The sequence below is a fragment of the Methylovulum psychrotolerans genome (assembly GCF_002209385.1).
GTDB lineage: Bacteria > Pseudomonadota > Gammaproteobacteria > Methylococcales > Methylomonadaceae > Methylovulum > Methylovulum psychrotolerans.
The window spans coordinates 2422382-2480052 of sequence record NZ_CP022129.1; the positions used below are offsets into that span (position 1 = coordinate 2422382).

At 50.7% G+C, this 57671-nt stretch carries 41 protein-coding genes, 1 rRNA gene and 1 pseudogene (2 of these 43 running past the window's edge); 28 read left to right on the plus strand and 15 right to left on the minus strand.

All coding sequences use genetic code 11. The annotated features are described in order from the left end of the window. Positions 1 to 71: the final stretch of a bifunctional diguanylate cyclase/phosphodiesterase gene (locus CEK71_RS11025; RefSeq protein WP_088619432.1), read on the plus strand. 2521 nt of this gene lie to the left of the window's left edge; only the last 71 of its 2592 coding nucleotides appear in the window; its start codon lies off the left edge, out of view; it ends in the stop codon at positions 69 to 71. Positions 72 to 1436: 1365 nt separating this feature from the next. Here CEK71_RS11025 and CEK71_RS23185 read toward each other — a convergent pair. After that, positions 1437 to 3146 (minus strand): annotated as a pseudogene (locus tag CEK71_RS23185) (Rne/Rng family ribonuclease); the annotation flags it as partial. Positions 3147 to 3675: 529 nt separating this feature from the next. Between CEK71_RS23185 and rluC the strand changes: the two are divergent. The 7 genes from rluC (at position 3676) to CEK71_RS11065 (ending at position 10237) form a co-directional block, all read left to right on the plus strand. Then, positions 3676 to 4638 (plus strand): 23S rRNA pseudouridine(955/2504/2580) synthase RluC, encoded by a 963-nt coding sequence (rluC, locus tag CEK71_RS11035; RefSeq protein ID WP_088619434.1) that lies wholly within the window; start codon positions 3676 to 3678, stop codon positions 4636 to 4638. After that, positions 4622 to 5275, plus strand: coding sequence for an HAD family hydrolase (locus CEK71_RS11040; RefSeq protein WP_088619435.1), 654 nt, complete (start codon positions 4622 to 4624; stop codon positions 5273 to 5275). The genes rluC and CEK71_RS11040 overlap by 17 nt, the downstream gene beginning before the upstream one ends. Before the next feature lie 4 nt (positions 5276 to 5279). Continuing rightward, entirely contained in the window at positions 5280 to 6251 is a 972-nt protein-coding gene (locus tag CEK71_RS11045; protein WP_088619436.1) for a S49 family peptidase, read from the plus strand. Between the two features lie 410 nt (positions 6252 to 6661). After that, positions 6662 to 6946, plus strand: a complete 285-nt coding sequence (locus CEK71_RS11050) for a PepSY domain-containing protein (protein ID WP_103973258.1) — start codon at positions 6662 to 6664, stop codon at positions 6944 to 6946. A 17-nt stretch (positions 6947 to 6963) separates the two neighbouring features. Next, positions 6964 to 7638 carry a response regulator transcription factor gene (locus CEK71_RS11055; RefSeq protein WP_088619438.1) on the plus strand — a complete coding sequence of 225 codons (675 nt, stop codon included), beginning with the start codon at positions 6964 to 6966 and terminating at the stop codon, positions 7636 to 7638. Positions 7639 to 7647: 9 nt separating this feature from the next. Beyond that, a complete protein-coding gene (locus CEK71_RS11060; RefSeq protein WP_088619439.1) occupies positions 7648 to 8991 on the plus strand; it encodes an ATP-binding protein in 1344 nt (447 codons plus the stop codon). Positions 8992 to 9160: 169 nt separating this feature from the next. Beyond that, the gene (locus CEK71_RS11065; RefSeq protein WP_088619440.1) at positions 9161 to 10237 is read left to right on the plus strand and encodes an alkene reductase; all 1077 of its coding nucleotides are present in this window, start codon (positions 9161 to 9163) and stop codon (positions 10235 to 10237) included. Between the two features lie 257 nt (positions 10238 to 10494). Here the strand turns inward: CEK71_RS11065 and CEK71_RS11070 are convergent, their stop codons facing one another. The 3 genes from CEK71_RS11070 to CEK71_RS11080 all read right to left on the minus strand — a co-directional run bounded on the left by CEK71_RS11070 (position 10495) and on the right by CEK71_RS11080 (position 15564). Then, positions 10495 to 11232 (minus strand): hypothetical protein, encoded by a 738-nt coding sequence (locus CEK71_RS11070; RefSeq protein ID WP_088619441.1) that lies wholly within the window; start codon positions 11230 to 11232, stop codon positions 10495 to 10497. Positions 11233 to 11341: 109 nt separating this feature from the next. Continuing rightward, positions 11342 to 12325 carry a glucokinase gene (glk, locus tag CEK71_RS11075; protein WP_088619442.1) on the minus strand — a complete coding sequence of 328 codons (984 nt, stop codon included), beginning with the start codon at positions 12323 to 12325 and terminating at the stop codon, positions 11342 to 11344. Further along, on the minus strand, positions 12322 to 15564 hold the full coding sequence (locus CEK71_RS11080; RefSeq protein WP_088619443.1) for a glycoside hydrolase family 15 protein: 3243 nt from the start codon (positions 15562 to 15564) through the stop codon (positions 12322 to 12324). Before CEK71_RS11080 ends, glk begins: the two co-directional genes overlap by 4 nt. A 399-nt stretch (positions 15565 to 15963) precedes the next feature. Between CEK71_RS11080 and CEK71_RS11090 the strand changes: the two genes are divergently transcribed. From CEK71_RS11090 to CEK71_RS11105, 4 genes are all read left to right on the plus strand, one after another. After that, complete coding sequence (locus CEK71_RS11090; RefSeq protein WP_088619445.1) at positions 15964 to 18138, plus strand: glutamine synthetase III family protein; 2175 nt, start codon at positions 15964 to 15966, stop codon at positions 18136 to 18138. 267 nt (positions 18139 to 18405) lie between these two features. Further along, positions 18406 to 19185, plus strand: coding sequence for an SHOCT domain-containing protein (locus CEK71_RS11095; protein ID WP_088619446.1), 780 nt, complete (start codon positions 18406 to 18408; stop codon positions 19183 to 19185). Between the two features lie 123 nt (positions 19186 to 19308). Next, a complete protein-coding gene (locus CEK71_RS11100) occupies positions 19309 to 20898 on the plus strand; it encodes a M23 family metallopeptidase (RefSeq protein WP_232463810.1) in 1590 nt (529 codons plus the stop codon). Next, the gene (locus CEK71_RS11105; RefSeq protein ID WP_088619447.1) at positions 20898 to 22007 is read left to right on the plus strand and encodes an anhydro-N-acetylmuramic acid kinase; all 1110 of its coding nucleotides are present in this window, start codon (positions 20898 to 20900) and stop codon (positions 22005 to 22007) included. The genes CEK71_RS11100 and CEK71_RS11105 overlap by 1 nt, the downstream gene beginning before the upstream one ends. Before the next feature lie 42 nt (positions 22008 to 22049). Here CEK71_RS11105 and erpA read toward each other — a convergent pair whose 3' ends face one another. Continuing rightward, positions 22050 to 22445 (minus strand): iron-sulfur cluster insertion protein ErpA, encoded by a 396-nt coding sequence (erpA, locus tag CEK71_RS11110; RefSeq protein ID WP_428839015.1) that lies wholly within the window; start codon positions 22443 to 22445, stop codon positions 22050 to 22052. Positions 22446 to 22623: 178 nt separating this feature from the next. Between erpA and CEK71_RS11115 the strand changes: the two genes are divergently transcribed. The 4 genes from CEK71_RS11115 (at position 22624) to CEK71_RS11130 (ending at position 25656) form a co-directional block, all read left to right on the plus strand. Further along, on the plus strand, positions 22624 to 24297 hold the full coding sequence (locus tag CEK71_RS11115) for a formate--tetrahydrofolate ligase (RefSeq protein WP_088619449.1): 1674 nt from the start codon (positions 22624 to 22626) through the stop codon (positions 24295 to 24297). Positions 24298 to 24383: 86 nt separating this feature from the next. Next, on the plus strand, positions 24384 to 24602 hold the full coding sequence (locus tag CEK71_RS11120; protein WP_088619450.1) for a hypothetical protein: 219 nt from the start codon (positions 24384 to 24386) through the stop codon (positions 24600 to 24602). Positions 24603 to 24717: 115 nt separating this feature from the next. After that, positions 24718 to 24981 carry a PIN domain-containing protein gene (locus CEK71_RS11125; RefSeq protein WP_198328558.1) on the plus strand — a complete coding sequence of 88 codons (264 nt, stop codon included), beginning with the start codon at positions 24718 to 24720 and terminating at the stop codon, positions 24979 to 24981. 210 nt (positions 24982 to 25191) lie between these two features. Next, complete coding sequence (locus CEK71_RS11130) at positions 25192 to 25656, plus strand: cyclic nucleotide-binding domain-containing protein (RefSeq protein WP_088619451.1); 465 nt, start codon at positions 25192 to 25194, stop codon at positions 25654 to 25656. Positions 25657 to 25872: 216 nt separating this feature from the next. On the opposite strand, the gene CEK71_RS11135 is transcribed toward CEK71_RS11130, so the two are convergent. The 4 genes from CEK71_RS11135 to rrf all read right to left on the minus strand — a co-directional run bounded on the left by CEK71_RS11135 (position 25873) and on the right by rrf (position 33308). Continuing rightward, positions 25873 to 27432 carry a ShlB/FhaC/HecB family hemolysin secretion/activation protein gene (locus CEK71_RS11135; RefSeq protein WP_088619452.1) on the minus strand — a complete coding sequence of 520 codons (1560 nt, stop codon included), beginning with the start codon at positions 27430 to 27432 and terminating at the stop codon, positions 25873 to 25875. A gap of 36 nt (positions 27433 to 27468) precedes the next feature. Continuing rightward, entirely contained in the window at positions 27469 to 28878 is a 1410-nt protein-coding gene (locus CEK71_RS11140; RefSeq protein WP_088619453.1) for a FecR family protein, read from the minus strand. A 21-nt stretch (positions 28879 to 28899) separates the two neighbouring features. Beyond that, positions 28900 to 32850 (minus strand): two-partner secretion domain-containing protein, encoded by a 3951-nt coding sequence (locus CEK71_RS11145; RefSeq protein ID WP_157679145.1) that lies wholly within the window; start codon positions 32848 to 32850, stop codon positions 28900 to 28902. Between the two features lie 342 nt (positions 32851 to 33192). Beyond that, positions 33193 to 33308, minus strand: a 5S ribosomal RNA gene (rrf, locus tag CEK71_RS11150). 611 nt (positions 33309 to 33919) lie between these two features. On the opposite strand from rrf, the gene CEK71_RS11155 reads away from it, so the two are divergent. Beyond that, entirely contained in the window at positions 33920 to 35041 is a 1122-nt protein-coding gene (locus tag CEK71_RS11155; protein WP_088619455.1) for a replication initiation protein, read from the plus strand. A gap of 200 nt (positions 35042 to 35241) precedes the next feature. On the opposite strand, the gene CEK71_RS11160 is transcribed toward CEK71_RS11155, so the two are convergent. Continuing rightward, entirely contained in the window at positions 35242 to 36300 is a 1059-nt protein-coding gene (locus CEK71_RS11160; RefSeq protein WP_088619456.1) for an OmpA family protein, read from the minus strand. 970 nt (positions 36301 to 37270) lie between these two features. Here CEK71_RS11160 and CEK71_RS11165 point away from each other — a divergent pair. The 5 genes from CEK71_RS11165 (at position 37271) to shc (ending at position 42076) form a co-directional block, all read left to right on the plus strand. Then, positions 37271 to 37501, plus strand: coding sequence for a DUF883 family protein (locus CEK71_RS11165; protein WP_088619457.1), 231 nt, complete (start codon positions 37271 to 37273; stop codon positions 37499 to 37501). 244 nt (positions 37502 to 37745) lie between these two features. Next, entirely contained in the window at positions 37746 to 38603 is an 858-nt protein-coding gene (locus tag CEK71_RS11170) for an ice-binding family protein (protein ID WP_088619458.1), read from the plus strand. Positions 38604 to 38624: 21 nt separating this feature from the next. Next, on the plus strand, positions 38625 to 39059 hold the full coding sequence (locus CEK71_RS11175; protein ID WP_088619459.1) for a phage holin family protein: 435 nt from the start codon (positions 38625 to 38627) through the stop codon (positions 39057 to 39059). Next, positions 39056 to 39463, plus strand: a complete 408-nt coding sequence (locus CEK71_RS11180; protein WP_088619460.1) for a hypothetical protein — start codon at positions 39056 to 39058, stop codon at positions 39461 to 39463. Before CEK71_RS11175 ends, CEK71_RS11180 begins: the two co-directional genes overlap by 4 nt. A gap of 639 nt (positions 39464 to 40102) precedes the next feature. Continuing rightward, on the plus strand, positions 40103 to 42076 hold the full coding sequence (gene shc / locus CEK71_RS11190; protein ID WP_088619461.1) for a squalene--hopene cyclase: 1974 nt from the start codon (positions 40103 to 40105) through the stop codon (positions 42074 to 42076). Positions 42077 to 42252: 176 nt separating this feature from the next. On the opposite strand, the gene CEK71_RS11195 is transcribed toward shc, so the two are convergent. Then, complete coding sequence (locus tag CEK71_RS11195; RefSeq protein ID WP_088619462.1) at positions 42253 to 42483, minus strand: hypothetical protein; 231 nt, start codon at positions 42481 to 42483, stop codon at positions 42253 to 42255. Positions 42484 to 42669: 186 nt separating this feature from the next. After that, positions 42670 to 42855 carry a hypothetical protein gene (locus tag CEK71_RS22605; protein ID WP_157679148.1) on the minus strand — a complete coding sequence of 62 codons (186 nt, stop codon included), beginning with the start codon at positions 42853 to 42855 and terminating at the stop codon, positions 42670 to 42672. 309 nt (positions 42856 to 43164) lie between these two features. On the opposite strand from CEK71_RS22605, the gene CEK71_RS11200 reads away from it, so the two are divergent. The 3 genes from CEK71_RS11200 to CEK71_RS11210 all read left to right on the plus strand — a co-directional run bounded on the left by CEK71_RS11200 (position 43165) and on the right by CEK71_RS11210 (position 48362). Continuing rightward, a complete protein-coding gene (locus CEK71_RS11200; RefSeq protein ID WP_157679151.1) occupies positions 43165 to 43965 on the plus strand; it encodes a 4'-phosphopantetheinyl transferase family protein in 801 nt (266 codons plus the stop codon). Between the two features lie 597 nt (positions 43966 to 44562). Next, the gene (locus CEK71_RS11205) at positions 44563 to 46620 is read left to right on the plus strand and encodes a putative bifunctional diguanylate cyclase/phosphodiesterase (RefSeq protein ID WP_088619464.1); all 2058 of its coding nucleotides are present in this window, start codon (positions 44563 to 44565) and stop codon (positions 46618 to 46620) included. Positions 46621 to 46919: 299 nt separating this feature from the next. Further along, positions 46920 to 48362, plus strand: coding sequence for a hypothetical protein (locus CEK71_RS11210; RefSeq protein ID WP_088619465.1), 1443 nt, complete (start codon positions 46920 to 46922; stop codon positions 48360 to 48362). Positions 48363 to 48750: 388 nt separating this feature from the next. On the opposite strand, the gene CEK71_RS11220 is transcribed toward CEK71_RS11210, so the two are convergent. Both CEK71_RS11220 and CEK71_RS11225 read right to left on the minus strand, forming a co-directional pair. Beyond that, positions 48751 to 49923: a sigma-54 interaction domain-containing protein gene (locus CEK71_RS11220; RefSeq protein WP_269766545.1), complete on the minus strand. Its 1173-nt coding sequence runs from the start codon at positions 49921 to 49923 to the stop codon at positions 48751 to 48753. Continuing rightward, positions 49878 to 51083 (minus strand): acyl-CoA dehydrogenase family protein, encoded by a 1206-nt coding sequence (locus CEK71_RS11225; protein ID WP_088621586.1) that lies wholly within the window; start codon positions 51081 to 51083, stop codon positions 49878 to 49880. Before CEK71_RS11225 ends, CEK71_RS11220 begins: the two co-directional genes overlap by 46 nt. A 465-nt stretch (positions 51084 to 51548) precedes the next feature. On the opposite strand from CEK71_RS11225, the gene ssuD reads away from it, so the two are divergent. From ssuD to CEK71_RS11245, 3 genes are read left to right on the plus strand one after another with little or no spacing between them, the layout of a single operon-like run. Then, positions 51549 to 52694: an FMNH2-dependent alkanesulfonate monooxygenase gene (ssuD, locus tag CEK71_RS11235; protein WP_088619468.1), complete on the plus strand. Its 1146-nt coding sequence runs from the start codon at positions 51549 to 51551 to the stop codon at positions 52692 to 52694. A 16-nt stretch (positions 52695 to 52710) separates the two neighbouring features. Further along, positions 52711 to 53925 (plus strand): acyl-CoA dehydrogenase family protein, encoded by a 1215-nt coding sequence (locus tag CEK71_RS11240; RefSeq protein WP_088619469.1) that lies wholly within the window; start codon positions 52711 to 52713, stop codon positions 53923 to 53925. 19 nt (positions 53926 to 53944) lie between these two features. Next, positions 53945 to 54796 (plus strand): amidohydrolase family protein, encoded by an 852-nt coding sequence (locus CEK71_RS11245; protein WP_088619470.1) that lies wholly within the window; start codon positions 53945 to 53947, stop codon positions 54794 to 54796. A gap of 25 nt (positions 54797 to 54821) precedes the next feature. Here the strand turns inward: CEK71_RS11245 and CEK71_RS11250 are convergent, their stop codons facing one another. After that, on the minus strand, positions 54822 to 57671 hold the 3' portion of the coding sequence (locus CEK71_RS11250) for a response regulator (protein ID WP_088619471.1). Its footprint extends 699 nt past the window's final position; 2850 of the gene's 3549 nt are visible here — the last part of the coding sequence; its start codon lies beyond the right edge, outside the window — the gene reads right to left on this strand; the stop codon is at positions 54822 to 54824.

The window sequence follows — 57671 nt, forward strand, 5'->3', positions numbered from 1 at the left end:
ATTTTAGCCGTCCGGTGCCTGCCCAAGAGTTGGCGGCGAAATGGTTACGCAAACCGAACGGGCTTGTTTAAATGCAGGAGCAGGTTAGGAAGGAACGGCCAATTAAGGTGCCTTACCCTAGTCAGAAGTAGGCTACCGTTTTCAGGCTGCTTTTTTGGCACATAGCCGGATAAGAAAAAAGCCCGCCAAGTTTACTTGGCGGGCTTTTTTTATACGCGCTGGAGCCGGGTGTAGCCTTAGCTTGGTATATCGGCTGGCTTTTCTGTCACGGCTTCCGGTTCGGTAGGCGCTATGACTGCCACTAATGCTGGCGCGGCTATTTCGCTCAGCGGCGGTTCGGCACTGACTGCCACTGGCACATCTTGGACTGGCACTTCCTGCACAACGTCGGAAACCGCCGCTACAGGCACATCAACCCCGGCAGGTTCAGATGCGGTGCTTTCAGGCTCTGGTGCAGGCGCAACAGCTAACGCCGCTTCGGCCGCGACAGGTTCAGATATGACACTTTCGGGCGTTGCAACAATCTCAGCCATTGGTGTAGCTTCAACAGGCTCAGGTGTTGGCGTAGGCGCGGTAGCGGCCACTTCAATCGGCTCAGGTGTGGCCGCTTCAACAGGCGCTGCCAATTCGCTAATCGTTTCGATGACAACAGCCGCCGGTTCCGGTTCCGCCGCTTGGCCAGTATCGGCTACTGATGCGACGGGCGTTACGTCGGTAACCGTTACAACCGCCGTCTCCGCTTCCGCGACGATAACAGGTGCAGGCTCTACCGGCTTAACCTCTGTTTCTGCTTGTGCAACGGCAACAGGCATGGATACTTCTGGCTTAGCGTCAAAGTGGCTGAAATGTTCGCCGTGTACCTGTGCCGCCACTTCAAAGTCGTCTTGCGCCGCCAATTGCGGCTCTTCATCACTGTGCCCCTCATGGTTGTCTTCGGGGCGCTTGTAATTAGGGTTACGCGGTCTTCTGCGGTTAGGGCCACGGCGGCTCGAACGTCTGGAAGACGACCGTAGGCTGGCCTGCTCTTCGGCGGATAATTCTGAGATATGGTCGTCGGATTCAATAGCGGATGCGACTAATGTATCCGAACCTTTAGCCTCTGCCAGCTCTTTATGGGCTGGTGCGGCGGATGCCGGTTTATCCGGTGCATCCACTTGGGCGGTTGCCGCCGCTGGTGCGGGAAGGATAATGTTCGGTCTGACATTACGGCCAGGCCCCCTAAATTGGCGTTGCGGCTGAGTTGCTGATTCCGGTTTGTCCTGTTTATCAGCTTTTTCTGGCTTGTCCGCATCCATAGCCGGAGCCGCTACAGTTGCCGTTTCACGGTCACGGTCACGGTTTCTGTTACGGTTGCGTTTACGGTTGGAGTTGCGGCTACGGCTAGGCACGGCTTCGCCGGTAGTCGGCAAGGCCTCTTCAAGGTCGGCAATGGCAGGTGCGGCATCTTTGTTATCCGGCTCATTCGCCACGGCACCGACCAGCTTATGCCAGAAGCGTTTAATCAGGCTGGCCGCTTCGTTTTTCTGGACAATGGGTTCAGGCACGTCATGAACAAATTCTTGGATGACCGGACGCTCCACTTTGCTCTTCATTTGCTGGGCAAATTCAGGGATAGTGATCTCTTCGGCCTTAATTTGGATATAGCTAGGCTTATCGTCAGGTGCCGCTTCTTTTTCCTTAATACGCTCAATCTCGTAGGCAGGCGTTTCCATGTGGCGGCTAGGCAAGATAACGATGCCGACTTTCAGGCGGTGTTCAATTTGCTCAATGGCACTGCGTTTTTCATTGAGCAGGAAAGTGGCGGATTCAATCGGCAAGTGGACAATGACTTTTTCGGTGCTTTTTTTCATCGCCTCCTCTTCAATCAACCGCAACACCGACAACGCCACGGATTCGACGTTACGGATAGTGCCTTGGCCTTTGCAACGGGGGCAGATGATTTGCGTGGAATCGCCTAACGAAGGCCGCATCCGTTGCCTGGACATTTCCAGCAAACCGAAACGGGAAATTTTGCCGGTTTGGATACGGGCCCGGTCGATTTTGAGCGCGTCACGCAGATGGTTTTCAACGCTGCGCTGGTTTTTGTTGGACATCATATCGATGAAATCGATGACGAACAGACCACCTAAGTCACGCAGACGCAATTGCCGGGCAATCTCTTCCGCCGCTTCCAAATTAGTGTTCAGCGCGGTTTCTTCAATATCATTGCCTTTGGTGGCGCGGGCCGAGTTAATATCGATGGAAGTCAGCGCTTCGGTATGGTCGATAACGATGGAGCCGCCGGACGGCAACGACACTTCGCGGTTATAGGCGACTTCGATTTGGGCTTCGATTTGGTAACGGTTAAACAGCGGTACGGCATCTTGGTACAATTTCGCTTTAGGCAAGAAATGCGGCATGACTTGCTTGAGGAATTTTTGCACCAAAGCAAAGGATTCTTGATTGTCGATCAGAATTTCATCGACATCACCGCGTAAATGGTCACGCAGGGCGCGGATGATGACGTTGCTTTCTTGGAACACCAAAAACGGGGCTTTTTGTTCGCTGGACGAGCGCTCAATGGACTCCCACAACTGCATCAGGTAATTTAAGTCCCATTGCAGTTCTTCGGCATTTTTGCCGCACCCGGCGGTGCGGACAATCAACCCCATATTATCGGGGATGGTCAAGGAGGCCATGACTTCGCGCAATTCGCTGCGGGTGTCGCCCTCAATGCGGCGGGAAATGCCGCCCGCTTTCGGGTTGTTGGGCATCAGCACCAGATAAGTGCCTGCGAGGCTGATATAGGTGGTCAGCGCCGCGCCTTTGTTGCCCCGCTCTTCCTTTTCAATCTGAACGACAATTTCTTGGCCTTCTTTAATCAGGTCTTTAACCGCCGCACGACGGCCTTCTTCGGCGCCTTCAGGCGTGTGCCGATAAGCGGGGGAGATTTCCTTAAAAGGCAAGAAGCCGTGCTTGTCGGCGCCGTAATTGACGAAGGCGGCTTCTAAGCTAGGTTCTACGCGGGTGATGATGCCTTTATAAATATTGGATTTTTTTTGTTCTTTTGATGGTACTTCTATGTCAAAATCATACAGTTTTTGACCGTCTACCAAAGCGACCCGCAGTTCTTCCGCCTGCGTGGCGTTGATAAGCATTCTTTTCATTGTGTATCCTTGTAGTGTCCTGCTCCGTGGCCAGACTTTATTAATCAGACGGGCTTAATTCCTAGTGCAAAGTGAGTAATCAAGACAATAGGCCTAGTGGGCGATAGTGGTTAAAAAACACCATCAATCGGCGGTTTACCGTGCTATTGTTGGTTTATCGGCGTTTGGTTTATCGGCGCATTATTGTCGGTAGCTTGGCTGCAAATCATGAAGGCAACGGTACCTGCGCTCACAATACTAAAAACTTAAGTCAAATCAGTCTTAAGGGTAAATTCTGTTGTCAGCAGGAGTTTAAAAATCGCGCATCAAGGGTCGAGCGATGAACCCAAAAAATCTTGTCTTATGCGGCCTAAACAAACGGGCGTGATGAGTCTGCCCTGTTAGCCGCATGGCTTTGCCCCAGCCCGTGCCATCATGGCAAAGTGGGGCGGGTTATGTTTTTTTTGAAAACATGCTTAATATAGCAACCTTATCGCCCTACAGCAATTTAAAGAATCAATCCAGACCATAATACTGATATTATTTACTTATGACCACAGCAGAACAGGGCGGAACCCCAAAAGTCCAACTGATCGACATTACCGAAGAACAATGCGACCAGCGTTTGGACAATTTTTTAATCACGTTTCTGAAAGGTGTGCCGAAAAGCCATATTTACCGTATTGTCCGCAAAGGCGAGGTACGCGTCAATAAAGGCCGTGTCGATGTCAAATACCGTCTGGAAACAGGCGACCAAGTGCGGATACCCCCGGTGCGGGTAGCCGAAAAAGCCCCTGAAACCTTTGTCGGCCAGCATTTGCAAGACGCGCTGGCGGCCAGCGTGTTGTTTGAGGACGAGGCGTTTATGATCATCAATAAACCTGCCGGGTATGCGGTACATGGCGGTACCGGCATTAACTCCGGTATTATTGAGGGTCTGCGTTCGGTCAGGCCGAATGCGCCGTTTTTGGAGTTGGTACACCGATTAGATAAGGACACCTCCGGCTGCTTGCTGATCGCCAAAAAACGCAGCGCCCTAAAAAAACTCCATACCCTATTCCGTGAAGACCAAGTGCAAAAGACCTATCTCGCGCTCTTGGCGGGGCAGTGGTTGCGTAAAAAACTGCTGGTCAGTGCGCCGCTGCAAAAAAACCAAACCCAAGGCGGCGAACGCATGGTATTTATCAGTAAAACGGGCAAAGAGGCGGAAACGCTGTTCCGACGGCTTAAACTGTTTCCTGACTGCACCTTGGTCGAAGCCGCCCCTAAAACCGGACGTACCCATCAGATCCGTGTCCATGCCGCCAGCAGTTTGGGGCATCCAATAGTCGGTGATGAGCGTTACGGCCAAGATGACGTCAATAAAGCGTTCCGTAGCCGGGGCTATAAGCGCATGTTCCTTCATGCCGCCACCCTGCAATTTACGCATCCGGTCACCGGCGCGTTATTGACCGTCTCAGCCCCTTTACCTCAACAACTGGACGATTTATTAACTTATGAAGAACGCTTATGATTTAATCATCTTCGATTGGGACGGCACCTTAATCAATTCGATAGACTGGATTGCCGACTGCCTGCAACAGGCGGGGGAATTGTGCGGTATCGGCGCTCCCGAACGGCAAGCCGCCAAAGATGTTATTGGCCTGAGCATAGACAAGGCGATGCAGGCTTTGTTCCCGGCCGCCGATGACCAAAAAGTGGCTGTGCTGGTACGCCATTACAGCGCGGCCTATTTTTCCAAACCCATCAGCCCTGACGATTTGTTTGCCGGCGTTTACGACATGCTGGTGCAGCTTAAGGACGACGGCTACCAACTGGCGGTGGCGACCGGAAAAACTCGTGCAGGCTTAGATGAAGCATTAGCGGCGACGGGAACGGCGCAATTGTTTTGCGCGACCCGGTGCGCCGATGAGACCGCCTCCAAGCCTAACCCGCTGATGCTGCATGAGCTGATCGCCCATGCGCAGGTGGATAAAGACCGGGTGTTAATGGTCGGCGATTCCATACATGATCTACAAATGGCGCAAAATGCCCAGATAGCCTCAGTGGGCGTGGCCTGCGGTGCCCATAGCGAAGATTTTTTGCAACAATACAACCCTTTGCGTTGTCTACAAAAACCGACGCAATTACTGGACTATATCCAAGGTTAACCTAATGGACAATCAAGAAAAAGACAATTCGCAACACCCGACCGATAGCGCCCATTGGGAGCGCAGTGTTTTAGAAAAACTGGCGTTTGCCGCGCTGGACGAACAAAAAGCCACCCGCCGCTGGGGGATTTTCTTTAAATCCTTAATGTTCGCCTACATCCTGGTATTATTGGGCGTGGCGGTTTATCCCAAACTGAAATTGGACAAAAACTCTTCCGGCGAACACACCGCCGTGATCAACTTGGTCGGCATGATTGCCGAAGGCAAAGATGCCAATGCCGCCGATTTGATTGAAAGCCTGCGTAATGCGGTAAAGGACGAGCATACCAAGGGCATCATCATCCATGCCAACTCACCTGGCGGTAGCCCGGTGCAATCCGCTTATGTCTATGACGAAATCCGCAAAATTAAGAAAGAGCATCCGCAATTGCCGATTTATGCCGTAGTCAGCGACGTTTGCGCATCCGGCTGCTATTACATTGCGTCCGCCACCGATAAGATATTTGTCAATCCCGCCAGCCTGATCGGCTCTATCGGGGTATTGATGGACGGTTTCGGTTTTGTCGATGCCATGAAAAACCTGGGCGTAGAACGGCGTTTACTGACCGCCGGGGCGCATAAGGCCATGCTCGACCCGTTTTCGCCGCCTAAGGAAGACGAAACCGCCTATATGAAGGAGTTGCTGGGGCAAGTCCACCAACAATTTATCAGCGCCGTTAAACTGGGGCGCGGCAATCGCCTGAAAGAAACGCCGGATATGTTCTCCGGTTTGGTCTGGACGGGCGAAGCCGGCGTGAAAAATGGCATCGCCGATGATTTTTCCGATGACGATAAGGTGGCCCGCGATATTATCGGCGCCGAAAAGCGGGTTGATTTCACCCAACAAGAAGCCCTGATCGATAAATTGGCGGGCAAGTTGGGCGCGTCTTTTGAACACGCGCTGAGCAATGTCTTGCAAACGCCGTCCTTACGTTAAGGAACGTGCATAAAATTAAGTAGGCGTTCATTTTGCACCTCAGCGTGTTTAACCCCACCCCAGCCCTCTCGGCAACCGCTCCTGCGTTGCTCTACCTCCTGCATCCATGCAGTCGCTCTTCGCAGGGGAGGGAGCGAACGGCTTCCCCGTCGTACAGACGAAAGTTAGAGGAAAAAGCCCCTCCCCCTGCCAAGGGGGAGGCTGGGAGGGGGTTGCCGTACTTTCGCCTGTACAACAGGTTTTATTTCATGCACGTTCCTAAGTAACGGCTAGCTTTTTTCACACTATTGGCAATGTAAGGCAGATTAAGCGCAGGTTCAGGGTCAGGCGAATACACTATGAGCCATAGACAAAGAAAGGTCGCTTTCTTGGCAGTCCGCCTAATTTTATTCGCATTTGCAGGAAATTTTATGAAAAACGTCATCCGTATCAGTATACTGGCCTTGCTGTTAGCGGGTAAGGCCAGTTTTGCCGAAGAGGGCAGCAATAGCTTTGCCAATCCCGTCAGACTGACGCAAACCGCTGCCGTGGACTTGGCCGCCAGACAATTGAACCAAGATAGCCATAACCGGGTCTTAGGGGCTGAAACCGAGCAGATTGATGATAAACAAGTCCATGTCATTCGGGTCTTGACTACCCAGGGCCATATCCGCCATTATAAATTTGATGCCGAAACCGGCCAATTACTTAACTAAGTTTAGGTTAACAGACTATGCGCATTCTGGTTGTTGAAGATGAAGTGATCCTATGTGAACAGATCCAGCACTTTTTTGCCGAACGGGGCTTTGCGGTCGATACCGCCCATACCGGCGCCGACGGTTTTTATATGGGCAAAGAATTCCCTATTGACGCGGCGGTGATCGATATTGGCCTGCCGGATTTTTCGGGTATTGAGCTGATTAAACGCCTGCGCAAAAACAAAGTCACCATCCCGATCCTGATTCTGACGGCGCGGAGCCGCTGGCAGGAGAAAGTCGAAGGTCTGGAAGCGGGGGCGGATGATTATCTGGTCAAACCGTTCCATTATGAAGAAATGCTGGCGCGTATTAACGCCCTGATCCGCCGTTCGGCAGGGCAGGCACATCCAGTATTGACCCATGACAATATCGAACTGGATACGGTCGCACAGGAGGTCAGTGTCGCCGGCGTTAAATTGGAACTGACCGCTTATGAATATAAAGTTTTGGAATACCTTATGTTCCGTAAAGGCGAGCTGATTTCCAAATCGGTATTGACGGCGCATATTTATGATGAGGACTTCGACCGCGACAGCAATGTCATTGAAGTGTTCATAGGCCGATTACGCAAAAAGCTTGACCCGGACGGTAGCCGTAAACCCATAGAAACCTTGCGTGGCCGCGGCTACCGTATCCCCCTGACTTCCTGAGCCTGAACTTTGCGCCTAAAATCTTTAAGTTTCCGTCTCTTAGTCGCCGAAGGCTTGGCGCTGACCGTGTTCTTTGGCTTGGTCGCCATTATCCTTGAGCAAGGTTTCCGTGACAGCGCCGAGCAGGCGCTGCAAGAGCGCTTGCAGGTGCAAATTTATTCCTTATTGTCTTTGGCGGAAATTAATAATGCCGGACAATTGAAGATGCCCGACTATTTGCCCGAACCGCGCTTCAGTAACCCAGGTTCCGGCTTATATGGGTTTGTCCAGCAAAAGCAAGGCGAGGTGCTGTGGCGCTCTACCTCCGGCTTAGGCTTGGATGTGATCAGCCCGCCGCCGCTTAAGGTCGGCGAATCCTTGTTTGCCTTTGATAATCATGGCAGGTATGTACTGCATTATGACGTGGTGTGGCAAAACGTCTCCGGTGTCGAGCGGGAATATATTTTTACCGTCGCCGAAGATGCCCAATTCGTCAGCCATCAAATCGAACACCTGCAAAAAACCTTGCGCATCTGGCTGCTGTTTATCGGCATTGTTTTGGTGACTATCCAGTTTGCCCTGTTGCGCTGGAGCCTTAAGCCGTTGCGCAGTATCGCCACCGATTTGGCGGCGATAGAACATGGCACCAAAACCCATTTGGATGGCTCCTACCCTAGCGAACTAAAAGGTTTAGTAGGGAATCTGAACGCCTTTATCAGTATTGAGCGGGCGCATCTGGAACGCTACCGCAACAACCTTGCCGACCTTGCCCACAGCTTAAAAACCCCGCTCGCCATTTTGCGTGGCTGTGCCGAAACATTCAGCTCCAATACCGACACGGTCAAAGAGCAGATTTCGCGGATGGATGAGATTGTCGAGTACCAATTGCACCGCGCGGCCGCCAAAGGCCAGCATAAAGCCATTAAAACCGTAGATTTGCCGGTGATTGTCAATAAGATTACCGCATCGCTTAATAAAGTCTATCTCGACAAAGGCATTACCATTGCCGTAGCGATACCCGACTCCTGTTTAATCTATTGTGAAGAAGGCGATTTATACGAAATTGTCGGCAATCTGCTCGACAATGCCTGTAAGTGGTGCCGGCAGAACGTCAAACTGAGCGTGTCTTTAAATGTCCGCAATAACCGCCGCAACTTTTCCGTCCAAATACAAATCGAAGACGACGGCCCAGGCATTCCGTTAGGCAAATATAACGAAATTCTCAAGCGCGGAGTGAGGGCGGATGAAAATATCCACGGGCATGGCATCGGCATGAGCGTGGTATATGAATTAGTCACACTGTTAGGCGGCAAACTGGAAGGCGGCAAAAGTAACGCCTTAGGCGGAATGCGCTGGAACGTGTATTTCCCTTAAATCCGGTTACCCCCTCCCCTATTTATCCGTTTTTGTGGCTCCACGAGATTGAAAGACGAAAACACCACGATGACCGTAGCCTTTTTGCGCCGCCGCCAAAATTAACAGGTACGGCAGAGCAAAGGCTTACGTTTTACAAGTTAAAACCAATCATTACAAGAGGATAAAAATGACTACCCTATTTGAACCTATCACGGTTGGGGCACTGACGCTGCCTAACCGGATTATCATGGCACCACTGACCCGCTGCCGCGCCAGTGCCGGAAGAGTGCCTAATGCGCTGATGGCGGAATATTACACCCAAAGGGCGGGAGCAGGACTGATTTTAAGCGAAGCGACCTGCGTTTCCGCACAGGGCGTAGGGTATCCGAATACCCCCGGCATTTGGTCGGAAGAACAAGTCGAGGGCTGGAGCAAAGTAACGAAAGCTGTACACGCGGCAGGCGGGCGGATTTTTTTACAGCTATGGCATGTCGGCCGGGTTTCCCATCCCGATTATCTCAACGGCGACTTGCCCGTCGCACCCAGTGCCCTTGCGCCACAAGGCCATGTCAGCCTCTTGCGGCCTTTGCGGGATTTCGTGATACCAAGGGCGTTAGACACGGCTGAAATTCCCCAGATTATCGAAGATTATCGTCAAGGGGCGGAAAACGCCAAACAAGCCGGTTTCGACGGTGTCGAGCTGCATGGCGCCAATGGCTATCTGCTCGACCAGTTTTTGCAGGACAGCACCAATAAACGTAATGACAGTTATGGCGGCCCAATAGAAAACCGTGCCCGTTTGCTGCTGGAAGTCACCGATGCCGCGATTGCAATCTGGGGTGCAGGTCGCGTTGGGGTGCATCTTGCGCCTAGGGGTGATGCCCATTCCATGGGCGATTCAGATCCCTTGAGTACCTTCGGTTATGTGGCCGAGCAATTAGGCCAGCGCGGCATCGCCTTTATTTGTACCCGCGAATCCCTAGGCGAAAACCGCATCAGTCCGGCCTTAAAAAAACGCTTTGGCGGCGTTTTGATCGCCAATGAGGGCTTTAACCGCGAAACCGCCCAACAGGTGGTTGCCGCCGGAGAAGCAGACGCGGTGGCTTTTGGCAAAGACTTCATTGCCAATCCTGATCTGCCCCGCCGCCTGCAACTGAACGTGCCGCTCAACCCCTATCACACCGAAACGTTCTACAGTTCCGGGTTGCAGGCACCTGAGATAGGCTACACCGATTATCCTGATTTGGTGGCGGAAGCGGGTTAAGATTAGTCCAAGAGCAAGCGCAACATCAGAGCTAACAACATGTCGGTACAACGCGAAACAATTACCGCGCAAATGGAAAGTAGGGTTAAAGTCCAAAGTTGAGTCCGGCAAGTTTTATGACCATACCAAGAGAAGATCGATTACGGCAATTAAAAAAGGCTTTTATCTAAAAAAATATAAAAGCCTTACTATTTTTTCTCATAATTAAGGAACGATAATTTGTAGCCTAACAGAACTCTCCCCAGTTAGTATTTAGCTCATAAAACGGGTATATTTCTAAAAATCGGCCTAAATCCTGTCCAATTACAAAGATTCATTCCAAGCTGAAGCTCTTTAATCTTATTTATTTTCACCCCTGAAACCGCGAAATCTAATTTTATATCTGATGTATCATTCGGCGAAAATGCCATATCAAATTCACCATTACTCACATGGTTGCCGCGGGTTGTTTGCGCTAGCAAATACTCATTATCGCCATCATCTCGAATATTGCCTGGGAATGCAGAATTTCTGCAAATCCCAGCACATTGAGCCGCCCTAATAGACAAGCATCGCTGTGTACTTAGGGTATTTGTGACTTTTAAAACACATCGTAAATTTTGACCTTTTAAAGAACAAGAGCTTAATTCAAAATCAAAACCATGATCCGTTACGGTATTCGCTGAAGAAGTTCCAAGTGCTTCGGGTTTCTTTCCTTTTTCCAATAAATAGTCTTTTATACAACTTCTTATCTCATTAAATTCTTGTTTCTTATCCCCATCGGGCAAATCAACAGTATCTAGATTTTTTTTAGTTATATTAAGCTTCCCTTTCCCATCAATATTTTTTATAGATATAGTTCCATTTGCCTCAGTCATGAATTCAAAACTACTTCCAACGAGACAAGCCCCCTTAACTAATTCTAAATCTTCTTTAGTAAAATCAATATCTGCGTGGCATGTAAATGCCAATATAGCCAAAAAAAACCCTACTAATCCTCTTTTTTGTATTTGCATGTAATTGCCTCTTTAAAATGTTTTTTGTTAGCAAATTAGCATAATGTTAAAGAAATTATTCCAATTTTGTAAAAAATACCCCCCCTTCCTCCTCGCCTGCGCCTAAAGCCTAATCCACAAAATAATAAATAGCCCCCAACAACGGTGTCCGGGGGTTCAGCGACACCTTAACCGACACCTTATCCAACAGCCCGGCAAACCGCCCTTTAGCTTTAAACGCCGCCAAGAACCCGCCCTTTTCAATTACGGGCAGTATCTTCGGGGCGATGCCGCCGCCGATAAACACCCCGCCTATCGCCAAGGCTTTTAAGGCCAAATTACCCGCTTCCGCGCCGTACAACTCGACAAACAGGCGCACCGCTTCGGCGCACAGGGTATCTTCGCCGCTGACTCCCAAACGGGAGATCACCGCATTACGGTCTATGCCCGCCTCGTGGTCATCAATTTCCGGCACCGCCAAACAAGCAGTGGCGAAATCGTGTTCGCACAAAAAATCATACAAATGGCTAAAGCCGATGCCGGAAATCAGCCGCTCACAACTGACGTGCAACGGATAGATTCGGCGCAAATAGCGCAACAAATCATCCTGCTGTTCGTTTTGCGGGGCAAAATCGCAATGCCCGCCTTCGGTCGCCATCGGCAGGTAACGGCTGCCGTCCCAATATAAAATCGCCTCACCGAGGCCGGTACCGGCGGCAATGACCGCGATATTGCCGATTTGGGCTTGGGCGTTAGGGTTCAGTTCCAGCAACTCGCTATCCGGCAAATGCAGCATACCCAAGGCCATCGCTTCCAAATCGTTAAGCAGTTTGACGTGTTCGGTACCTAACAACGTTTTTAAGGCCGCCCCGTCCAGTAACCACGGCAAGTTGGTGGTTTGGCAACGTTGCTCGACCACGGGGCCGGCGACCCCAAAACAGGCGGAACTGATGGCCGTTCCGGGGGGGATAAATTCTTTCAGAATATCGGTAAACTCCAGATAGGCCAAACTGGAAAAGGTCTGCTCCTGCCTGCAAACCAAGGCTCCTGCCGCGTCTTTGCTTAATAAGGATAAAACGGTTTTGGTTCCACCTATATCGCCTGCCAGTATCATACGTTTGCCTCTTCTTTAGGTAAGCTATTATTATTGAGTAAATGTACCAGCGCGTCTAAAATGCCGTTGGCGACCCGATGCGGCGGCAGTTGGTAAAATGCTTGCCAAGCAATCGACACATGTTCTTCGTAATGGTCCTGGTGCAGCGGGTGCGCTTGCAGCCAGCAAATCCGCACGGCATGGCCGATAATGACATCGGTCACTAGCGTATCGTTAATATAAACCGAATTGGTATGGAAAATCGACGCAATGGCCTTAATCGCCTCCACCGTCAGTTGCCGATACACGGGCGACTGGATTTTGTTCAGCAAATGGCTGACATGTATCTTAAAACTTTGTTCACCCGATGTCATTTGCGAGAGGATAATCTCGCTGTCCAAGCGGCGTTTGCTGTTGAGCTTTTCACCTATCATCAAGCCGCTGCAATGGTGCAGGATAGTCCAGACACTGGCAAAAAAGGCATCATTCTCGCGCCCGACGCTGCCTTGCCGCTCACGCCAGTCATACCAATCGGCATTGCCGACATGGTCTTGCGCGTCCATCGCCTTAGAAAACCGCGCCTGCCCCAAATCCGCACAATCGCCTTCATGGTTAAGGGCTTCGACTTGGCTTAGCTGGCTTTCGGTATTGCTGTAATCGGCCAAGGTTTCGCGGACTTTTTGCGAAAGCTGGTAAGGCGACAAAAACAGAATATCGTTAAACGCTTGGTCTAAAGTGCCGCCTGTTTCGCGTTTTTGCCTGACCAAGATCAATTGCAGGATATGCCCTACCCTGACCGTGTGCATGTCGGCAAACAGCTCCGGTTTGGATTTGATTAACATGCCCAAATAGATAATCAGCTCTTGGATAATAATCAGCTCGCTGGCATTGTTATTATTGTAGGTGCGGATAATCTGCAAAATCTCCCACGAATCGGTGGGGCGGCTCAAGGTGGCGCGGCCACTGTAAGCGCGGCCTACGGTCAGCAAATGCTGGCGCACCAAAATATCGGTCGCCGCCTGCTCCAGATTGATGTCGTATTTGCCCAGCAAGCCGGCACAGCGCCTGACCACATACCACGCATGTTGGTCGCCGGCCCGTTGGTAAATTTCTTCCAACAAATCCCGCACTGTGCCGTTGGGCTGATCGGCGGCAGTCAATTTAGGCGCGTAGTCCAAACCGTGGCGCAGCCCCAATTGGCTTAGCACCTCCAATTGCACATACAAATTGCTGTTAACCCGAAGCTGTTCCAGCAAAGCCTTATCGTCACTGATTTCCCAAACCGTTAAAAACAGTGTGTCTAAAGGTTGGGATTCTTTCGCGTCAAACGGCAGGACATCAAAAAAAGGCCGCTCGCTTTCCTGCCAAGTGGCTTTGGAAAACTCGAAGTCATGCAGATAATTGATTTTTTCTTGGTTGGAAGTCGCCGTAAAATCGCCAAGCAAACCTAAGGTGATCGGCACTTGGTTGACCGTACCTTGTTGCAGTTCTTCGATAAAATCAATCAGCACTTGGCGGTTATAGCTTTCCAGCATATTGTGCTTAATGGTAATCACCACCAATGGATTTTTGGGCTTATCCCAATGCTTGTAAATGTACGACAATTCCAAGCGCAGGCGATCTATCAGCAAACGGTTATCCATCGCCAAATAAAAGCCTTTTTGGTTAAGGAATTGCGGCAAGAACACCAACTTCTCGCCGGACAGGCTATACAGCTTAGAAGTTGACAAGGTGCGTAACTGCCGCAACGGGCGGCCTGTCAGCCCGTAACAGTCATTCCGGCCGACATGGGTATAGGCCGCCGCCAGTTCGCTGGCATCGCGGATTTGGATCGGCGACACTTCGGCGAGGGTTTGGGTTTGGATGCCACAAGCCAGCAAATCATTTTGGACACTGCCGTCCTGCGCCACCAAAGCAATCTGCAAACGGTAGTCTTGGCGTTGGCTGAGCATCTTATAACGGCCCAAGGGGTCGATGTCGTCAATACCGAGCAAGCCGTCTTGGATCAGGCTACCTAAAATAAACAAGCTTTGCGCCCATACCAAAGGGATATTTTCGTTAGGCACACGGGTTTGGCTATTAGGTTGGGCTTTTTCGGCGGCAATGGCTTCTTTAGGGACGATATACAGTTCCGGCAACAACTTCTGGCCGTTATGTTCGACCAGCAAGCCTTCCAGCTTGGCGCGGTATTCCGCCGCCGCGTCAGTATCGCCAGAAAACAGCTTATTTAACAGCAAATAGCTGAAAAACAGCGGCCACTCACACTCAATGTGCATAAACTGCTTCAGCTCCTGCGGATTATAATGCAGGCGCTTACTGTCTTCGATAACGGTTTGGTGGCCGTCCAATAAAAAACGCTTGCAACCGTAACGGCCTTGTAACTTATCGCAAATCAATTTTTCGGTCTTGTCACGGATTGCCTTATTTTCGACCGCAAAAGCCGGAAAACCGGTAATGCTCAGCACCGCCGAATCGGCTTCTTTCGAAATGGACTCGCGGGGCAGCAAGGATTCTAAAGTAATGCGGGTACGCGCAATGTCATCACTGATGACATGCACCACCGAGGCCTGCCCACCGCCCTTACCGAACAGGTTAAAGCCTGACATCACTTCTAAAGCCGCTTTCGCCATGCCGATGGAACTGGCGTTCAGTTCGGCAATGCCGTGATTAATCTTATTGCCGCGCTCCCAAATACCATAGTCGGGGGTGCGGTAAGTCCGGCTAACATAATGCACCAAATTTTGCACAAAATTGACTTCGTCAATCGTAAAGACAATACGCAGGCCAGATGCCGTCATTTGCGCCAGCATCAGCAAAAATAAAGAAGTGGCATCCAATTGCAAATGCCCCCACTCATGGTCACCGACCACCACCGCTCCGGTTTTGGTGTCATACTTGGCATGTAAGGCATCTAAAGGGTTTTGTGTGTGCTTGAATTTTTCCACTTTCGGGGCTTGGCGCATCATCGCCGCCAACAACCCCCGCATCAGCTTAACCACGCTCTGCTCCAGCAAATAAGCGCGGCCCTTATTGGGATTATCCGGCAAATCTTCAACCCGCCTATAGGCCAACCCCAACCCCCAGACCGCCAAAATGCTGTACACATTGTCCCTGACCCAAGCATCGGTATAATTGCCATGGGCGGTGACCGCCGTACTGGCAGGCAATAAACCGCTGATCCAATGTTGACGGCTCAGGATAATATCCTGTACTTGCTGGAAATAAGGCTCTAACTGCTCAAGCTCAACAGATTGCTTCATCTTTTATAGTTATAGTGGTGTATGGAAGATTAACGGGATAAATGCAGATATTATGCCAAACTTAAAAGCCCAACCCAATCAGGCCAGACGCAAGGACGGCAGCCGACATCCCTGTTTTTTGCGCGTAATCCCTTACCTTTACTCTGCCTATAGGCCATTAGCGTAGCCTGCACCGCCCCTAGCACACCACGCCAGACAGCGTGTCGACGCACCAAGATAAACAGGCTATTGCACTGAAAAAGACCATAAAATCGACGGTTTGACCAGCATTGCGTACCCTATTACTAGCAAAGCCAGCCACCGCCGTGTGTTTTTCTAAAAATTCCAACCCTTCTATAAAGTTGGTTCGCTTATTGCTTTTGCTTTTTATCAATTCCAACGCCAATCAGGAGCAAATTAATGACTGGAAATGCCGCACGCGTCCAAGCGATCCAAACCATCACCAACCGCCAACCGATGCCCCCTAAAGCACCGTCTTCTTTGGACAGCTTATGGGCCAGTGATGTTTTTACCTTAAATAAAATGAAAGAAAGCTTACCTAAGGAAGTTTTCAAATCATTGAAAAAAACGGTTGAAACCAGTTCGGAATTGGATGTCTCCATTGCCGATGTTGTCGCGCTCGCCATGAAAGACTGGGCCTTGTCAAAAGGCGCTTTATATTATGCGCACGTTTTTTATCCGCTGACCAATGCCACTGCCGAAAAGCACGACGGTTTCATATCCGTACAAAGCGATGGCTCGGTCATTTCCGAATTCAGCGGCAAAGTCCTGGTACAAGGCGAGCCGGACGGCTCCTCTTTCCCTAACGGCGGTATCCGTTCGACGTTTGAAGCGCGTGGCTACACCGCGTGGGATGTCACCAGCCCTGCTTTCATCATGACCACCGATAACGGCGCGACGCTGTGCATACCCACGGTGTTCGTGTCTTGGACTGGCGAAGCGCTGGATAAGAAAACCCCGCTGTTACGCGCCAACGCCGCCATGAACAAAGCCGCCAAACGGGTGTTGTCACTGCTGGGCCATACCGACATTGCTCCGGTTAATTCCAGTTGCGGTGCGGAACAAGAATACTTTTTGGTCGATGCCAACTTCGTCAGTGGCCGCCCTGATCTGTTACTGGCCGGACGGACATTATTTGGCGCTTCCCCCGCCAAAGGCCAACAGTTTGATGACCATTATTTTGGTGCTATCCCTGAACGCGTCCAAGTCTTTATGCAGGATGTCGAAGAACAACTCTATAAACTGGGCATCCCCGCAAAAACCCGCCATAACGAAGTGGCTCCCGGTCAGTTTGAAATCGCGCCGTTTTTTGAATCTGCCAACGTCGCCACCGACCACCAGCAACTGCTGATGACGGTACTGAAAAATACCGCGAAAAAACACGGCTTAGTGTGCTTGCTGCATGAAAAACCTTTTAAAGGCATAAACGGCTCAGGCAAACACGTCAACTGGTCAGTCGGTAACGCCACCCAAGGCAACTTATTAGACCCAGGCTCCACCCCACATTCCAACACCCAATTTTTGCTGTTCTGCGGAGCGGTTATCCGGGGTGTGCACAAATTTGGCCCTTTATTACGCGCCGCCATCGCCACCGCCAGCAATGACCACCGCTTAGGCGCCAACGAAGCACCGCCAGCGATTATGTCGGTCTATTTAGGCTCACAACTGGATAACGTGTTCGAGCAAATCAGCAAAGGCGAAATTACCGGCTCCTTAAATGCCGGAATTATGGATTTGGGCATCAAAACCCTACCGACCTTTAACAAAGACGCTGGCGACCGTAACCGCACCTCACCGTTCGCTTTTACCGGCAACCGCTTCGAATTCCGCGCGGTCGGTTCCGGCCAATCAGTAGCCGGCCCTTTAGTCGCCATGAACACCATGCTGGCCGATTCGCTGAACTGGGTTGCCGATGCGCTAGAAACAGAACTGGCTAAAGGTGCGACCTTAGATGCCGCTATTTTGGCGGTATTGAAAGAAATCATCGACAACCATGGCGCGGTCGTGTTTGGCGGTAACGGCTACTCCGCCGAATGGCATAAAATGGCGGTTGAAGAACGCGGCTTAAGAAACCTGCGTACCGCCGCCGATGCCCTGCCCGTTTTGAAAGAAAAACCGATTGAAGCATTGTTTGAAGGCTTAGGTGTGCTGTCGCCCGTCGAGTTGGCCAGCCGTTTCGACATTTATGCCGAGCAGTATATTCTCGCGATTGAAGTGGAAGCCAAACTGGTCGTCAGCATGACCAAAACCGGCATTTACCCGGCAGTCGTCAAATACTTGGCCGAGTTGTCCAGTACAATCAGCAGTTTAAAATCTAACGGCGTTGAACTTGGCAGCGAAACCCTGATCAAAATCTCCACGCTACTGAATACTCTAATGGCAACCGTTGACAAACTCAGCACCGCTATCGGCCAACACGACTTTGCCGACACCGAAGCGCACATGCAGTTCTGCGCCCAAACCATCCGCCCCCTGATGGATGAAGCCCGCAGCTACGCCGATGCTTTAGAAAGCGAAGTCACCGACGAATTATGGCCGTTCCCGACTTACCAAGAAATGTTGTTTATTAAGTAGTAACCGCTCTGGCGCAATGCTAGGAAATCCCGCCTCTGTATAGCACAGGACTTTGGCTGTTTGACCAACTGCCAAAACCCTGGCGCACTCTAAATGCCTCAGTGAACGGCTTGCCCAACTGCCCAGGTTGGTCAAGCCGCCTCCTAATTTAAGAAAAAAGCGCCGCTAATTCGTGCTTTTCCTTAGCTATTGCATTAAACTGGCTAGCAATCGGATCAGTTGCCCAACTGATTTTACCTGCATTACCCCTCTTTACGCGGAATTCCCATGTCCCAACTTACCCCTGAAGGCCAACAAATCATTAATGCCATCGCCCAACGTTACCATTTTAGCGTCGATGCGGTGCTTAGCATGTTGCAATCGGTGCAAAACGGCAACGGCTCTATGGCCCAGTTCAGCCACCCCGAATTCGGCGGTTCCGGGCAATGGATGCGCGGCGGCATGACCATGATCGGCGATATGTTCAATAATGGCCTCAAAAACAGCGTCAGCAATTTGTGCCAAGAATTGTCCACGCTCTTGGCTAACCAAACGGCGATCTGGCAACCCCCTACCATCCAAAGCCAAGGCCATGGCCATGGCCAAAACGTCAGCCTGTTTGCCGCTTCGGCGGGCGGCAATTGGTGGCCGCAGGGCTTGATGAACCCGAACAGCACCGGCTCGCAAAATCACATCCGCTACGCGTATTTTGCCTCTATCCGCCGTTTAGCCATTGAAGCTAATGGCCACGTTACCCTTTACGACACCTTAGACCACCAGATCGGCGGCTTTTCCCAGCAACAATCGGGCGGCAGCTCGGTCACGTTCAACAGCCAATACGGCATGGTCGATGTCCAAAACTTACCCGTCATCTCCATAGATAATGTTGCCGTTACGCCGTCCGGCAATACCGCCAACCTACCGCCCCTGCCCACCGCCCCGGCACAAACCGCACAAGAGGGCGATATTTTTGCAGCCATTGAAAAACTGGCCGGATTGCGCGATAAAGGTATTGTCAGCGATGCGGAATTCAGCAGTAAAAAAGCCGAATTATTAAGTCGCCTATAGGCAAAACGGTTGGCAAAGGCGATGAATAAAACTTGGTAAAATGCCATAAAACCCTTAAAATGCCCACGAAGAACAATGTTTCTTAGCGTTCTTAATTATTTCAACTACTTAACGTAACGTTTCGTGAAAAATAAATTTTATACCTCATTGTTGATAGGTGTCGGTTTAGTCATAGCAAGCACGTCTAGCTATGCCAAACCCGCTCATGCCAGTGCTAAAAAAAGCCCGGCAGCGGTGGCCAAACCAGGCCGTAAGCATAGCGTCATCGCGGTTAAGCAAAGCGAGCCACGAGTACGCCCTACAGCCAGTGCAGCGGCGACTAAACATGCCCAAGCCCGTGTGCCCCAGCATAGCGCCACGCTAAAACACGCCGCTTTCCGCCCCAGCAGCCACGCGCTGATACCGGCCAAACACGCGTTCTTGCGCCCGCAAGCCGCCCATACCTTACGGCCACTGCTGTCGCAACTAAAGCGTGGCCATGCCATGCGTGATGTACCCTATACGCAAAAACGCCTGTTCAACCACAGAAGAACTCCGAACGCAGGCCGCCGGCATCTGGAAGCCATAGTGCCGCCTTTAGTCACTATCCCGCACATCCCCTCAAACAACCAATTTCTCCAAACCGAGGCAGATGATGATGCACAACGCCAATTGGCACAACCCGCCGAATGGGTTGACCAAAATCCATTAGCCACGCCAGAAACCGCCGAAATGGCCGCGCTTGAACCGCTAGCGCCCGCGAATGGCGCAATGCAGGCCTCGTTTAACAACAACAGCTTCGCGGAACCTAGCGAAACCAACACCCGTATCCATTCGTTCCTACCGAACAAACAGCCGTCAGAAAACATTGACAACGCTCCTCCGGTAGACAACGGCCCGCACGACTACACCACCACCCACGGCGTGATCACCTCGTCATTGGCCGATGCTGGGATGGAAGCCGGTTTATCGGAAGCGCTGACCGACCAACTGACGCATATTTTCGCGTGGGATATCGACTTCGCCACCAACCTACATGTCGGCGACGAATTCACCGTCCTCTATGAAAGCGATGGCGCAGACGGCGAACAAATAATCGCCGCTGAATTTGTCACCGAAGGCCGTGTCATGACCGCCGTGCGCTACCAAGACCGTGACGGCAACGTCAACTATTACACGCCCGAAGGCAAAGCCATGCGCAAGGCCTTCTTAAGTACGCCCGTGGATTATGCGCGGATCACCTCGCATTTTAACGCCAACCGCCGCCACCCCATCCTTAACCGCATCCGCGCCCATAAAGGGGTCGATTACGCCGCTCGTATCGGTACGCCCGTCAAAGCCGCAGGTGACGGCACGGTCACCTTCATGGGCCGGAAAGGCGGTTACGGACAAGTCGTCATCCTCCAACATGGCGAACACTTTGAAACCGTCTATGCGCATTTGTCCGACTTTGGCCGCTCCCTGTTAGAAGGCGATAGCGTCAGCCAGGGCGATGTGATCGGTTATGTCGGCCAAACCGGCTTGGCGACCGGGCCGCATCTACATTATGAATTCCGTGTCGACGGTGTCCACCGCAACCCCGAAACCGTCAGCTCCGGCGCCTCCCGCAATGAGATGGCCTTAAATGGCTATGCTTTGCGTGACTTTAAAGACCAGACCAAAGTCGCCGTCGCGCAACTGTATTCTGCCAAAGCCAAGTCCTTATTTGCCAAAAACCAACCCAACTACCGCTAATGCCTGACTATTACATCGGCTTGATCTCCGGCACCAGCATTGACGGCATTGATGCCGCCCTGGTCGATTTCAGCGGCAACCACAGCCGATTAGTCGAGTTTGAATACCAGCCCTTCCCTGCGGCGCTAAAAGCCGCCATAGCCGCTATCAGCGCCGCCGATGCCGCCGTCCCGCTCAAAACTTACGGCGCACTTGACCGGCAACTCGGTGGCCTGTTTGCCGAAACCGTCAACGCCTTACTGGCCAAAGCCCGTTTGCCCGCCGCCGCCATCACAGCTATCGGTAGTCACGGCCAAACCGTCTACCATGCCCCCAACGGCGACTATCCCTTTACCCTGCAAATCGGCGACCCTAATGTCATTGCCGAACGCACCGGCATAACCACCATCGCCGATTTTCGCCGCCGAGACCTAGCCGTTAACGGCCAGGGTGCGCCGCTAGTACCCGCATTCCATCAAGCCGTGTTCAGTGTCCCTGGCGAGCCGCGCTGTATTATCAATATCGGCGGCATCGGCAACATCACCCTCTTACCCGGCAACAACCACGATCCGGTCATCGGTTTTGATACAGGTCCTGGCAACGGCTTAATGGACGAATGGATAGAGCACCACCAAGGCCAACGCTATGACCAAAATGGCGCTTGGGCAAGAACAGGGCATATCCAACCCGATTGGCTGGCGGCTTTAAGCACCGACCCCTATTTCCGACTTCCGCCACCGAAAAGCACCGGGCGCGAGTATTTCTCCTTGGCATGGCTGGAACAGTCGGTAGACCCTACAGGCTACCGCCCCGAAGACATCCAAGCCAGCTTGTGCCAACTCACCGCCCAAACCCTAGCCGACGCCATCCAACACTACGCCCCCGCCACCCGCCAAGCCATCGTCTGCGGCGGCGGGGCGCATAATAGTTATTTGTTGGAACTGTTGGCGCAACAACTGCCCTGCCCGGTACAGTCCAGCGCCGCTTTCGGCATCCACCCCGACCATGTCGAAGCAATGGCCTTTGCATGGTTGGCACGGCAAACCCAACTGCGTTTGCCAGGCAACCTGAAAGAAGTGACCGGCGCCGATAAAGCGGTGGTCTTAGGCGGGATTTATCCGGCTTGCTAGCAGATAACGTCCCTTAATGACGTTATCTGCTGCGCTTGGAAACTACATAGAAAACGACGACCCGCATCCGCAAGTGGTGGTGGCGTTGGGGTTGCGGATCACAAACTGCGCACCCGACAAATCTTCTTTATAATCGACTTGCGCCCCCGCCAAATACTGGATGCTCATCGAATCGATCAGCACCGTCACCCCGCCGTTAACGACGCTGGTATCGTCTTCATTCACTTCTTCATCAAACGTAAAACCGTATTGGAAACCGGAACAGCCGCCGCCTGAAACATACACGCGTAACTTCAGGTTATCGTTACCTTCTTCGGCGATTAATTCACTGACTTTGCTGGCGGCACTGTCGGTAAAAATGATTGCATCAGCCATAAATAAACATCCTCTATCAATAAAACCAACCCTGATTATGACTATACCCAGTAGTTTAGTCAACAATTACCCGCCCGCTTGGAAAAATTCCCCCAGATTAGCTCAGAAGCAGTAAAATAGGCGTTTAAAATGTCCGGTAAAATGCCTCAGGCCACCCAGCAAAGCCGTGTAAACCGCTTGGCTTTATCAGCCCCCCGCTGTGTGCCCTTTGTGCAATACACCCCACCACTCAGGATAAAGAATGTCTGATATAGAAATCGCCCAACAAGCTAAGATGCAGCCGATTATCGGCCTTGCCCACCAACACTATGGCATAGCCGCCGAACATCTTGACCCCATCGGCCATTACAAGGCGAAGATCTCGCTGGAATACATCAACAGCCTCACAGACCGCACCGACGGCAAATTGATTTTAGTCACCGCTATTAGCCCTACTCCAGCCGGCGAAGGCAAAACCACCACCACCGTCGGCTTGGGCGATGCCATGAACCGCATCGGCAAAAAAACCATTATGTGTCTGCGTGAGCCGTCTTTAGGGCCGTGTTTTGGGGTTAAAGGCGGGGCGGCGGGCGGCGGCTACGCGCAAGTCGTGCCGATGGAAGACATTAACCTGCACTTTACCGGCGATTTCCACGCCATTGGTGTGGCGCACAACTTATTGTCGGCGCTGATTGATAACCACATCAACCACGGCAATGCCCTGGACATAGACCCACGCCGCATCCAATGGAAACGGGTAGTAGACATGAACGACCGCGCCCTACGGCATATCGTGGTCGGCATGGGCGGAGCCGCCAACGGCTATTTGCGTGAAGATGGCTATGATATTGTCGTCGCTTCCGAAGTGATGGCGATTTTATGCCTGGCGACCAGCCGCGCCGATTTAAAAGCCCGCTTAGGGCGTATCGTCATCGGCTATAAATCCGACCGCACCACCCCCGTTTATGCGCGTGACCTGAAGGCCCACGGCGCTATGGCGGCCTTATTAAAAGATGCGATCAAGCCGAATCTGGTGCAAACCTTAGAGAACAATATCGCCATCATCCACGGCGGCCCGTTCGCCAATATCGCGCACGGTTGCAACACCGTCACCGCCACCAAAACCGCCTTAAAACTGGCCGATTACGTCGTTACCGAAGCGGGCTTCGGTGCGGATTTGGGGGCGGAAAAATTTATCGACATCAAATGCCGCATGTCCGGCTTGAAACCTGCCGCCGTGGTCTTGGTCGCAACGGTCAGGGCGTTGAAATTCCATGGCGGCGTAGCTAAAGAGACCTTGAACCAAGAAAATCTGGCCGCCCTGCAACAAGGCTTTGCCAATCTGGCACGCCATTACCACAACATCACCCAACATTACGGCCTGCCCTGTGTGGTCTGCATCAACCATTTCACCTTCGACACCGAAGCCGAAATCGCCCTGCTGCAAAACCAATGTGCGGCCTTAGGTGCGGCCTGCGTGGTTTCCAAGCATTGGGCGGAAGGCGGGGCCGGGGCGAAAAGCTTGGCGGTGGCTATCACTGAGATAGTCGATAACCGCGAGCCGGCTTTTACCTTCGTCTACGATGCAGAATTAGGCTTATGGGAAAAAATCGAAGCCATCGCCACCAAGCTGTATGGGGCGGCAAATGTCACCGCCAACGCCAAAGTCAAAGCCCAATTGGCGGCTTGGCAAGCCGATTACGGCACTTTCCCGATTTGTATGGCCAAAACCCAAATGTCGTTTTCCACCAATCCGAACAGCAAAGGCGCACCGTCCGGGCATACCGTCGAAATCAGCGATGTCCGGCTCGCCAACGGCGCGGGCTTTATCGTCGCCATTGCGGGCGATATGATGACCATGCCGGGTTTGCCGAAAGTACCTGCCGCCGAACGTATCGACATTGATGATGACGGTAGGATTACCGGGCTGTTTTAAATAAGGCTATTTTTCAGTAAGATAGCCCAAGCGGCGTAGGTATACGCCGCTTGGGCATAATCGGAATAACTTTTGAGGTGATAGCAATGAGTAACCAGACTTCTTTTACAACAAGTTTCATAAAAACTAAACTTCATCATAAAGATACGTCAACAACGGATATTACCCCTCCCCTTTTAACCGAAAGCAAAAAACAACTCTTACAAACGATTAAAAACCGCTTTGCAGGCATACCCAAAGGGGTTAGTTTGGCGGAAGAATTGATTGCAGAACGCCGTATAGAAGTGACTAAGGTAGAGGAATGAACAGTATTTTAGATGCGTCGGCTTTGCTGGCTTGGCTACAAGAAGAACCAGGAGCTGACTAACCCAATCAGCCATTTTAAACAAAGCCGCCATATCGACCGTAAATTGGGCAGAAGTGATTGAAAAAGCAATTGCTCATGGCATCAATATTGATAATCTGGATGATGAATTAGCCGAATTAGGGCTATCTTTTATCGATTTTGATAGGCGGCAAGCTTATATAGCGGGTGATTTACGCCAAAAAACTAAGACTCAAGGACTGTCTTTAGGCGATAGGGCCTGTTTAGCATTGGCAATTCATCTTAATTTACCTGTTTTAACGGCAGATAAGATCTGGCAGCAGTTGAATATTGGTGTTTCCGTCCAGCTTATCCGCTAAAAAGACTTAGCCTAAACGGAACCCGCCAGAATCCTCTTAACAACACATCTATTTTTCCGAACACTGAAAGCCATTGTGACGCATTAACGTTACCGATTGTTTTTTTCCGACACCCATTATGGCTAACATGGTCTATAATCTCCCATAATAGCCAATCACCCTGATTGCTAATAATAGCCTTTTTTTCACTTTCTACGAGTTAACACCGCCATGATAAATTTAGTGATTTTACTTGATGACCCCGATTTTATTGAGTCAGTGCAATTTAGCAAAGTCAAATATCAACCCGATGACATTATTTTAAAAGAAAATGAAGTCAGCCAAGATGTCTACTTTATTCTGGACGGACAAGTACAAATCAGCACTTGCATCGGCGGCGAAGTTGACCGGGTGTTGCCGGGCTTGGCGCGTTTGGCGAAAGGCGATTTTTTTGGCGAACTGGCAATGTTCGACGGCGAACCGCGCAGCGCCGAAGTCACGGCACTGACAGCTTGTGAAATAGCCAAGGTTGACGGCTCACAAATGTTAAGCTTTATGGAAAAATATCCAGAGAAAGGTTATTTTGTGTTGCGTGAGCTATTTATGAATTTAGTCATCCGCATCCGCCAAAACAACCTGCGCACCAAAACAGTACTGGAATTGTATCTGAGCGAACACAACACACCTAAATCATAAATACGGCTATTGGCGTTATGATTAAACAATGGGCATGAAATAACCTAGGCAAATACGGTCTCGGAGCGCGGGCATCTTGCCCGCCGCCTTTGGGATGACAATATCCCCAACTCAAAACGGCCTCAGATAAGCGCCGATGTTATTTTATGCCTGCTAAAGGATAGGACGGGCTAAAACAGCTTTCTTATCCCTCCGCGTTACCCGCTAATGCGTACCTCAATACCGCAAGATAATACTGGCATGGATACGGCCATCACCGGCGCGGGTGGACACCGCATCATCTAGGGCATCGGCATAAGCCACTTTGGCCTGGAGGTTTTGCTGCCATTGCCAAGCCGCCCCGACCCCCGCACTGCTTAACGACCAATCCCGCCGCTGGCCAGGCGTGTAGCTTTGCAGCACACCATGCCCGTAATCATAGAACACAAATAAATTGACATGCTGCCAAGTCGGGGTAGTCGCTTCAATTTTAACAATTTCGCCCCGGTCGGCACTGGTTTCCCGCTCCTGATAACCACGGATATCATAACTGCCGCCTATGCCTAATTGCTCACCGGAAATCAGTGAATTGCTGGTGTATTGGGCGATAAAAATAGTCTGTAGCTGCCATTGCTGGAGATTAATGCCCATATTGGCGCCGTAACGCAACACATTCCATTCGGGCGAAGCCCCAGAACGCACCGCCGTATAATCCGTAGCGCTATTGTGGTCGCCTAATTGGGTATTGCCCGCCCATTGCGCCTGATAACCGAACCGGGCATTACGCCACGGGTATTCGGCCTTGTACTGGATGCTGAAAGGCACACTGCGGACATGGGTTCCGATAGGCACATTCTGAAAACGGATGTCGCTGACAAAATCGCGGTTATCCAGACCTATATCCAACCACTGCTCATAAGCCCCCCATTTTGGCAAAAATTGCTGGTAGTGGATACCGTACATTTCCCCCGATCCGGTCACGGTCAAATCACTGGCGATTGTCCCGGCATTGACGTTGGAATAGGCGTAATAAGCGCTCAACCAACCTTTTAGGCCATACAGCGGCAAGCTATAACTGCCCCCGTATTGTTTGACGGTATCGGCATGGTCGGGCGAGGTCGTGTAACTGGCGTTAACAATATGATCTAAGCCCCACAGGTTACTGTACTGCAACGCACCGATCAGCCGAAAATTACCCGTGCTTTTAGTCCCTACAGTGTTTAAGTTCAAAGTCGCCTGATACGGGCGTAAGTCTTTAACATTAATTTTCGCATCCACCTGCTCGGCTTTTGCCCCTGCCTTAAAAGTGACTTGGACTTGCTTGGCAGGATGCTTATTGGCAACTTTGACCGCTTGCGACAAATCGCCGGGCACAGGCGGCTTGCCCTGTTGCAGATTGGGCAAACTGGCGACAATATTGTCTTTGCTGAAATAGTGGTTGCCTTGCACCGTGACTTCGCCTAAAGCGACAGGTTTGATAAGAAACTTAACCGTACCTGCATCTAACGTTTGTGGCGGTAATATGACGCTGTAAAACGGCAAATTCGCATCACGCAACAAAGCTTCCAAGCCTTTGCTGACATCCTGCAACTCTTTAAGGGTGTATTGGCGTTGCTGTAAGGGCTGAAAATACCGCTCCAGCGCCTGCACCGTCAGCGGTGCGGCACCTTCGATACTAAAGCGGTTAACCATAAAGCGGATAGCAGGCGGCGGGGCGGCCCACGTTACGGCACTGGACAAACAGCACACAGCGGCCAGCAACGCTGAAGATAAACAAGTGGGTAGTAATAATTTCATAAATGCGTTTTTGCAGAAGGGTTAAACTGCCGAAAATTACTTATCACAGCTATTCGCTGGGATTCCGGCCATATCGGCATCAGAATTATCTTGTTCACCCGCCTCTAAATAAGGGTCATCTTCTTGGAATGGCTGCACTTTTGGCAATACCGCCATACGCTCCGGCGATCCGGCGTAAGCCACTTGATCCTTGCCGACCTCCAGATGGCGGGCATTGTTCTGCTCCAAATTCACCCGCCCACCATGGACATCCACATAAAGCCCTGTCGGCACTTTAGCTTCGGAAGGCTTAACAAACAGCTTATCAACAACGCTATGATCTTTATCTGGCCTTGGGGTCAGATTATCGGGCAAGGTTGCGGGCAGTTCGGGCAGTTTCCAAAGCCCGCCGTTTGGGCCGCCAATATAGCCGTTTTCCGGCACGGTCAGGACATGTTCACCTTGAGTATTTTTAACGACAATTTCCCCTTGCCAAACATGACTATAAAGGCCGTCGACTTGTCCGGCACTGATCGTGTCCATATCCGTATCGGCCGCCGACGCACTGACGCAAGAGCCGATACAGCTTAAGTCAAAGCCCGTGCCACGGATACCAATCGTACCGACTGGCGTATCAATCGCATAAGCCGCCTTATTCGTTTTTCCGATACTGCCCGTCAATGCCCGTAAGCCCCCCACGGCCAAACTGAATAAAGCATGGTCAGGTTGGCCTGGACGCTGGTAACTGTATTCGGCGATGCGCAGCGTGCTGCTGGGCTGTAAAGTGATTTTCTCACCGTCACGAAACACCATCAACGCATAACTATTGGCTTGGCTCTGCACAGAATCACTGCTGTAAAGTGGGCTGCCCAAGGTCAATTGCCGCTCTGCCGCCCCGCCGCCCGCCTGTAGGTTTTTAGCGGATACCTGGCCTTTAATATCAACAATACGCGCCACAATAGTTAGCTCGGCTTGATCTTGTACCGCCTTATTTTCTTCTTGGCAATCTTTGCCACAAATCCGTAGCGAATAATCCGCTTCCTGGGCTTTGACTGTCGCCAAGGGGGTTTTAATTTGCAGGCCATCAGGATTTTGTTTGGCAAGCGCTCCGGTATGGGTTTGCAAGCCACCTTCATGCAAAGTCAATTGCGCCTGTGGGTGGGCAGCCTGCTGGCCGTATTGGTCAACACTAAAATTGCTGTTGGGGCGCACAGTCACTTTAGCGCCATCATTAAAATCAATAATAACGAAGCTACGCTCAGTTGTTTGGATATTATCGCCGACAAAAATTTCGGCATTGTTACCTAAAATCCTCGGCGTACCCCCTGGCTGCTGGGCGGCGTTACTGCCGCGCGAAAAACTGACTTTGCCGACCACTTTCGGGTCAGCCATAGCGGCGGAAATGCTCAGTCCCAGCCAGCAACAAAAACCTAGCCGCCTGATAGTGAAGGAAATAGGGGTATACATAAGAAATTTTCGCCTAACGGGTTAATTACATTGTTTCTGCGGCTTATGGCCCGCGGCTCTTACCGCGCCTATAGCGGTGTTGCCCAGATTTACGTCATCCTCCCCATCAGTCGCTATCACAACGGGGCCTGAACTCACCGGCCCGAAAGCGCCAGCTACGCTACCCGATGGTGAGGGACCAAGCAAAACCAGCGTTTCATTTTGTTCCTTGGCGGATTCTTGGCTTACCGTTCCGTCAGGAAGTACCGCCGACGCGCTATAAAGCACGCCGTTATCCATAGCCGCCGCAACATTAAAGCCGTCATCCCGGCACAAACTGCCGAATGTACAGCCATAATGGCTAAATTTAGCCATTAAACCGCCCAAAACCGTAGTGTCCGGAGCAGTGCTGTACACTAGCCAGCGGCCATGCGGGGTAGCCAGCTTCGCGCCCGCATCATTGATAAACTGCGTATCCGCAACCAAGACAATGGCGCTATCGCCCCCATTTGCCGTAATATCGCCCGTCAACAGCAATTGCCCTGAAGACTTAGCCGTCAAGCGGTTGACGGACGGCATCGCCGGCAAGGTCAATAAGCCGCTATAATCGGTAATCTGCACCGTACCCGTCGCCGCCATTACGCCGCCACTATAGGCAAAACCGTTAGCAAACTGATAATGGCCAGCCCCTGCCAACGTCCCACCCGACCAAGAAAACTGCGAACTGGTCGTCAGACTGTCCGTATTGTCAAGCAATCCGCCTGTCATGGTCAATTTGCCTAAGGACAAAGCGCTGTAAAGATTAAAAGTGCTGCCGTCAAGCACCGTTTCTGGCGCATCCAGTACCGTATTGCCCGTAACAAAAACCTTATCATTGCTAAAACTGACCGGTGTCTCGCTACTGATGTTTGCCCCTTTAAAGACGCGGGTGCCGTCTTGGAACTGCAATTGTCCGGTCGCCGCTATATGATAACTTCCGGTGTCAGCGCCGTCACTGGTAATTTGGACGCTGCCGTCGGCAATATTTACTCTGCCGTTATTATTAAACTGGCCTAACGTTATTTGCCGGACACTCCCCGCCCCCGTACCGGTAAATGAAATGATGCCACTGGCTTGGTTAGTTAAAATAATCTGGCTAGCTAAGCTATTGTTATCCGCCGCTGCGCCTTGCCAGACAATCGTGCCATAGTTATCCCAATTTTTGACCGATGCCAGTGTCGAGCCATTATTAAGGGGTTTAGTCCCTGCTATCACACCAAAATTGACTTGCCCGTAATTGGCCCAATTTTTATACAGCCCAGCCGAACCATCCGCTAAGGTAGTGGTAGAGCCTGCTTGGGTCGTTAACAAACCATTGCCCAAAAAATACCCGGAAGAAAACCCTAGGCTTTGGCTAATCTCAACATCATCCTTACTGGTTAAGCTTGCATTATTGCTGATGCTGACTATAGGCAGCACCAAGGTGCTGCCGGTCTTAAAACTCAGCGATGCCCCGTCAATATCAGTCTCAGCCGCCTGATAATGCGACCCAGAGACAAAGCGATACTCACCGCCATCGGTAAACACCACTTTAGCCGCATCAGCCGTCACCGAAGCCCCGGTGCCAAATGTACGGTTTTGGCTTGAAAAATACAGCGCCGAACCGCTATCCACCACATAGCTGCCGGTATCGCTATGACCACTGGCCGCCGTTATTGTTAAGCTTCCGCCACCGGACAGATTAACAGCACCATCATTATTAAAAACCGTAGTGGCGATTTCGCCAGCCCCGTCGGTAGCCATGTTAATGACCCCACCGGAAAAATTGTTAAACGTGCCGCTACCCGTTAGCGTCAACGCTTGCTGCCAAACCACAGTGCCTTTATTATTCCATTGCTTAGCCAGCGTCAGTGTACCCGAATCTTTAAGCGTCGTGGTGGTCTTGGCCTCCGTCACCAAAGTGCCAGTCCCCGCTAAACTTGCGCCTGCATAAAAATTAAAGGCCTGCGTCACATCGACAACACCGCTGCCCTGTAATACCGCACCACTGTACAGGTTCAAAGTCTCCATACCCAAATACGCATTATTATTCAGCGTGCCGCTATTGCTGAGCGTACCAATAATCGCGCCGTGATTCAGGGTTAATGTCGTGCCTTGCCCAACAGTCACCGCCCCTACCGAAACCAACAGGCCATCGGCTTGCACCGCGCCTTTAACGATAGCCAAATCGGCATTACTTAACACGCCAGTATGGTCGCCATTGATAATACCATTACCGTCAAAGGTCAATGTACCGCCATTTAAGTCGATGAGCTGGTTGACCGCCGCACTACCCTCGCCCGAACTGTCCGAATCCGGTGTCAACCAAACACTTAATGCCCCACTGTCGCTGCCTTTAGCTACCCTTATCGCCGCATCAATAATAATGTCATTATGGGCTTCTAAGGTCAGCGTCGCTGCCCCGCCCGCACTTTTAATGATTTGGTTCAATACCGTGATATTGCCGTCTTGGCTACCGTCAGTCCCGGTCATCACCTTAACCGACGTGCCCGCATTCAGCGCCGCTTCCACACTGCCGGTAGTTAGCCAACCCTCGCCACCATCGTTTGTCCAATTTGGGCCATCTTTCAGATGGGTATCGGTACCACGTTGCTGAATAGTAATGTTGCTGGGATCCAGCAACCATTGCCCCCCTTTGCCGTGCGCGGCTGAAGCATCAACCTGAATGCCTGACGCATCCAAAAAATGCCCTGATGTCTCGACAAAACCGCCATTACCGCCCTGACTACCGCCTTTAGCGGAAATCTGCCCATAAGCACGGGTGGTTTTATCCGCCCAAACAACCACCTTACCACCATCGCCCTGAGTCTTGGCATCAGCGTGAATCTGGGCATCCGCCGCCACAAACGTAGCTTGGGCATTATGGACTTGCGCATTTTTGCCTTGCCGGTCACCTCCAACCAAAACCTCGCCGCCACTCTGGCCACCGCCCGCATCTACCCGCGCTTTAGTCAATAGGGCAACTTGTTCGCCTAAAATCTGTACCGTACCGCCTTTACCCGCCACCGCGTCAGCCTGTACGGTTCCGGCAACCGTCACACTGCCTGTCTTGCTTTCAAGCAACACCGTACCCGCATCGCCATGGCTATTATTTGCCGACACCTTACTGTTTTCGGCCAACGTAATGTCTTGTTGGGCAACTAATCTGACATGGCCTTGACTATCAACTTCGACACTATCGACATTGATTTCACCTTGATGCTTGATCGTGCTGGCAAAAACATTAACCGCCCCACCTTCCGTCAGTAACTTGCCCAAATTTAACACGGTATCAGCCGGCGCTTGGATCTCAAAACGAATATCCGGGTCATCCAGATTAGTCAAAATCAGCTCTTGCCCAGCCGCCAAGGTAATTTGCCCACCTTCGCTTTTGATAATGCCATTATTAGTGATCGATGGGGCTATCAAAATAATATTGCCATCCTTACCCGCACGGATCAAACCTTCGTTGACGATAGCCCCTGCACTTGACCCGGCCATAAAATGATAATTACCCTTTAAAAAATCCTCATCACTTAAATTTAGGCTAGAGGCGACCAAGCCTTGGGTATCAATGACCGAATCGGCACCAAACACAATGCCGTTTGGGTTAATCAACAACACTTTGCCGTTAGAAACCAATTGTCCCAAAATTTGACTGGGGTTTTCGCCGATAATCCGGTTAAGTACCGCGCTTTGACTGTTTTGTTGGATAAATCGGGCGATTTCATCCTGGGCAATATTAAAATTTTGCCACTGGATAATCGCATTAGGACTATTCGTGACGGTAGTCACGCCAGGCGTGGAAGTGTCGATTCCGACATGGCCGCTGATAATGTGCGCACCATCCGGGTTCGCATATAAGGTCAGCGGAGACAGGGCGGCCAAGACCGCCAAATTCACTATTTGGCGGACAGAAAGCCAAGTGCCAAATACTGTTTTGCCGTGCTTTAACGGTTGCCGAATGGATTTCAAGCTGATCTCCTGGAAAAAGTTGCAATGACTAACTGATCATCAATAAGATAAGCGATACGCAGAACACAGGCCTATTTTTCAAACATGAGAAAAGACCCTGTTTAGCATCCCCGTAGCCAGTTGCTGTGGCTTATAAGTTTGTGTGCAAACGCACAAGTAGTTAAATGTCAGACTACTATTTTGCCGGCCAGGCCAAGGCAAGATATTCATTATCCAACAATTTCTAATGAGAAAATATCAAATTTTACCTAATTGGGCAATTATTTTACCCAAGCAAAAATAGCCATTCCACAGGCAAAAAAAAACCCCGGCCTTAAAAAGGCCGGGGTCTTCATTTTGGGAGCTTGGCGATTCCCTACTTTCGCATGGCAAACTGCCACACTATCATCGGCGCTAAGCGGTTTCACTTCCGAGTTCGGGATGGGGTCGGGTGGTTCACGCTCGCTATGGTCACCAAGCAATTCGGGGATTGCCTTTATTGACCTAAAGGCCCCACAATAACCCGAAAAAACCGTCACCCATGTCCCCGAACATGTGTTACCTATGTCCCACGTCCATACACCCATCAGGGGAGGGGGACGGATTCCATTGCAGCTTGTTGTTTTTACTTAATTAAAATACTAATCCAATATCTAGTGGCTAAGTTGCTTATTCTAATATTAAAAACTTGATGATCGAGTATTAAGAGATGATTTTTGCCGAAGCTGCCGTTAATATCCGACTTTTGGTGAGATCAGTTGTTGTAGTTGTTTTAATTGTTTTATCTGTTTTAATGTTTTCGGAGGCTTTTTTTCTTTTAAAGTCAATACATTACAGATGTAAAGGCTTGGAATTTGTTGTGAAAGGCTTGGAATTTGTTGTAAACTGCCAGAAATTCGGATTTATAGTGGCTTTTTTGCTGGTTTGATTGTGATATTTACTGGTTTCACAACAAATTTCAAGCCTTTCGCGTTTTTTTGCAAAAAGCTGTGCTATTTTTTATAAAATTGATTTATATATCAAATGGTTAAATTTAAACCTGTGAAATTTCCTGTTACTTTTATTTTAACAAACAATAAGTTATTAGATTATGGCTAGGAAAAAACAAAAACCACTACCAAATTCTTTAATCGTCACACAAGCAAATGAATTGGTTGAGGTTAGGTATAACCTGCCTTTAGGCGAACAGCGTTTAGTGTTGACTATGATTTCTAGAATTCAGCCTGATGATGCAGATTTTAAACCTTATCGTGTCAGTGTCAGTGATTTTGCTGAGTTTTTGGGGATATCTAGAGATTCGGCGTATGCAGAGTGTAAAAAAATAACAGCAAAATTATTGACTAGAGTATTGCATATTAGGGAAGAAGGCAGATTATTGCAAATTGGCTGGATGTCGTCCGCTGAATATATTGACGGCTCAGGTGTAGTTAATTTGACTTTTGATCCTTTGCTTAAGCCTTATCTCTTACAACTGAAATCCAGTTTCACTAGTTGCAAGTTAACGATGCTGTTGAGTTTTAAAAGCCAGTATACCATGCGAGTTTATACCTTGCTCAAGCAATACGAGAAGTTGAAGGTGCGGGAAGTTGAAATGGAGTCGTTGCGGGATATCTTGGGAGTAAGAAAAGATTTACATGTGGAATACAAGAATTTTAAAATTAATATCCTTTTGCCTACACAAAAAGAACTCGCAGAGAAAGCAGATTTAATGTTTGAGTTTGATGAAATTAAGTACGGTCGCCGTGTCGGAGCGATACGTTTCCGAATATCTACCAAAAACCCAGCGATTCCATTATTGCCTAGTGATGACATGTCGGCAGTTAATGAGGTTAGCTATCTTACCCTTGAACTTAGTTCTGTTAACAGGTTCTCTGACCCTTCAGTTCAAGACTTATTGTCGCTTATTTCTGAGCAGCACCGAAATAAAAAAACGGTACATACGGCGTTAGAGATTTTTAGCAAAAGGCATGGTTTTGACTACGTCAAGCGCAATATTTTGTATAGCAACGCTAAGGCAGATAAATCTTACGCCGGGTTTTTAAATAATGCGCTTAAGGCGGATTGGGGGCATGATTGGGATTTGGAACAGCAGGCATTACCTAAAAAGAAACCAATGGAAGTATGGGAACGAAATGGATTTGTGAGTAGGGAACAATATGACGATTTTATGTATAGAAAGCAAATGGAGAATTATGGCCCAGCTATTAACTAGTACACAGCTCTCGAAATAGATCGGATAATTTACAAAACTAAAGGCTTCCCAATATAAGTCCAGCGAAATGGCTTAGCCAGATACACTTTTTGGGATGGGGTGCGTAACATCAGTTTTTAAACAAAAAAAACCCGCTATAAAAGCGGGTTTGAGCCGCCTAACGATGGAAGGCGGCAAGGGGGGCAAACTTTAAACAATAATCAATTTTCAATCCAAATCAGTTCAACCCGACGGTTTTCGGATTTTCCTGCTTCAGTGGCGTTATCGGCAATCGGATGGTCTTCGCCATAACCTGTTGCTCTTAAACGGTTTCTGACCCCTTTGGCTCTGAGGTATTCAACCACGGAGGCGGCACGGCGTTGTGACAATTTCATATTGTACGCATTGCTGCCTTCGCTGCTGGTGTGGCCTTGGACTTCAATATCGTTTTTCTGCGGGTAAGCAGACAAGCTTTCGGCAACGCCGTTAAGAAGTTCTTTGGCATTCGGAGTCAACTCGGCGGAGTCAAACATGAAATGTTCGCCTTTGAGCACCAATTTGACCGGGCAACCTGCATTATCGACAGCGCTGCTTTCTGGAGTTCTTAAGCAACGGTCTACGCAATTGTTGACACCGTCGTGGTCGTCATCCAAGGTGCTGCAATCTGGGGCGGCTACAGCCATAGGCGCATCGGCGACGGGGGTTTCGGCCCGTGCGACATAAGTCGGTTTGGCGCCAAACGGGATAACAAAACCGACATTGACTGTCATGTCGTTGAATTCGGTCGTGCCGCGTTGGACATGGGTCTGGTTGTTATCATAGCGGTAGCGGACATCACTGCGCAGCAGGAAGTTGTCGGTCACGGCATAAGTCAAACCTAAACCCGCTTCGGCAATAAAGCCTATGGCGTTACGGCCACCAAGATAGGTGTTCATGCCACCTGCGGCAACCACTGCATAAGGCGCCAATCTTTGGCGGGAAAAGAAATACTCCAAATCGACTGTACCGCCCGCCAATTCCCAATCTTTACGCGTGCGGTCACGATCAAGCTCATTGTAAAAACCCTTGATTTCCAAGTTAATGTGCTGGTTGATCATTTTACCCAAACCTAGGCCTGCGCCCCAACCGTCATCGGAATGGCGGTCGCTGTCAGTCTTGATAAACGTACCAAATGGGGCAAGATACCAACGGTTATCTACAGGTTGGTCGGCAGCGTGTGCAAGCGGCAAAAAGCCCATGCTGGTGAGTGAAGCGATGGTAAGCAAGCTTTTTTTCAACATAATAATTTCCTTTAGGTGTAGTAAAAAGTGGCGATTCATACAAAGGCTGTCATAGTGCCGCCAATTCAGGACGCAGGTTTAACGTGCTTCGTTTTTGCAATCATTTTGGCTGATGTCCACTCTGAGAGAGCACACCCCCGACACTTAAGTAGAGCCGGTATTGTTAAAGAAAATTGAGTCTGGCCACCGCCATAAAATACCGTTTGGACAAGAGGTGTTATCAAAAATCTTAAGGCATAGCGTAAGCCTAACAACGGCTTTGGTCGGTGCGTTAGCGAACATAAATGGGGGTTTTGGCAAAAAATTTGTGGGGTTTGCCTAACTTATGTTGTGTATAGGCCACGATAATCCGTGTTAGGCGTGTTTACGCAACAATAAATGACCAAAAAATGTGGCTTAATTGGGATATTTACCGCATCCCCAGACGTAATGTCAGTGGCTTTGCCCAGAACAAACAGCGGGAGGGTTGCCTGATAAGTAGGTGTTCATCTATTTTTTAATATTTGTAAATTTTACCTCGCTGCTTGTTTCCTGGGCGAAGCCCCCGCTCCCTTCGGCTTCGCTCAGGGAACGGGGGCTTCGCCCAGGGCAAGTCGGAGATAAAAATGTTAAAAGACTTATGCGCCACTACTTATAGCCAATACGATATAAATTGATGATGCCAAAAAGGCGACAGAAAGGACTGTACGTCCTTGAAGGACGGGCAGTCCTTATCGGATTATATTGGATTAGCTATATGTGCGTTAGCGAACGGTTTTTGCTGGATTTTGCCGTTACAGTAGCTTTCAGTTTGTGCAGCCAAATACGCCGCCTATCATGAGCTTGAGTACGCTTCCGGTACGTCGGCCTTTGGGGATGCACAGGAAGGCCCCGTCAAAATCACTTAAGCGGCTACGTTACGCTAAGGCGGTTTGGTGCCCTTTAAGCTCGCCTACACCCAACCATTGACTTAATTAACCAGGAAATCCTTATGGAAACTATCGATAACGCTTTTACCTCCGCCCATGAAGCGGTTGACAAAATAGCCACCGCCGCCAGCCAAGCGGTTGACGCACTGGGCGAAAAAGGCGAACAACTGAAAGATGCCGAGCATCGCCTAATGGACAATTGCCACGGCTATGTCCGCGCCAACCCAGTCGCCTCAATAGGTATCGCCGTAGCGGCAGGCTTTATACTGAGCCGATTATTAAGTGGCCGTTAAGTCTGACCATAATTAACGCCCTTTCCTAACCAATAATCCTACCAATACGTTACCTATAAGGTATTGGTAAACCGCATTCTGTCCGCCACCCCGCTTTAGCGGCGTTAAAACGAAGGGCACGAGGTTTTTGCCGCTTACCGCTTGGCATACCTCGATATTTTTCGGGTTTGGCGCTTTCTGAATGTAAGCGATGGTTAGCCGCATTGCCGGAATTTGATACCGAAAACCGCTTCGGGAAAATGTGATGAAAAACCCCAACTATTTACCGTTACTGTCCTGGGCAGTAATCGGCGCACTGTATGCTTTCCCTTCGGTTGCGTCAGCAGCCATTTTGACTGCGGCGCAAAGCTTCGCGGTGTTAGGCTTCGCGGGCGTGACCAATGCCCATAGTGACCCTAACCCACAAACTAAAATTTGGGGTAATGTCGGGACAGACCCGTCAGTGCTGTCCTCCATCACAGGCTTTCCTCCGGGTGTTGTGACAGGCGGGGCGATCTATGGCCCAGGCAGCCTCTCTTTAGCGGCCCGTAACGATGCCGACAACGCCTACCATTTTTTGGCGGGCCTGCCTGGCGATAATGTCAGCAATCCCCAACTCGGCGGCCTCACCCTGACTCCGGGTGTTTATCATTTTGACAGCTCAGCCCAATTAGCCGGCATATTGACGCTGGATTTTCTGGGCAACCCCAATGCAGATTTTGTGTTTCAAATAGGCAGCACCCTGACGACCTCAAGCCATTCCGCCGTTAATGTGATTAATGGCGGCGCACTCAGCGGCGTTTATTGGCAAGTCGGCAGTTCCGCTTCATTGGGTGCGGACAGCTTTTTTGCAGGCAATCTTATTGCCCAAGCCAGCGTCAGCCTTGAGCCACGCGCCGAAATCCTGTGCGGGCGCACCTTCGCGTTAACAGGGGCGGTGACGTTGAGCGACAACCGCATTTCCAGCAACTGTGCCGCCGAAAACTTCGCTAGTGGCCACGTTGACTACCAGAGCATTGGCTTTAGCGGTAGCCAGAGTGTCCCCGAAGCCCCGACCCTAACCCTGATCATTATCGGCGCCAGCAAGTTATTGCGCAGGCGTTCGGTATTGGCCAAAGAGTAAAAAAGTAAGGCGGCAGACTTAATGGATACGGACACAGTAAAATCAGGACAGGCCGCATCTGGTGGCGCGGCGCGGCAGGATGCCAGCATCTGGGAAGACGTTGAGTCCTTATGGTACCAGTGGCGGGGTCTAGGTTATGAACAATTCCACCTCGCCGCCTTAGAAACCCGGCGGGCGGGCGAAAGCTTGGTGGTGATGCTGATAGCCGGCGTAATGCTGGCGGTATTGTTGCTCGGTGCGTGGCTGGGCATCCTCGCCGCTGCGGTCTTGGCGTTAATCGGCCAGGGCTGGCCTGCCAGTGGGGCGTTATTAGTGGCGGTCATGGTCAACCTATTGCTGGCGCTGGTGCTGGCTTGGGTGATCCGCCGCAAAAGCCGTTTTTTGCAATGGCCCGCACTGGTGCATAGCCTGCAACCCAAACCCGCCCAGCAACATCTAAACAAGGCCGCCCGATGATTTTTTTGCCTAACCGCCGCCAAACGCCGTCCTTGTCCGCACAAATCCGTGCCAGCGGACGGCGGGTGGCGCACCGTCAAAAGCGCATCAGCGACGATACCGCGATACTCAGCCAAAAAATTAAACGCCAGCTCGCCGCCCCACCCAATTTGCTCTTGGCAAGCGGCATCGGTTTCATTATTGGCGAGATAACCTATCGTCCCCCAGTAAAAAGCGGCCAGCCCGATAACAAAAGCACCACAACCCGTTCGCCTTTGACAATCGCCCTGAGCCTGATTTCATCAATCCGTACCTTATACACGGCTTTGCCGTTAGTTTGGCTGATGAAAGCCGCCAAACCGAAGCCGCCCAAACCAAAAACCGCCCACCACTTGCCAGCGTCCCGTCAACCTTGGAATGGGTAAGAAATCATTTCGGCAAACGCTAAAGGGTAGGGGGCTTGGAGTGGGGCGGGGGCATCTTGTCCGCAAAACCCGCGTTTTAAAGTACGGTTATGCCGACGTTATTTTAGGCGGTCGCTTCACCCGATCATCGGGTTTAAGCCCAACGCTTTTATGTATCCCAGCGTACAGACACTTTTTAAAGATAAGCCGATAATCTGTCTGCAAGCAGGGGAACCGCCCGCAAATCCTCTAAAACTGCCGCACGGCAACAGCGCGGCGCTTTATCCCAACAACTCTTTTTAAGAAGATACCCTATGAAAGCAATGCCCATAGCCATTTTTATGGCTTTATTTTTAGCCGGATGCGCAGTGGCGCCCGTTGGTGGTGGCGCTATCGTTGGTGGCGGTGGTGGCGTAGTCAACGTCAGACCCGCTTACCCACGGCCTGGCCCCGGTTATGTTTGGCAAAACCATCCCCGCCAAGGTTGGGGTTGGCATCATCCCAATTATGGCTGGCACAGAGGCTGGCGATAAGCCCCGCCTTTACAGCGGACAAAGCCTGCACGGCAAGGCCGGAAGGCCTTGTTGTGGTGACTTAATACTTAGCCAAAGATGGGCTTAAAGGCCAAAGCACCCCGATATAGCCATTAGAGACCCCATTATGTTTAGAGATACCACATCATCTTCGTCTGCGGATTCTGCCGCCCCCGACAGCCAAGGCCATCACCCCACACGGCTAGACCAAGCGATTGCCCATGCTAGGGGGCCACTGCTGGCGTTACAACAGGAGGAGGGTTATTGGGTGTTTGAGCTGGAAGCCGATTGCACGATTCCCGCCGAATACATATTGATGATGCACTTCGTCAATGAAATAGACGGGCCGCTCCAAGCTAAAATTGCCAATTTCCTGCGCCGGCACCAAAATGGTGACGGCAGTTATCCGCTGTTTAACGGCGGATCGGGTGACCTTAGCTGTACCATCAAAGCCTATTACGCGCTAAAAATGGCGGGCGATACAGACCAAGCCGCCCATTTGGTCAAAGCCCGCGAGTGGATATTAGCGCAAGGCGGCGCGGCGCGGGCCAATGTCTTCACCCGCATTCTGCTGGCGATGTATGGCCAGTTGCCTTGGCGTGGCGTACCTTTCATGCCCGTGGAAATCATGCTGCTGCCCAGATGGTTCCCTTTCCACTTGGACAAAGTGGCCTACTGGTCGCGTACCGTCATGGTGCCTTTGTTCATTCTCTGCACCTATAAAGTCCAAGCGCGTAACCCCCATAACATCAGCGTCGCCGAGCTTTTTATCACGCCGCCAGAGCAAGAAAAACACTATTTCTCCCTGATTAAAACACCGTTAGGAAAAGCCATTTTGGCGTTAGACCTGATCGGGCGGCAGTTGGAGCCGTTAATCCCCCACTTTGTCCGTCGCCGGGCCACCGCTAAAGCCCTCGCTTGGTTTATGGAACGCTTAAATGGCTATGATGGTTTGGGCGGCATTTTCACGGCGATGGTCAACGCCTATGAAGTGATGGATTATTTAGGGGTTCCCGCCGACGACGCACAGCGGCGCATGGCCAAAGCCGCCATTGACCGCTTGTTGGTCATTAAAGAGGATGACGCTTACTGCCAACCTTGTGTCTCCCCCGTCTGGGATACCGGATTGGCGGTTTTAGTCTTACAGGAACTGGCCCGCTATGGCCCGCACCAAGCGACCCAGTATAGCCTCACGTCGGCATTGTCTTGGCTGGCCAGCAAACAACTGGGTGATGAAGCGGGTGACTGGCGACGTCAGCGGCCTGATTTGCCGGGGGGCGGTTGGGCTTTCCAGTTCGGCAACAGTTATTATCCCGATGTCGATGATACGGCGGTCGCGGCTTTAGCCTTGATACAAAGTGAAGACCCGGCTTTTAAGGGCCATATCGACCGGGCCGGGCTATGGATAGCCGGCATGCAATCACGCAATGGCGGCTATGGGGCGTTTGATGCGGACAACGGCCATTTTTATCTCAATCATATCCCGTTTGCCGACCACGGTGCCTTGATCGACCCGCCCACCGCCGATGTCAGCGCCCGCTGCCTGTTGCTGCTGGGCAAGCAAGTCCGGCAATACCCGCAATACCGTGGCGTGATTGACCGCTGCCTTGTATTTTTACGCAAAGCGCAGGAAGCCGACGGCAGTTGGTTTGGCCGTTGGGGCACGAATTATATCTATGGCACTTGGTCGGTGTTGACAGGCTTTGCCAGTGTCGGAATACAAGCCAGTGACCCTAGCGTCCGCAGAGCCGTTGCTTGGCTAAAATTAAAGCAACGTGACGATGGGGGCTGGGGTGAGGATAACCGCAGCTATGAGCATACCAAACTACGCGGAGAATTTTCCGCCAGTACGGCATTCCATACCTCGCTGGCAATTTTGGCCTTGCTGGCCGCAGGGGAAACCACGGGCGCGGAAGTTGCCGCAGGCGTGGGGTATTTACTGAAAACCCAACAGGCTGATGGGGTTTGGCACGATGATAATGCCAACGCGCCTGGGTTCCCCAAGGTTTTCTACCTGAAATATCATGGCTATAACACTTATTTTCCACTGTGGGCATTGGCACGTTACCGGAACAGCCAAATTGCCGCCCTAACCCATTGATGCATAATTGTGAGGCGACTTTCTCTTGGGAGTGCGGGCAAGATGCCCGCGCTCCCAAGATCTGTACCGTTTAAGGTGTACCTGAATGCTTTCCTACCCATTCCTTAGCCGGCGTTAAGGCCAGTTTGAAGGGCGAGGAATCAAACAGCGGCCTTTGATTCCCCGTAAGAAATAACCTAAGGCTGGGCTGGCGGTGTGACAATCACCGTAGTGCTGTCACCTGGTTTGCCGGCTTCGCCTTTATTGCCCGTATTGCCTTGAGCACCGGTATCGCCTTGGTTGCCTGTTGCCCCCTTAGCGCCAGCAGGACCGGCAGGACCTGCCGGGACATTGACGACAGTAGGTTGGTCACAAGCAGTAAGGCCTAATACGGCCAGCAGGGCAGAGAGTATCATCAATCGGTTCATAGAAAATCCTTAAGCGAAAAGAGTAATAAAAATGCTTGCAAAGCGTCAGACCGCACCTAAGCGGTTTGCTTTGAGCGTAGAAAGCATAAACTTTTCTCCCCGGCAATTCCGTTCGTTGGCACACATAAGCAGGTATGCACCTGCTTAACACCACTTAGGAATGTGCATAAATAACCTCGGCAAACCTTAGCGTGAGGCCGTTGCCTGTTTGGAACGCGGGCATCTTGCCCGCACGGGCAGGCCGCACAGGCAATAGGCTTGCTGGACGTGACCACACAACAGGTGTTGTGTATGGACGTGGGGCAGAGAGAAAAATGGTAAGGTTTTCTTATCCATGCCGACTGATAAGTTGGGTAAGTGCTTGATCAACATAAATCCTTCCTAGCGTCTTATCAACTTGTCCGAGAGAACTGACTATGAACATGCAGCCATTCCAATTCCATCTGCTAGGGCAATAAGGATGCCTCCGAAAAAGTGTAACAAGTTGTTACACTTTTTCGCTTTTGATAAAATCAGCAAAAAAGCGCTTTTTTTCCTTATGACGTTTTTATGCGCCTATCCTTGTATGGCGGTTGGGTTTATTGTGCTAAGGATAGCATCTAAAAGACAGTCAACGGCACACGGACACCTTGGCTATACCTGCCTTAAGTGTGTTATTTATCGGCCTTTTTTAATGAACCTATGGCACTATCTCTCGAAAAAGACGGCATCCACCTGTGGTTTGCTTATCCTGACGAAATAAATGATCAGGCATTGCTGTTAAGTTATGCCGACCTGCTCAATGATGAAGAGCAAAACCGCTGGCAACGGTTTCATTTTGCCCGGCATCGGCAGCAATATCTCATCACGCGGGCATTGTTGCGCACCACGCTGTCATGTTATAGGGATATTGAACCTAAGGCTTGGCGTTTTGACTTCAACGCCTATGGCAAGCCCGAAATCGCCCAGAGCCAGAACCAAACGGGTTTGCCTATCCGCTTTAACCTATCGCACACCGATGGCCTGATTATGTGCGGGATTGCCTTAACGCATGATGTGGGTGTGGATGTAGAACATAAGGCCAAAGACCGTGCTAGTCTGAATATCGCCGAACATTATTTTGCCAAAGCAGAAATTGCCGGGCTCAAGCAAATCCCTGAACACCAAAAGCCGCAACGTTTTTTTGAATATTGGACATTAAAAGAAGCGTATATCAAAGCGAGGGGCATGGGCCTATCATTACCCTTAGACCAATTCAGCTTCATAATGCCAGAACAACAACGGGTACAAATTGCTTTTGAACCGGGTATGCAGGATAATCCCGACCATTGGCAGTTTTGGCGGTTATACCCGTCACCGCAGCATATCGCGGCGGTGGCCGTTAATGCGCCGCCCCATAACGGCTTCCGATTGTCCGCCTGTAAAGTGGTGCCCTTGCAAAGCCGCTTGCCGCTGCCGATATCCGCTATGCTGGCTTCTTCCAATAATCACTCCCTTGCCTAAGCATAGGTGCTAGCCCTGCCATTAAGTTAATGGATTATGCTTTGTATTTCAACAGTATAGAGATTAAGAATGTCGTAAGTTAATCCTATCTTGTTGAAATTATAAGTACAATTTCTTAACTTAATGGCAGTGACGCGCTGCGTACCCTCAGAGGCATAAATGGGAATGCAGATGGGACGCGCTGCGTCCCGTCACGGCTAAGGTGTGTTGCATGGATGCTATAAAATGCCCGATGGTTTGGTGTTACGCCGCAACATCTAGCGTCCCATTTTCATCAACTTATGCACCGATTAGGTGTTTTTGCACCATTTCAATAAGTGCCAAGCCCATTTTTGAACCGTAATATTAATGGTTCTCACTGTAGAAAAAATAGAGCCTTTATTTTATCTGTTTGAATTACAATTTATTTTTTTAAGAACTAGGGATCGCTGGCGAAATAGTGGAAGTTGTTCAGATTTTATATCGCGGTATAAATATTGCTTGTTATTAAGCATCACGTTATTCACACGTCCCCATCCTAAAAGCTAAATGCCCCCGTCTGTGCTATCCATAAGATTTAACCCCAGTCTGAACAGCTTGCTGGAGGACAGGGAACGTATGTTAAGTACCCTTATGAGCAATCTTAAGGGGATGGTCTACTGTTGCCTGCCGGATGAGAACTGGACAATGCTGTTTGTCAGCGACGGCTGTAGGCGGCTGACGGGTTACGATACCGAAGACCTGATTTTAAATCAGCGGATAAGCTATGAAGAGCTAACGTATAGTGATGACCGCGCCTGGGTGCGGACGCTAATAGAAAATGCGCTGCACCGCCGAGAACGCTTTGAACTGGAATACCGGATTGTCCATGCCGACGGGACTATCCGTTGGGTACAGGAAAGCGGTAGCCCGCTATTTGATGGCAATGGGGCGTTATTGGCATTGGAAGGCTTTATTCAGGATGTCACCCGCCACAAGCAAAGCGAACAAGCGGCCCGCGATGCCGAAGAGCGTTACCGTTCCATTTTTGAAAATGCCAGTGAAGGCATATATCAAACCAGCCCCTCCGGGCAGTATCTTAATTTTAACCCTGCCTTAGCCCAGATTTACGGCTACGACTCCCCGGATGATTTGGTGCGGGGCATACTCGACATTCAAAAGCAGTTGTATGTCGACCCTAGCAAACGCGCCGAATTTATCGCTTTAATGTCGGCGCACGGAAAAATCCAAAATTTCGAATCACAAGTTTACCGTAAAAATGGCGACATCATTTGGATCAGCGAAAATGCCCGCGAAGTCTATGATGCTGAGGGCAAGCTGCGCTTTTATGAAGGGACGGTCGAAGATATTTCCGAGCGTAAAAATTACGAACAAATGATCGAATATCAAGCCACGCACGACAACTTGACAGGCTTGCCTAACCGGACAATGCTTGCCGATAGGCTGTTGCAATGTATGAGCTTTGCCGATAGCAATGGCAGTAAATTGGCGGTGGCCTTTATTGACCTCGACCAATTTAAATTCATCAATGACAGTATGGGGCATCATATTGGTGATGGCTTACTGGTGACGATGGCAAACCGCCTGGTCCGGTGCGCCCATGAAACCGATACTGTGATCAGGTTAGGCGGGGATGAATTTGTGCTGATCCTGACTGGCCTGAAAAAAATTGAGGACATTGCCAGAAGCATGGAGTGCATCCTCACCGCAGTGGCCGCACCTTGTATGATTGAAGGGCGTGATTTTGTGGTTTCATGCAGTATTGGCATTAGCGTTTACCCTGATGACGGAGCCAACCCCAATACCCTGCTGAAACATGCCGATTCGGCGATGTACAAGGCTAAAGAATCAGGCCGCAATAACTTCCAATTTTATACCCGCCAGCTGAATAAAGTCGTGACTGAGCGCATCGAAATTGAATATCGGCTTCGGCGGGCAATAAAATTTGATGAATTCATTCTGCATTACCAGCCTCAAGTCGATTTAAAGAGCGGTGACGTGTACGGTGTCGAAGCCCTGATCCGCTGGCAACGGCTGGGCGAGCCTTTAATCCCGCCCGTAAAGTTTATTCCGATTGCCGAAGAGACCGGGCAAATTGAAGAAATAGGCCGCTGGGTGCTGGAAACGGCGTGCCGGAAAGCGGTCGAGTTCAAAAACGTTTTAGGAAGACCCATCACTATTGCCGTTAATGTCTCGCCGCGACAGTTCCGCAAAACAGACTTGGTCAGTACGGTAAAATCCGTACTCAAAAGCTCGAAATTGGCGCCGGACTGTCTGGAGTTGGAAATTACCGAAAACTGCCTGGTCCAAGATACCCGCCACTTCATCAAAACTTTGCATGACCTTAAGGCGTTAGGTATCAAGTTGGCAATTGATGATTTTGGTACCGGTTATTCCAGTATGGCGTATTTAAAAGATTTTCCGGTGGACAGGTTAAAAATTGATAAAGTATTTGTCGGCAATTTGGAAACCGAGCCGACGAATGCCGCCATTCTTAAGGCCATCGTCGCACTGGGCCACAGTCTAAACCTGAAAATCGTCGCCGAAGGTGTGGAAACGGCTTATCAGCAAGCTTTTCTGCATGAGCTAGGCTGCGATGAATTTCAAGGCTACTATTTCAGCAAACCCTTATCGGCAAAAGCATTGATGGTGTTACTGAATAAAAATAGAGCTTAAAAAATATTAGGCCGAAACGGTGAATCCTCAAACCGAAAACTTAGCCGTTCACAGTATAAGTGCAAATTAATGAGAGCATAATATCGCCGATAGGGCGGCGGCAGATCAGCAAGTTTAACAAAATAGCAGCATTTCCCTATCATCGGTAATTTGCTAAAATTATTTTTTATTTATGGTAAGCTATTGAAAAATAATATAAAAAATACATAAAAACCGCATGGCATGTTTTCTGCGTTACTAGATAAACACCTGTTTAATGAAAATCAGTGTCTTTAATCTAAAACTCAGGAAAAAATGCTATGAATAACTTACCTACCAACCAACCCTTGCACGACAACAGGCAAGCACTTGCCTATCCCTATCAAAATGTCCGGCACGGTGTCAGTTACGCGCTGATTGTCGGTTGCATTTTGTCGCCTTCTTTGGCATCGGCCAAAGGCGTCAGCAAGGAAACCGTGCTGCTGCGCAAGCAAATGCAGGAATATCAACAGCAGCTTGATGTGACGAATACACGCCTGCAAGAATTGGAACAGCGCGAAGCCGCCAGGAATGCCCCTAAGTATCAGGATACTGTCGGCAAGACCGCAGTTGTCCAGGACACGCCGACGGCCAAGGGCCGTAATGTCCAAGAACAAGCCGATGTGGAAGATCCGGTGGCTGCGAAAGTCCCGGTTGAACGTTATCTGAAAGGTTTTTATGACGGCGGCTTTAGCCTGCGGACGCAAGACAATAAATTTTCTTTGACCATCAATGGGCTGGCCCAATCCCGATATACCTTGAGTTTGCCCAACAAAGCGGCTGGCAATGATAACCAAACCTTCGACTTGGCACTGGGCAGGTTGTTTTTCTCAGGCACGGCATTTGACCCCAAACTGTCGTATTTCTTTTTCTATCAGACCAGCACGCTCAGCAATAACAGCAGCGTCAGCACCATTGACTGGTGGGGCAAATATCAATTGGGTGATGTGGGCATTAAGACCGGACGTATTTTGCCGCAATATTCCCGGCAATTTTATACCGACATAGGCAAATACTTGTTTATGGACTTACAAGCCCCCGAATATGCGTTTAGTTTACAGAGAACGCCCGGTGCCGAAGCGATGTGGAAACCCGGCAAATGGACATTGAGCCTGACCGCAGGTAATGGTGTTAGGGCGTTGGATTCAGGGACGCAACAAAATGTCGGCACTAAAATTGCCGGGATCGGCCGTATCGTCTATGACGTGCTGGCCCCTTATGATTATGTGCAGGAAACCTCCCCGGCGGGTATCGGCACGCCGCAATTATCCGTCGGCGCCGCGTTTGGTTTCAACCCGGTTGATGCCAGTTCCGGCTTACAGAACGTCAGTGTCGGTACGGACACTTATAACGGCACGGCGGACATCGGTTATCGGTATCAGTATTTCAGCACGGAAGCGGCGTTCTTTTGGCGGCAAAACAATCGCCTGCAACGCATTGTCGGCCCCTCCACGACCAACGATTACGGTTGGTATTGGCAGGCGGGTTATTATGTGTTGCCAAAACGCTTAGAATTGGCCGGTACCGCCAACCAAGTGTTGTTCGAATACCAAGACGGCAGCCCGTTCAAAAATCAAACCGTCGGTTCAGTGGGGCTGAACTATTACTTCTACGAGCACAATTTCAAGTTGCAGACCGATTATAGCTATATAACAGGTAAAGATTGGGCAGACCATACCTTGAACGATAGCCGTTTACGCGTCCAAGCGCAGGTTTATTTTTAAATGCCGCTCCCCCCTTTGGTACGGCTAAGGTACCAAAGGGGGGAATTTGCTAGGCTTTTATACCCGATCATCAAGTTTTTCATAAAACCCGCCCCGAATAATATTACAGACGCTGGTTCCCAAGCGCCGGCTTGGGAACCTTGCTTTCCGAAGCTCTCGCTTCGGGAATTCTGGACACTAACATTTCCCTATGCCGTTCAGATAGGCTCGCAAAGTTTGGCGTAGCCGCTGAGTCTTTTTGGAATTCTCGAAGCAGGAGCTTCTTGTAGGCTGGTTGCCAAGCCGGAGCTTGGGAACCCGCACAAAAGGGGGAATTTGTTAGGCTTTTATACCCGATCATCAAGTATTAGGAATACAACCAAACTAAGGGCGACAAAAAAGTAGCCATTTATCTGATTGCACTAATCGCCCCCATTTTGATTAACCGCGCCCTGACGATATTACGGCTAACCCCCAGTAATTTGGCGGTTTGGGTCGCATTGTTATGGCAATAGTTATAAGCCGCCTTAATAATGCTTTCTTCCAAATGGTTATAAAGGTCTTTTTTTTCCGTCTCAAACAATTGGTACAGGGCATCATTCAGGCGTGAATTAGATTCCGCTTCATGGCCATAGACATTATTTTCCCTAGGCTTTTGTAGCTGCATACAGGACAATTGCAGGTCTTCGCTGCGGACGACATGGTTTTTGCAAATGAGCAGGGCATAATGTATGACATTTTCCAATTCCCTGATATTGCCCGGCCAAGTATGTCTTAACAGCTTATGTTTGGCCTGTTCGTCCAAGGTGATGTCATTATAGCCTAGCCTGCGCCGGTATTCGGCAACGAAGTATTCCGCCAAAGGGAGAATATCCCCGGGGCGGTTCCTTAAGGTCGGCAACTCCAGATGCGCAACCCGCAGGCGATAGAACAAATCCTCGCGGAAATGCCCCGCCAGCACGGCTTCTTCCAGGCGCACATTGGTCGCCGCCACCAACCTTAAATTAATGGGGATGGGTTTCCTCGCCCCCAGCCTTACCACCTCGCGTTCCTGAAGCACCCTGAGCAATTTCACCTGAATGCTCAGCGGCAAGTCGCCGATCTCATCCAGAAACAAGGTTCCGGTATCGGCGGCTTCAAACCAGCCGGCCTTACTGGAAAATGCGCCCGTGAACGCACCTTTTTCATGGCCGAACAATTCGCTTTCCACTAAACTTTCCGATAAGGAACCGCAGTTTACGGCGACAAAAGGCTTATCTTTGCGGTGGCTCAATTCGTGGATATAGCGGGCAATCAGCTCTTTGCCCGTCCCTGTTTCGCCGATCACCAGCACATTGGCATCACTGGGGGCGATCATTTTTATCTGGTTAAGCAGGGCGATGGATTTGGGGTCTTCAAAGACTTGTGCCGTCGCCCTGATGGAGGTCGTCAGTTCATGGGGGTTCGGTAGGGTAAGCAAGTTATTTTGCTTCTCTATCGGCTGGTTCGCTATTTTTTGCTCAGGAAAAAATTCGAAAAAAGGTTTGCTAGTATTATTCATGAGTAAAATGTCGGTTTTGGGTAAGCTTTGTTCAGTATCCATTCCCCTAATTCCTTAATTTTGTAATCCAAAGGGTCATGGAGGGTGTGTGTCCGTAAATTCCGCCAATGGCGGTCTAGCCTTAAGCCGCCGTGGGTGGCCCTAGAGCCCATCACTTCAAACATATTGCTGGTGATGTCCATCCCTGTGCGGGTCGCCAGCACTTTTGCCGAGCTGATGGCGATGGCAACCTCGCCGCGTTCTTCTTCGCCCAGTTGCGTGTCTTGTTGCCAAGCCTTGTCCAATTTGGCCGCAGCCAGGTCGCTTAACACCCGTGTGCTCTCAAGCCCGACATAAAAATTGCCGTAATGGTTGAGGATATACGGGTCTTGGTTGGCCGCCGCCATGTTGGACGAATGCCAAGGCCTTGCTTCGTTTAAGGTGTATTGCCGGGCATCCTCAAAAGCCCCTTCGGCAATGCCTAAGTAAATGTTCGTCAGGATCAATTGGGCAACCAAGGGGCGTAAGCAAGAGAAAGGGGTGCTTAACGGCCCGGGTTCGGCAAGTATTTCATAGTCTTCAACACGGACTTTTTTAAAAATGACACTGCCGCTATCGGTTTGGCGTTGGCCGATATTGTCCCAGTCCTGTATGACCGAAACGCCTGTCCTCGTGGTCGGAATGGCGGCAATCAATAGCTTGCCGTCCGTTGTGGCGATGGCGGAGACGATGAGCATTTCCGAATCGATCGCCCCCGAACAAAAGCTTTTTTTGCCGGAAAATTCGTAGCCGCCAAGAAAAGGTTTGGCGGTTAAGCGGGTGTCCAGCGGATTGAGGGCATTGCCCCAAAACCAATTCAATTGCGCGGTTTGCTCAAACCAACGCTCCCATTGTTCCGGTTTTGAAAATAGCCGCACCGTCGCCAGCATCAGATGCTGGAACCCGAACACATGCGCCAGCGAGCTATCGACAGTGGCGATTTTCCTGACGATTTGCATGGTATCGACCCAATTCGCGCCTTGTCCGCCGTACTTTTTCGGGATAATTAACGCCAACAAGCCGCTGTTGCGGATTTCGTCACGCTCCTGCTTCGGTGTCCCTCCCAGATAGTCCCTTTCGACGACGGTCAGGGCAAATAGCTCAGCTAAGCGCTTGGCGATAGTAAAGGGATCTGGTTGTTCGGCGGTATTTTCTTGAGAGTCGTTGTCAGTGAATTTATTCATATCCATACAGTGTTCCTAGCCATTTTTAAGGCAAAAGCATAATCAGTGCCAATTTTTTCATTCAAACAGCTTTATTTTATAAAACTCTGTGCTGTTAAAGCAGTGAAGGCCTTATCTGAGTTTCTATAACCCTAGCTGATTTCAATATCGGTGTCATTTGCTGATAATTTAACGGTATGGATAGGCAAAATGCTGCCAGAGAAGCAGGTGCGGTACAGCATACCGACAAAATAAGCGGCCGCGAAGCTTACGTCTTGGGAATCAGGTGACTTGCAGATGGCAGGTGGCGGACTTAGCTGCTTTAGCAGCAAAATGCTGATAAAGCAGCGACGGATGGGCGTGTCTGCTTTATCAGCAGCAAAGTGCCTAGGCCAATCGCAGTAGCACCATGAAATTATTAAGAAATTTTGCTGGCATAGTAACTGCTTCTCTCTAGCAGAGGTTTTTTTACTATAGGTTATTAAAATGGAAATATTCTGGTTTTTACCCACACATGGGGATAACCGTTATCTGGGTACCGAAAAAGGTGTCAGGCCGGTTACTTACTCCTACCTTAAGCAAATTGCCCAAGCTGCGGACAGTCTAGGGTTCAAGGGGGTATTAGTGCCGTCTGGACGCGCTTGCGAAGATCCTTGGGTGATTGCGTCATCCCTGATTAACCAAACCAAGCAACTAAAATTTCTGGTTGCCGTCCGGCCAGGGTTTACCTCGCCCACGGTGTCGGCGCGGATGGCCTCGACGCTGGATAGGATTTCTGGTGGCCGATTATTGGTTAATGTCGTGGCCGGGGGCGACCCGGCGGAACAGCGGGCTGACGGCAGCTTTTTACGCCATGACCAGCGTTATGCGGAAGCGGGGGAGTTTTTAACTGTCTGGAAAGCAGTGCTGGCAGGCGAGGAAATCGATTTTTCCGGGGAGTTTATCAACGTCGAAGGTGCCAGTTTGCCGTCCGGTGCGGTACAAAAACCCTATCCGGCCTTATTTTTGGGCGGCTCCTCCGATGCCGCCATCAGCTTAAGTGCCGAGCATATTGATGTGTTTTTGACGTGGGGTGAACCGCCCGCCGCCGTGGCGGAGAAAATAAACCGGGTACGCGCCGAAGCGGCCATATTAGGCCGGACAGTAAAATTTGGTATCCGTTTGCATATTATTGTCAGGGAATCCAGCAGCGAAGCTTGGGCCGCCGCCGACGGGCTGATCGCCCAAGTGACGGATGAGACGATAGCGGCGGCACAAGCCGCCATTGCCGGATTTGAATCGGTGGGGCAAAAAAAAATGACCGATCTGCATGGCGGTAAACGCGATAACTTGACCGTGTCGCCTAATTTATGGGCCGGCGTGGGTTTGGTCAGAGGTGGGGCGGGTACGGCCTTAGTCGGTAATCCGCAAGAAGTGGCAAGCCGGATAAAAGAATATGCCGACCTTGGCATTGAGTATTTTATTTTTTCCGGCTATCCGCATCTGGAAGAGGCTTACCGTGTCGCCGAGCTGTTATTTCCCTTATTGCCGGTCGAATTGAACCCGGAGCTTGAAACGGGTATAAAAACCAATCTGACCGGCCCGTTTGGCGCGGTCAACGTTAAACGTCAACACCCAGTAACCGCAGAATAAAACAAGGATTGCCCCCATGGCTGTAGTCGCTCAAGAAATTCCCATTAACCCCCGTTTAACCGAACCCACCACCGCGCAACTGTTTGCGCAAGCGGAGCAGCTTAGCGCGTATTTCTATGAAACCGCCGCCGAGCGCGATAAACAAGGCGGCACTCCTTTGGCACAGAGGCAGGCCATACGCGATAGCGGTTTGCTGAAACTGTCGATTGCTAAAGAATTCGGTGGCTACGGTTTGGCATGGCCGGACATTTACAAAATCATCCGTATCATTGCCCGGGCTGACAGCTCCCTGGCCCATGTGTTCGCCTTCCAATTTTTGATGTTGGCATCAATCCGTTTATACGGTAGTGGCGAGCAATGGCAAAGCTTGTTTAAAGAAACGGCGGCGCAGAATTTATGGTGGGGCAATGCCCTTAACCCCTTGGACACCCGAACCATCGCCAGCGAAGCCGCAGAGCATCTGCTCTTTAATGGCTTTAAGAGTTTTTGCTCAGGGGCAACCGATTCGGATCGTCTGATTGTGTCGGCCATCACCGCCGATACGAAAAAATTTATCGTCGCCGCCGTGCCAACCCAGCGGGCGGGCATTTATGTGCATGACGATTGGGATAATATGGGGCAACGCCAAACCGACAGCGGCAGCGTTGAATTTAAAGGCCTGAGGGTGGAAAAGCAGGAATTGTTGATTAATCCGGGGCCTTTAAGCTCGCCTTTTTCCAGCCTCAGGTCTATGGTTGCCCAATTGATTTTTACCAACATCTATATCGGCCTTGCTGAAGGGGCGTTGCAAGAAGGTAAAAAATACACCCAAACCAGCTCCCGCGTTTGGTCCGGTTCTTTAGCCCAGACTGTTCAGGAAGATCCGTATACGTTGTTACATTATGGCGAATTTTGGGCCAGCATTGATGGGGCGAGGTTACTGGCCGATCATGCCGCGGCCTTGTTGGACAATGCGTGGGGCAAGGGGTTGGCCTTGACCGATGCCGAACGCGGCGAAGTCGCCCTTGCGGTGTTTTCCGCCAAGGTCAACAGCACCAAGGCGGGCTTGGACGTGACCTCACGCATTTTTGAAGTGGCGGGCGCCCGGGCGACCACAGCCAAGCTGGGCATGGATAGGTTTTGGCGCAATTTGCGGGTCTACACCTTACACGACCCTATCGATTATAAGCTAAGGGATTTGGGGGATTGGGCCTTAAACGGCAATTATCCTGCCCATAGTTTTTACTCATAACTGACGGAAAGACAACACTATGCAAAAAATAATTGATATGCGCAGCCGTCCGGCTTTTCTCCACGACTTTTTCGGCGCTAACCCCGATTCGGCGGGTTATCAGACCGCCAAATGGCTTAATCAGCGGGTGGGCTCAAAAGAGCCGGAGCATTTCCGGCGTTCCTATACCTTAGAAGGTTATCTTGCGGAAATCGCCCAAGCTGGCGTGGATAAGGCGGTGATTGTCGGTCGGGAAACGCCCGGCCTGACCATCGATAATGATACCATTGCCGACTTAGTGGCCAGCAGCGGGCAATTTGTCGGTATCGGGTCGGTGGATATCCTCCGCCGGGGCGAAGACGATGCCATTGCCGAGCTTGTCCGGGCAGTTAAACAATTGGGCTTTAAAGCCATTAATATCGAGCCGGGCTTTGCCGAGCCGCCCGTACAGGCCGATGATCCCGCGCTGTTTCCGGTTTATGAGGCCTGTATCGGTTTGGATGTGCCGGTATGCCTAATGAGCGGCCCGACCACGCCCAATTTTGCTTACGCACACCCCAATGCCGTCGCCCGCTTGGCACGAAGATACCCGCTGCTGAAAATCATTTGTTTTCATGGTTACTACCCTTTTGTCAATGAAGTTATCGGAGCGGCATTCCGCTATGCCAATATCTATCTGGTTCCCGATATGTATATTTTTCAACCGGGTTCGGCCCTTTATGTCGAAGCCGCCAATGCTTTCTTAGGCGAGCAATTGCTGTTCGGGTCGTCTTATCCGTTCCGTGACATGAAACAGACCGTGGATGACTTCGCCGCATTGGGGTTTAAAGACGCTGTTTTGGACAAGGTGTTTTATCAAAATGCCGGGCAGCTGCTAAAAATCGCCGTGTGAAAATGAGAGCTTGTAATTTGATAAATTAAGTTTGGCCCTCTATTGAGTTATCTGCCAGATAATGCCGGAAAACCGCCATTAACGCGGTGATTTTTAGCTGCAACTCTGTACACAATTGTCCATAATCGGCGGGGGGTTGGTTACGCACCGCCGCTTCAATAGCCCCGGCACAGGCCCGCGCGTCTTCCGCCCCCAAATAGCTTAGCGAGCCTTTCAGGCTATGGGCGGTATTAGCCAATAAGGGCAGGTCAGCCGTTGCCGCCCCTTTTTGCACGTCGGCCAGTTGCCCTGGGGCTTGGTCGAGAAATACCGCCAGCATCGCCAGTAACAGCTCTTCATCATCGGCCAGGTTTTGTAGGGCCACCGCCCTGTCCCAAACCGGGGTGGTGGGGGCCGGCAAGGCTTGCGCGGATTCGGTATCAGGGTACTCTGCTGCATCTGCCCCTAACCAGCGGGCTAACATGGCCGTCAATTGCTCTTGGGTAAAAGGTTTTGCCAGATAATCATCCATACCCGCCGCTAAGCAGTTTGTCCGCTCGTTGTTATCGGCGTTGGCGGTCAAGGCGACAATGGTCTGGCGGGGAAAATTACGGCCTTTTTCCAGTAACCGCAGTTCGCGTGTGGTCTGATAGCCATCCATCATGGGCATTTGGCAATCCATCAAAATGAGGTCGTAGGTGGTTTGCAGCAATTTGTCAAAAGCCAGTTTGCCGTTATCGGCCAGATCGGGGGATACTTGGAATTTCGCCAACATACCGATAATGACTTTTTGGTTAACTTGATTATCTTCAACGACTAAGACCTTTTTACCCGCATAACTGGGTTTGGGCGGTGGTTGTTTGGCTTTGGGCGAGAGGGTTTGTCCATCGTCGCATAAGGCATGGCTAATGGCATCGAACAATTGGGTTTGTCTGGCGGGTTTGAGCAGACATTGCGCAAGGCCTAAATCCCGGCGTTCGGCATCGTTGAGCAGGCCGCCGGATGTCAGCATAATGCGCGGCAAATCGGTTAAGGCGGGCGTGCCGGTGATCAGACGCGCTAAGCTTAGGCCGTCCATTTGCGGCATGTGCATATCCAATAACGCCAGATGGTACGGCGTGCCGTCGGTCAGGGCTTGGTGGAGTTCGGCTAAGGCGGCACTGCCGCTGTCGGCGGTGTTGGCGACAATCCCCCAGTAAGTCAGGTAATGTTTTAAGATCATCCGGTTGGTGGCGTTGTCATCGACAATCAACACCCGTTTGCCGACAATATCTGTAGGCGGCTTGTCCGTTACCGGCACTTGGCCGGGCTGTAGCGGCAAGGTAAACCAAAAACAAGTGCCTTGCCCTGAGGCGCTTTGCAGACCGATGTCACCCCCCATCAGTTCGACCATTTTTTTACAAATCGACAAGCCCAGGCCCGTGCCGCCAAAACGCCGTGAGGTATTGCTTTCGGCTTGGGAAAACGCTTGGAACAATTGCGCTTGGGCGGGTTCGGCGATGCCGATGCCAGTGTCACGCACCTCAAAACGCACACGATGTTGCCCTAAGCTGTCCGGCAAATACTGCGCGGTGACCGACACTTCCCCGTACTCGGTAAACTTGACGGCATTGCCGATTAAATTGGTCAGCACTTGGCGGATGCGGCCCGGATCGCCTTGCCAAAAGCTAGGCAGTTCGGTGGGCATAAAGCAGTTGAGTTCCAAATTTTTGGCATGGGCGCGTACGGCTAATAAAGCGCAGACATCTTCCGCCAATTCCGGCAAATTGAAATCAATGTGTTCCAGTTCGACCTTACCCGCCTCCAGTTTGGAAAAATCCAGAATATCGTTGAGGATGACCAACAGGGCTTCTGCCGAAGAATAGGCGGTTTCCAGTAAACTCCATTGGTTAGCCGACATATCCGTATCGCGGAGCAAATCCAGCATACCCAATACGCCATTCATGGGGGTGCGGATTTCATGGCTCATATTGGCCAAAAACTCGCTTTTTGCTAAGGCGGCTTGCATGGCCATATCGCGGGCTTTTTCCAAAGACGCTTGGGCGCGGTCTTGCAGGACAGCGATACCGAGCATTTCGCCGACCTGTTTCAGCATGGCGATGCGCTTGGGCAAATGCGCAGGATAGGGTGTGGTATACAAGAAAATGATGCCCAAAACCCCGCCTGTGGCGACAATCGGTACAATGTAATGCCCATGCGCCTGCATCCCTTGGAAGGTGTGTTCATGGCGGGGATCACAGAAACAATCGTCGGAAATCAGCAATTCGCCCGATACGGCGGCACGTCCGCATAAACAGTCGCCCAAGGCCACGCGCTGTTCTTTGCGGATGAATTCTTCGCTAAATTGTCCGCGCAACACAAACAGGTGGAGGCAATCCTCTTCCGGCGGGCGCAAAAACACCCCGCCTTTACGTTGCAGCCCGAAAGCCTGCAAGCTAAAGAGTATATCCAGCACTTGCCCGCACCGCTCGGCCAAAGGGGCGGATTGTTGTAACAGCTCGGCAATGGCGAGGCAGGCGGCGGTATCTTCTATTTCCATTTGCCGGGCAATTTCCTCTTGCACTTGCGCGTTGATGTCGCGTTGGATTTGCACATAGCCCGCCAAACTGCTGTCCCTATTGACGACTGGGCTAATGTTCAGTTCCACCCAGTAGTCTTGCGGATCTGGCGGCGGCGTTTGTCCGGCGATGGCGAAGGGCAACGGGGCTTTGCGCCGTTGCAGCAAACGCCCTGACCAACTTTCGCCTTTCCCCAAGGCGGCATCCATGGCCGCCAGAGTGGCCTTGTCGCAATGGGGGCTATCGAGAATATCGGGGGTTTTACCCTGCAACGCCATTTCCGGCCAGCCGCTAATGCGGCATAAGGCGGGGTTGGTATAGTGGATGTGTCGGGCCGC

Bases quoted from the DNA above. Each gene is read 5' to 3' on its own strand.
- rluC (WP_088619434.1), top strand. From the start codon at position 3,676: ATGACCACAGCAGAACAGGGCGGAACCCCAAAAGTCCAACTGATCGAC.
- CEK71_RS11040 (WP_088619435.1), top strand. From the start codon at position 4,622: ATGAAGAACGCTTATGATTTAATCATCTTCGATTGGGACGGCACCTTA.
- CEK71_RS11045 (WP_088619436.1), top strand. From the start codon at position 5,280: ATGGACAATCAAGAAAAAGACAATTCGCAACACCCGACCGATAGCGCC.
- CEK71_RS11050 (WP_103973258.1), top strand. From the start codon at position 6,662: ATGAAAAACGTCATCCGTATCAGTATACTGGCCTTGCTGTTAGCGGGT.
- CEK71_RS11055 (WP_088619438.1), top strand. From the start codon at position 6,964: ATGCGCATTCTGGTTGTTGAAGATGAAGTGATCCTATGTGAACAGATC.
- CEK71_RS11065 (WP_088619440.1), top strand. From the start codon at position 9,161: ATGACTACCCTATTTGAACCTATCACGGTTGGGGCACTGACGCTGCCT.
- CEK71_RS11070 (WP_088619441.1), bottom strand. From the start codon at position 11,232: ATGCAAATACAAAAAAGAGGATTAGTAGGGTTTTTTTTGGCTATATTG.
- glk (WP_088619442.1), bottom strand. From the start codon at position 12,325: ATGATACTGGCAGGCGATATAGGTGGAACCAAAACCGTTTTATCCTTA.
- CEK71_RS11080 (WP_088619443.1), bottom strand. From the start codon at position 15,564: ATGAAGCAATCTGTTGAGCTTGAGCAGTTAGAGCCTTATTTCCAGCAA.
- CEK71_RS11090 (WP_088619445.1), top strand. From the start codon at position 15,964: ATGACTGGAAATGCCGCACGCGTCCAAGCGATCCAAACCATCACCAAC.
- CEK71_RS11095 (WP_088619446.1), top strand. From the start codon at position 18,406: ATGTCCCAACTTACCCCTGAAGGCCAACAAATCATTAATGCCATCGCC.
- CEK71_RS11105 (WP_088619447.1), top strand. From the start codon at position 20,898: ATGCCTGACTATTACATCGGCTTGATCTCCGGCACCAGCATTGACGGC.
- CEK71_RS11115 (WP_088619449.1), top strand. From the start codon at position 22,624: ATGTCTGATATAGAAATCGCCCAACAAGCTAAGATGCAGCCGATTATC.
- CEK71_RS11120 (WP_088619450.1), top strand. From the start codon at position 24,384: ATGAGTAACCAGACTTCTTTTACAACAAGTTTCATAAAAACTAAACTT.
- CEK71_RS11130 (WP_088619451.1), top strand. From the start codon at position 25,192: ATGATAAATTTAGTGATTTTACTTGATGACCCCGATTTTATTGAGTCA.
- CEK71_RS11135 (WP_088619452.1), bottom strand. From the start codon at position 27,432: ATGAAATTATTACTACCCACTTGTTTATCTTCAGCGTTGCTGGCCGCT.
- CEK71_RS11140 (WP_088619453.1), bottom strand. From the start codon at position 28,878: ATGTATACCCCTATTTCCTTCACTATCAGGCGGCTAGGTTTTTGTTGC.
- CEK71_RS11155 (WP_088619455.1), top strand. From the start codon at position 33,920: ATGGCTAGGAAAAAACAAAAACCACTACCAAATTCTTTAATCGTCACA.
- CEK71_RS11160 (WP_088619456.1), bottom strand. From the start codon at position 36,300: ATGTTGAAAAAAAGCTTGCTTACCATCGCTTCACTCACCAGCATGGGC.
- CEK71_RS11165 (WP_088619457.1), top strand. From the start codon at position 37,271: ATGGAAACTATCGATAACGCTTTTACCTCCGCCCATGAAGCGGTTGAC.
- CEK71_RS11170 (WP_088619458.1), top strand. From the start codon at position 37,746: ATGAAAAACCCCAACTATTTACCGTTACTGTCCTGGGCAGTAATCGGC.
- CEK71_RS11175 (WP_088619459.1), top strand. From the start codon at position 38,625: ATGGATACGGACACAGTAAAATCAGGACAGGCCGCATCTGGTGGCGCG.
- CEK71_RS11180 (WP_088619460.1), top strand. From the start codon at position 39,056: ATGATTTTTTTGCCTAACCGCCGCCAAACGCCGTCCTTGTCCGCACAA.
- shc (WP_088619461.1), top strand. From the start codon at position 40,103: ATGTTTAGAGATACCACATCATCTTCGTCTGCGGATTCTGCCGCCCCC.
- CEK71_RS11195 (WP_088619462.1), bottom strand. From the start codon at position 42,483: ATGAACCGATTGATGATACTCTCTGCCCTGCTGGCCGTATTAGGCCTT.
- CEK71_RS22605 (WP_157679148.1), bottom strand. From the start codon at position 42,855: ATGTTGATCAAGCACTTACCCAACTTATCAGTCGGCATGGATAAGAAA.
- CEK71_RS11200 (WP_157679151.1), top strand. From the start codon at position 43,165: ATGGCACTATCTCTCGAAAAAGACGGCATCCACCTGTGGTTTGCTTAT.
- CEK71_RS11205 (WP_088619464.1), top strand. From the start codon at position 44,563: ATGTTAAGTACCCTTATGAGCAATCTTAAGGGGATGGTCTACTGTTGC.
- CEK71_RS11210 (WP_088619465.1), top strand. From the start codon at position 46,920: ATGAATAACTTACCTACCAACCAACCCTTGCACGACAACAGGCAAGCA.
- CEK71_RS11220 (WP_269766545.1), bottom strand. From the start codon at position 49,923: ATGGATACTGAACAAAGCTTACCCAAAACCGACATTTTACTCATGAAT.
- CEK71_RS11225 (WP_088621586.1), bottom strand. From the start codon at position 51,083: ATGAATAAATTCACTGACAACGACTCTCAAGAAAATACCGCCGAACAA.
- ssuD (WP_088619468.1), top strand. From the start codon at position 51,549: ATGGAAATATTCTGGTTTTTACCCACACATGGGGATAACCGTTATCTG.
- CEK71_RS11240 (WP_088619469.1), top strand. From the start codon at position 52,711: ATGGCTGTAGTCGCTCAAGAAATTCCCATTAACCCCCGTTTAACCGAA.
- CEK71_RS11245 (WP_088619470.1), top strand. From the start codon at position 53,945: ATGCAAAAAATAATTGATATGCGCAGCCGTCCGGCTTTTCTCCACGAC.